This is a genomic window from Puerhibacterium puerhi (assembly GCF_009846865.1).
Taxonomy (GTDB): Bacteria; Actinomycetota; Actinomycetes; order Actinomycetales; family Cellulomonadaceae; genus Puerhibacterium; species Puerhibacterium puerhi.
The window spans coordinates 112,485-168,982 of the sequence record NZ_WUWN01000001.1 but is presented as its reverse complement, the minus strand read 5'-3'; the positions used below and the strand labels follow the sequence as shown (position 1 = coordinate 168,982).

General features: G+C 75.9%; 50 protein-coding genes (2 of these 50 cut by a window edge). 39 read left to right on the top strand and 11 right to left on the bottom strand.

Going from position 1 to position 56,498, the window contains the following annotated elements:
- Positions 1-166, top strand: the 3' portion of a protein-coding gene (locus tag GSF02_RS00825) for an ABC transporter ATP-binding protein (RefSeq protein WP_159791766.1). 605 nt of this gene lie to the left of the window's left edge; 166 of the gene's 771 nt are visible here — the last part of the coding sequence; the start codon falls outside the window, past its left edge; its stop codon occupies positions 164-166.
- Complete coding sequence (locus GSF02_RS00820) at positions 163-885, top strand: ABC transporter permease (protein ID WP_159791764.1); 723 nt, start codon at positions 163-165, stop codon at positions 883-885. Before GSF02_RS00825 ends, GSF02_RS00820 begins: the two co-directional genes overlap by 4 nt.
- 34 nt (positions 886-919) lie before the next feature.
- Here GSF02_RS00820 and GSF02_RS00815 read toward each other — a convergent pair whose 3' ends face one another.
- Together GSF02_RS00815 and GSF02_RS00810 are read right to left on the bottom strand one after the other, a co-directional pair.
- Positions 920-1,591 (bottom strand): potassium channel family protein, encoded by a 672-nt coding sequence (locus tag GSF02_RS00815; RefSeq protein ID WP_159791762.1) that lies wholly within the window; start codon positions 1,589-1,591, stop codon positions 920-922.
- A 53-nt stretch (positions 1,592-1,644) separates the two neighbouring features.
- Entirely contained in the window at positions 1,645-3,114 is a 1,470-nt protein-coding gene (locus GSF02_RS00810) for a TrkH family potassium uptake protein (RefSeq protein WP_159791760.1), read from the bottom strand.
- Between GSF02_RS00810 and GSF02_RS00805 the strand changes: the two genes are divergently transcribed.
- From GSF02_RS00805 to GSF02_RS00790, 4 genes are all read left to right on the top strand, one after another.
- Positions 3,113-4,288: an acetoin utilization protein AcuC gene (locus GSF02_RS00805; protein WP_159791759.1), complete on the top strand. Its 1,176-nt coding sequence runs from the start codon at positions 3,113-3,115 to the stop codon at positions 4,286-4,288. The genes GSF02_RS00810 and GSF02_RS00805 overlap by 2 nt on opposite strands.
- Before the next feature lie 264 nt (positions 4,289-4,552).
- A complete protein-coding gene (locus tag GSF02_RS00800) occupies positions 4,553-4,651 on the top strand; it encodes a 30S ribosomal protein bS22 (protein ID WP_003792170.1) in 99 nt (32 codons plus the stop codon).
- A 180-nt stretch (positions 4,652-4,831) separates the two neighbouring features.
- Positions 4,832-6,232: an ADP-ribosylglycohydrolase family protein gene (locus GSF02_RS00795; RefSeq protein ID WP_159791757.1), complete on the top strand. Its 1,401-nt coding sequence runs from the start codon at positions 4,832-4,834 to the stop codon at positions 6,230-6,232.
- On the top strand, positions 6,229-7,182 hold the full coding sequence (locus GSF02_RS00790; RefSeq protein WP_159791755.1) for a PfkB family carbohydrate kinase: 954 nt from the start codon (positions 6,229-6,231) through the stop codon (positions 7,180-7,182). The genes GSF02_RS00795 and GSF02_RS00790 overlap by 4 nt, the downstream gene beginning before the upstream one ends.
- 48 nt (positions 7,183-7,230) lie before the next feature.
- On the opposite strand, the gene GSF02_RS00785 is transcribed toward GSF02_RS00790, so the two are convergent.
- Positions 7,231-8,058, bottom strand: a complete 828-nt coding sequence (locus tag GSF02_RS00785) for an HAD family hydrolase (protein WP_159791753.1) — start codon at positions 8,056-8,058, stop codon at positions 7,231-7,233.
- Between the two features lie 79 nt (positions 8,059-8,137).
- On the opposite strand from GSF02_RS00785, the gene GSF02_RS00780 reads away from it, so the two are divergent.
- Positions 8,138-8,428 (top strand): glutaredoxin family protein, encoded by a 291-nt coding sequence (locus tag GSF02_RS00780; RefSeq protein WP_235915298.1) that lies wholly within the window; start codon positions 8,138-8,140, stop codon positions 8,426-8,428.
- Positions 8,429-8,437: 9 nt separating this feature from the next.
- Entirely contained in the window at positions 8,438-9,100 is a 663-nt protein-coding gene (locus GSF02_RS00775; protein WP_159791749.1) for a redox-sensing transcriptional repressor Rex, read from the top strand.
- A 128-nt stretch (positions 9,101-9,228) separates the two neighbouring features.
- On the opposite strand, the gene GSF02_RS00770 is transcribed toward GSF02_RS00775, so the two are convergent.
- The gene (locus tag GSF02_RS00770; RefSeq protein ID WP_159791747.1) at positions 9,229-9,777 is read right to left on the bottom strand and encodes a YceI family protein; all 549 of its coding nucleotides are present in this window, start codon (positions 9,775-9,777) and stop codon (positions 9,229-9,231) included.
- Positions 9,778-9,970: 193 nt separating this feature from the next.
- Here GSF02_RS00770 and GSF02_RS00765 point away from each other — a divergent pair, with 193 nt between their 5' ends.
- The gene (locus GSF02_RS00765; protein WP_159791745.1) at positions 9,971-10,501 is read left to right on the top strand and encodes a MarR family winged helix-turn-helix transcriptional regulator; all 531 of its coding nucleotides are present in this window, start codon (positions 9,971-9,973) and stop codon (positions 10,499-10,501) included.
- A 65-nt stretch (positions 10,502-10,566) separates the two neighbouring features.
- Here GSF02_RS00765 and GSF02_RS00760 read toward each other — a convergent pair whose 3' ends face one another.
- Positions 10,567-11,565 (bottom strand): ATP-grasp domain-containing protein, encoded by a 999-nt coding sequence (locus tag GSF02_RS00760; protein ID WP_159791743.1) that lies wholly within the window; start codon positions 11,563-11,565, stop codon positions 10,567-10,569.
- Positions 11,566-11,669: 104 nt separating this feature from the next.
- On the opposite strand from GSF02_RS00760, the gene GSF02_RS00755 reads away from it, so the two are divergent.
- The 5 genes from GSF02_RS00755 to ccsB all read left to right on the top strand — a co-directional run bounded on the left by GSF02_RS00755 (position 11,670) and on the right by ccsB (position 16,577).
- Positions 11,670-12,317 carry a histidine phosphatase family protein gene (locus tag GSF02_RS00755; RefSeq protein WP_159791741.1) on the top strand — a complete coding sequence of 216 codons (648 nt, stop codon included), beginning with the start codon at positions 11,670-11,672 and terminating at the stop codon, positions 12,315-12,317.
- On the top strand, positions 12,317-12,922 hold the full coding sequence (locus GSF02_RS00750; RefSeq protein ID WP_159792097.1) for a TlpA family protein disulfide reductase: 606 nt from the start codon (positions 12,317-12,319) through the stop codon (positions 12,920-12,922). Before GSF02_RS00755 ends, GSF02_RS00750 begins: the two co-directional genes overlap by 1 nt.
- Positions 12,922-13,698 (top strand): cytochrome c biogenesis CcdA family protein, encoded by a 777-nt coding sequence (locus GSF02_RS00745; RefSeq protein ID WP_159791739.1) that lies wholly within the window; start codon positions 12,922-12,924, stop codon positions 13,696-13,698. Before GSF02_RS00750 ends, GSF02_RS00745 begins: the two co-directional genes overlap by 1 nt.
- Before the next feature lie 219 nt (positions 13,699-13,917).
- Positions 13,918-15,585: a cytochrome c biogenesis protein ResB gene (gene resB, locus GSF02_RS00740; RefSeq protein WP_159792095.1), complete on the top strand. Its 1,668-nt coding sequence runs from the start codon at positions 13,918-13,920 to the stop codon at positions 15,583-15,585.
- Complete coding sequence (gene ccsB, locus GSF02_RS00735; RefSeq protein ID WP_159791737.1) at positions 15,582-16,577, top strand: c-type cytochrome biogenesis protein CcsB; 996 nt, start codon at positions 15,582-15,584, stop codon at positions 16,575-16,577. The genes resB and ccsB overlap by 4 nt, the downstream gene beginning before the upstream one ends.
- 81 nt (positions 16,578-16,658) lie before the next feature.
- On the opposite strand, the gene GSF02_RS00730 is transcribed toward ccsB, so the two are convergent.
- The gene (locus GSF02_RS00730; protein WP_159791735.1) at positions 16,659-17,060 is read right to left on the bottom strand and encodes a PLD nuclease N-terminal domain-containing protein; all 402 of its coding nucleotides are present in this window, start codon (positions 17,058-17,060) and stop codon (positions 16,659-16,661) included.
- A gap of 103 nt (positions 17,061-17,163) precedes the next feature.
- Between GSF02_RS00730 and GSF02_RS00725 the strand changes: the two genes are divergently transcribed.
- Entirely contained in the window at positions 17,164-17,526 is a 363-nt protein-coding gene (locus GSF02_RS00725; RefSeq protein ID WP_159791733.1) for a DUF4229 domain-containing protein, read from the top strand.
- A gap of 82 nt (positions 17,527-17,608) precedes the next feature.
- On the opposite strand, the gene GSF02_RS00720 is transcribed toward GSF02_RS00725, so the two are convergent.
- The 3 genes from GSF02_RS00720 to GSF02_RS00710 all read right to left on the bottom strand — a co-directional run bounded on the left by GSF02_RS00720 (position 17,609) and on the right by GSF02_RS00710 (position 20,833).
- Positions 17,609-18,478: a 1,4-dihydroxy-2-naphthoate polyprenyltransferase gene (locus tag GSF02_RS00720; RefSeq protein WP_159791731.1), complete on the bottom strand. Its 870-nt coding sequence runs from the start codon at positions 18,476-18,478 to the stop codon at positions 17,609-17,611.
- 73 nt (positions 18,479-18,551) lie between these two features.
- The gene (locus GSF02_RS00715) at positions 18,552-19,790 is read right to left on the bottom strand and encodes an AMP-binding protein (protein ID WP_235915273.1); all 1,239 of its coding nucleotides are present in this window, start codon (positions 19,788-19,790) and stop codon (positions 18,552-18,554) included.
- Positions 19,791-19,840: 50 nt separating this feature from the next.
- On the bottom strand, positions 19,841-20,833 hold the full coding sequence (locus tag GSF02_RS00710) for a 1,4-dihydroxy-2-naphthoyl-CoA synthase (protein ID WP_159791729.1): 993 nt from the start codon (positions 20,831-20,833) through the stop codon (positions 19,841-19,843).
- A gap of 159 nt (positions 20,834-20,992) precedes the next feature.
- On the opposite strand from GSF02_RS00710, the gene GSF02_RS00705 reads away from it, so the two are divergent.
- The 3 genes from GSF02_RS00705 to GSF02_RS00695 all read left to right on the top strand — a co-directional run bounded on the left by GSF02_RS00705 (position 20,993) and on the right by GSF02_RS00695 (position 25,994).
- Positions 20,993-22,111: an o-succinylbenzoate synthase gene (locus GSF02_RS00705; RefSeq protein WP_235915272.1), complete on the top strand. Its 1,119-nt coding sequence runs from the start codon at positions 20,993-20,995 to the stop codon at positions 22,109-22,111.
- Positions 22,108-23,997 (top strand): 2-succinyl-5-enolpyruvyl-6-hydroxy-3-cyclohexene-1-carboxylic-acid synthase, encoded by a 1,890-nt coding sequence (gene menD, locus GSF02_RS00700; protein WP_159791727.1) that lies wholly within the window; start codon positions 22,108-22,110, stop codon positions 23,995-23,997. The genes GSF02_RS00705 and menD overlap by 4 nt, the downstream gene beginning before the upstream one ends.
- 128 nt (positions 23,998-24,125) lie before the next feature.
- Complete coding sequence (locus GSF02_RS00695; RefSeq protein WP_235915271.1) at positions 24,126-25,994, top strand: trypsin-like peptidase domain-containing protein; 1,869 nt, start codon at positions 24,126-24,128, stop codon at positions 25,992-25,994.
- 300 nt (positions 25,995-26,294) lie between these two features.
- Here GSF02_RS00695 and GSF02_RS00690 read toward each other — a convergent pair whose 3' ends face one another.
- Positions 26,295-26,954, bottom strand: a complete 660-nt coding sequence (locus GSF02_RS00690) for a TetR/AcrR family transcriptional regulator (RefSeq protein ID WP_159791725.1) — start codon at positions 26,952-26,954, stop codon at positions 26,295-26,297.
- Between the two features lie 99 nt (positions 26,955-27,053).
- Here GSF02_RS00690 and GSF02_RS00685 point away from each other — a divergent pair, with 99 nt between their 5' ends.
- Positions 27,054-27,644 carry a DUF6230 family protein gene (locus GSF02_RS00685; protein WP_159791723.1) on the top strand — a complete coding sequence of 197 codons (591 nt, stop codon included), beginning with the start codon at positions 27,054-27,056 and terminating at the stop codon, positions 27,642-27,644.
- A complete protein-coding gene (locus tag GSF02_RS00680; protein WP_159791721.1) occupies positions 27,635-28,945 on the top strand; it encodes a DUF6114 domain-containing protein in 1,311 nt (436 codons plus the stop codon). Before GSF02_RS00685 ends, GSF02_RS00680 begins: the two co-directional genes overlap by 10 nt.
- 91 nt (positions 28,946-29,036) lie before the next feature.
- Here the strand turns inward: GSF02_RS00680 and GSF02_RS00675 are convergent, their stop codons facing one another.
- A complete protein-coding gene (locus tag GSF02_RS00675) occupies positions 29,037-30,428 on the bottom strand; it encodes an isochorismate synthase (RefSeq protein WP_159791719.1) in 1,392 nt (463 codons plus the stop codon).
- Positions 30,429-30,591: 163 nt separating this feature from the next.
- Between GSF02_RS00675 and GSF02_RS00670 the strand changes: the two genes are divergently transcribed.
- The 19 genes from GSF02_RS00670 to GSF02_RS00580 form a co-directional block, all read left to right on the top strand.
- On the top strand, positions 30,592-31,290 hold the full coding sequence (locus tag GSF02_RS00670; protein WP_159791717.1) for a demethylmenaquinone methyltransferase: 699 nt from the start codon (positions 30,592-30,594) through the stop codon (positions 31,288-31,290).
- A 281-nt stretch (positions 31,291-31,571) separates the two neighbouring features.
- Positions 31,572-32,138, top strand: a complete 567-nt coding sequence (locus GSF02_RS00665; protein WP_159791715.1) for a hypothetical protein — start codon at positions 31,572-31,574, stop codon at positions 32,136-32,138.
- Positions 32,139-32,406: 268 nt separating this feature from the next.
- Positions 32,407-33,714, top strand: a complete 1,308-nt coding sequence (locus GSF02_RS00660) for a geranylgeranyl reductase family protein (protein ID WP_159791713.1) — start codon at positions 32,407-32,409, stop codon at positions 33,712-33,714.
- A gap of 76 nt (positions 33,715-33,790) precedes the next feature.
- Positions 33,791-34,153 carry an NADH-quinone oxidoreductase subunit A gene (locus GSF02_RS00655; RefSeq protein ID WP_159791711.1) on the top strand — a complete coding sequence of 121 codons (363 nt, stop codon included), beginning with the start codon at positions 33,791-33,793 and terminating at the stop codon, positions 34,151-34,153.
- A gap of 94 nt (positions 34,154-34,247) precedes the next feature.
- Positions 34,248-34,802: a NuoB/complex I 20 kDa subunit family protein gene (locus GSF02_RS00650; protein WP_159791709.1), complete on the top strand. Its 555-nt coding sequence runs from the start codon at positions 34,248-34,250 to the stop codon at positions 34,800-34,802.
- Between the two features lie 56 nt (positions 34,803-34,858).
- A complete protein-coding gene (locus GSF02_RS00645) occupies positions 34,859-35,575 on the top strand; it encodes an NADH-quinone oxidoreductase subunit C (protein ID WP_235915297.1) in 717 nt (238 codons plus the stop codon).
- A complete protein-coding gene (locus tag GSF02_RS00640) occupies positions 35,572-36,915 on the top strand; it encodes an NADH-quinone oxidoreductase subunit D (RefSeq protein WP_159791705.1) in 1,344 nt (447 codons plus the stop codon). The genes GSF02_RS00645 and GSF02_RS00640 overlap by 4 nt, the downstream gene beginning before the upstream one ends.
- On the top strand, positions 36,912-37,799 hold the full coding sequence (gene nuoE / locus GSF02_RS00635; RefSeq protein ID WP_159791703.1) for an NADH-quinone oxidoreductase subunit NuoE: 888 nt from the start codon (positions 36,912-36,914) through the stop codon (positions 37,797-37,799). Before GSF02_RS00640 ends, nuoE begins: the two co-directional genes overlap by 4 nt.
- A complete protein-coding gene (gene nuoF / locus GSF02_RS00630; RefSeq protein WP_159791701.1) occupies positions 37,796-39,124 on the top strand; it encodes an NADH-quinone oxidoreductase subunit NuoF in 1,329 nt (442 codons plus the stop codon). Before nuoE ends, nuoF begins: the two co-directional genes overlap by 4 nt.
- Positions 39,121-41,727, top strand: coding sequence for an NADH-quinone oxidoreductase subunit G (locus GSF02_RS00625; RefSeq protein ID WP_159791699.1), 2,607 nt, complete (start codon positions 39,121-39,123; stop codon positions 41,725-41,727). The genes nuoF and GSF02_RS00625 overlap by 4 nt, the downstream gene beginning before the upstream one ends.
- On the top strand, positions 41,724-43,145 hold the full coding sequence (gene nuoH / locus GSF02_RS00620; protein WP_159791697.1) for an NADH-quinone oxidoreductase subunit NuoH: 1,422 nt from the start codon (positions 41,724-41,726) through the stop codon (positions 43,143-43,145). Before GSF02_RS00625 ends, nuoH begins: the two co-directional genes overlap by 4 nt.
- Entirely contained in the window at positions 43,142-43,960 is an 819-nt protein-coding gene (gene nuoI / locus GSF02_RS00615) for an NADH-quinone oxidoreductase subunit NuoI (protein WP_159791695.1), read from the top strand. The genes nuoH and nuoI overlap by 4 nt, the downstream gene beginning before the upstream one ends.
- On the top strand, positions 43,957-44,871 hold the full coding sequence (locus GSF02_RS00610) for an NADH-quinone oxidoreductase subunit J (RefSeq protein ID WP_159791693.1): 915 nt from the start codon (positions 43,957-43,959) through the stop codon (positions 44,869-44,871). Before nuoI ends, GSF02_RS00610 begins: the two co-directional genes overlap by 4 nt.
- On the top strand, positions 44,871-45,170 hold the full coding sequence (nuoK, locus tag GSF02_RS00605) for an NADH-quinone oxidoreductase subunit NuoK (RefSeq protein ID WP_159791691.1): 300 nt from the start codon (positions 44,871-44,873) through the stop codon (positions 45,168-45,170). Before GSF02_RS00610 ends, nuoK begins: the two co-directional genes overlap by 1 nt.
- A gap of 9 nt (positions 45,171-45,179) precedes the next feature.
- Complete coding sequence (gene nuoL / locus GSF02_RS00600; RefSeq protein ID WP_159791689.1) at positions 45,180-47,084, top strand: NADH-quinone oxidoreductase subunit L; 1,905 nt, start codon at positions 45,180-45,182, stop codon at positions 47,082-47,084.
- 46 nt (positions 47,085-47,130) lie between these two features.
- Positions 47,131-48,768, top strand: a complete 1,638-nt coding sequence (locus GSF02_RS00595) for an NADH-quinone oxidoreductase subunit M (RefSeq protein WP_159791687.1) — start codon at positions 47,131-47,133, stop codon at positions 48,766-48,768.
- Positions 48,765-50,519, top strand: a complete 1,755-nt coding sequence (gene nuoN, locus GSF02_RS00590; protein ID WP_159791685.1) for an NADH-quinone oxidoreductase subunit NuoN — start codon at positions 48,765-48,767, stop codon at positions 50,517-50,519. Before GSF02_RS00595 ends, nuoN begins: the two co-directional genes overlap by 4 nt.
- Entirely contained in the window at positions 50,516-51,562 is a 1,047-nt protein-coding gene (locus tag GSF02_RS00585) for a polyprenyl synthetase family protein (protein WP_408003847.1), read from the top strand. The genes nuoN and GSF02_RS00585 overlap by 4 nt, the downstream gene beginning before the upstream one ends.
- A gap of 172 nt (positions 51,563-51,734) precedes the next feature.
- On the top strand, positions 51,735-56,498 hold the 5' portion of the coding sequence (locus GSF02_RS00580; RefSeq protein ID WP_159791683.1) for an Ig-like domain-containing protein. 1,317 nt of this gene lie beyond the right edge of the window; only the first 4,764 of its 6,081 coding nucleotides appear in the window; it begins with the start codon at positions 51,735-51,737; the stop codon falls past the right edge of the window.

Sequence of the window (56,498 nt, the reverse complement as noted above, 5' to 3'; positions counted from 1 at the left end):
GGACGAGGCGACGCAGTGCGACCGGTTGCTGCTCCTGCGCGACGGCGCGCTGGTCGCCGACACCACGCCCGAGCGGCTGCTCGCCGAGACCGGGGCGCCGGACGCCGAGCGGGCGTTCCTCGCGCTGGTCGAGCGGGACGTGTCGACCCGGGGAGGGCGATCGTGACGCTCGCGGTCTTCACCGCCCGGCGCGTGCTCGGCCAGCTGCGGCATGACCACCGCACCGTCGCGCTCATCCTGGTGCTGCCGTGCCTCATCGTCGGGATCATCGCCTGGATGTTCGAGGGCACCACGGTGCTCGACCGGTTCGGCCCGGTGGCCGTGGGCTTCTTCCCGCTGTTCGTGATGTTCCTGGTCACGAGCGTGACCACGCAGCGCGAGCGCAGCTCCGGCACCCTCGAGCGGCTGATGACCACCCCGCTGCGCAAGGGCGACTTCGTGGCCGGCTACGCGCTCGCCTTCGGCGGGCTCGCCCTGCTGCAGGCGCTGGTCGTCGTGGGCTTCGCGGTGTGGGTCGGCATGGACGTGGCCGGGTCGCTGGAGCTCGTCGTGCTGGTGGCGCTGCTCGACGCCGTGCTCGGCAGCTGCCTGGGCCTGGCCGCGTCCGCCGTCGCCCGCACCGAGTTCCAGGCGGTGCAGATGATGCCCGCGGTGATCGTGCCGCAGCTGCTGACCTGCGGCCTGCTCATGCCGCGCGACCAGATGCCGGAGGTGCTCGAGTGGGTCTCGCGCGTGCTGCCGCTGACCTACGCCGTCGAGGCGCTGCAGCAGCTCGCCGCGGGCGAGGGGTGGGCGGACGTGCGCGGCGCCGTCGGCGTCGTCGTGCTGTGGATCGTCGGGTCCGTGGTGCTCGGCATGCTCACGCTGCGGCGGCGCACCGAGTGAGCCGGCGACGTCGCGGCGGGCGCCGACCGCGGGCTCACGGGCGCGAGGAGAACCGCTCCAGCAGGTCCGCGTGGCCCGAGCAGACGATGAGGTCGTTGGCGCTGACCCGGGTCTCGGGGGTGGCGTACTGGAACTCGATGCCGGGCGACTTCACGCCGATGACCGTCACGCCGTACCGCTGGCGGATGTTGGCCTGGGCGAGCGTGAAGCCCTGCATCTCCTTGGGCGGGCGCATCTTGACGATGGTGAACCCGTCCTCGACCTCGATGTAGTCGAGCATCCGGCCGCTGACCAGGTGCGCCACGCGCGAGCCGGCGTCGGACTCGGGGAACACCACGTGGTGGGCGCCGATGCGCTGCAGGATGCGGCCGTGCTCCGAGCTGACGGCCTTGGCCCAGATCTGCGGCGTGCCCAGGTCGACGAGGTTGGCGGTGACGAGCACGGAGGCCTCGAGGGACGAGCCGATGCCGACCACCGCCACGCCGAAGTCCTTGGCGCCGAGCTGCTCGAGCGCCTCGGGGTTCGTCGCGTCCGCCTCGACCAGCGGCAGGCGCCCCGACCACTGCGCCACCAGGGTGGCGTCCCTCTCGACCGCGAGCACGTCCTGGCCGAGCCGGTCCAGGGTCGCGGCGATGGCCGAGCCGAAGCGGCCGAGGCCGATGACGAGCACGCCGGCGTCGCGCTCGGGCGCCTTCTTGTCGGGCACGGGGTGTCCTTTCCGGGTCTGCGAGGGTCTGCGGCGGGGCGTCGGGTAGCGCCTCAGCCGATGATCGGCCGCTCCTCCGGGAAGCGTACGATGCGCCGCCGGTCGCGCAGGGCCAGGGCCGCGGCGAACGTCACGGTGCCCGTGCGGCCCACGAACATCAGCGCGCACAGCACGTACTTGCCGGCGTCGGGCAGGTCGGGCGTGAGGCCGGTGGACAGGCCCACGGTGGCGAACGCCGAGATGCACTCGAACAGCACGACGTCGAGCGTCGCGCCGGTGATCTGCAGCAGCGCGAGCGACGCGACGAGCACCGCCGTCGCACCCACGAACACCACGGCGATGGACAGGCGCAGCGTGTCGCGGGGGATGCGCCGGCCGTACGCCTCGATGTCCCGGTCGCCGCGCGCCTCGGCGAGGATCGCCAGCAGCATGACGGCCAGCGTGGTGACCTTGATGCCGCCGCCGGTGGACGCCGAGCCGCCGCCGACGAACATCAGCGCGTCGCTGATCAGCCAGGTGGACTCGTGCATGCCGGCGACGTCGACGGTCGAGAACCCGCCGGAGCGCGGCATGACGGCGGCGAACAGCGAGGCCAGCACCTTGTCGCCCAGGCTCAGCGGGCCGAACGTGCGCGGGTTGGCCCACTCCAGCGCGGCGACGAGCACCCAGCCCACCACGACCAGCGCGGCGCTCGTGGTGATCGTCAGCTTGGTGTGCAGCGACCAGAACCGCGGGTGCAGCCCACGGCGGCGCGTCACGGCCAGCACGTTGAGGATCACGGGGAAGCCCAGCGCGCCCACGAAGACGCCGAGGATGATCGGCAGGCACAGCAGCCAGTCGCCCGTGTACGGCATGAGGCCCTCGGGCGTCGGCACGAACCCGGCGTTGTTGAACGCCGAGATGCCGTAGAAGATCGAGTGCCAGGCGGCCTCGCCCAGCGTCTCGTTGAGCACCACGAACCGGGGCAGCAGCAGCAGCGCGATGAGCAGCTCGAGCGACGTCGAGGTCACGATGACGACGCGCACCAGCGAGCCCACCTCGCCGAGCTTCTCGGTCTTGGTCTCCGAGGCGGTCAGGATGCGCTGTGTCAGGCCGATGCGGCGGGAGACGGCCAGGCCGAGGATCGACGCGAGGGTCATGATGCCGAACCCGCCGACCTTGATGCCCACGAGGATGACGACCTGGCCCCAGGTGGACCAGTAGGTGGCGGTGTCGACGACGGTCAGGCCGGTGACGCACACCGCGGACACCGCGGTGAACAGCGCGTCGACGAACTTCGGGGGCTCACCCGAGGCCGTCGCCCAGGGGGCCATGAGCAGCGCGGTGAACAGCAGGCAGACGCCGAAGAACACCGTCACGGCGAGCCGGGCGGGCGACTGCCGGGCGAGGCGGTCCACCAGCTCCCGGCCGGCGAACAGACCGTCCCTGACCCGGGCCACGGCCACCTCCTCGAACCTCGACGCTGCACAGCCGATCCATGCTCCCACGTGCGCGGGTCCCCGGTGGGCTACGGTGACGGGCATGCCCGTCGCCCGGCTCGTGTGGAGCCCCGAGCTGTTGCAGTACGACTTCGGCCGCGGGCACCCCATGGCCCCCGCCCGGCTCGACCTGACCATGCGCCTGGCGGCCGAGCTCGGGCTGCTCGAGTCGCCCGACCTCGAGGTCGTCGCGGTGCGCCCCGCGCCGGACGCCGTCGTCGAGACCGTGCACGACCCCGGCTACGTGGCGGCGGTGCGGCGCGCCGACGCCGAGGGGGTGGCCGACCCGGCCCGCGGCCTCGGCACGGAGGACGACCCGGTGTTCCCAGGCATGCACGAGGCGGCGGCCCGCCTGGTGGCGGGCTCCGTGGACGTGGCGGAGGCCGTGTGGCGCGGCGCCGCGACCCACGGGCTGAACATCGCCGGCGGGATGCACCACGCACGGCGCGACGCGGCGTCGGGGTTCTGCATCTACAACGACGCCGCGGCGGCCGTGCAGCGCCTGCTCGACCTGGGCGCGCAGCGCGTCGCCTACGTCGACCTCGACGCGCACCACGGCGACGGCGTCGAGCAGATCTTCTGGGACGACCCGCGGGTGCTCACCCTCTCGGTGCACCAGGACGGCCACACGCTGTTCCCGGGCACGGGCGGCCCGGCCGACGTCGGCGGCGGGGGCGCGGAGGGCAGCGCGGTCAACGTGGCGCTCCCGCCGCGCACCGCCGGGCCGGCGTGGCTGCGCGCCGTGGACGCCGTGGTGCCGGCGGTGCTGCGCGAGTTCCGGCCCGACGCGATCGTCTCCCAGCACGGCGCCGACGCCCACGCCCGCGACCCGTTGTCCGACCTGCGGGTCTCCGTCGACGCCCAGCGCACGGCCGCGCAGTGGGTGCACGCCCTGGCGCACGAGCTGTGCGAGGGCCGGTGGGTGGCGCTCGGCGGCGGCGGGTACGCCGTCGTCGACGTGGTGCCGCTCGCGTGGTCCGCCCTGCTCGCCGAGGCGCTGCACACGCCGCTGCCGCGCGGCGCGGAGCTGCCGGAGCACTGGCGCGGCGTCGTCGAGGAGGTCTCCGGGCTCGAGGCGGCCGGGCACCTGGGCCGCGGCGAGGTCGAGTTCACGCCCTGGCGCGCGGGCTACGACCCCGCCGACGACGTCGACCGCGCGGTGCTGGCCACGCGGCGGCACGTGTTCCCGCTGTGGGGGCTGGACCCCTACCAGGACTGAGCGGAGCCGACCGGGGCCGACCAGGGCTGACCAGGCCTGACGTCCCCGGGGCGACGGCCCGCGACGGGCGGCCGCGCACGCCGCGGCACCCCGGCCGCGCTCCGGATTTCGGCGCGGTCGGGCGACCGGGTACCCTGGGGGGCGGACTTTTCTGTGTTGGTCGACCGCGTCGCTGCAGTTCCGCAGCGCCGGGTGGGGCCAACCGGTTCCATCCGCTGCCCGGCCTCGCGCCGGCCGTCGACCGATCAGATTTGTGAGGACCGCATGGGCTCCGTCATCAAGAAGCGCCGCAAGCGCATGGCGAAGAAGAAGCACCGCAAGCTGCTTCGCAAGACGCGTCACCAGCGCCGCAACAAGAAGTGACGTGACGCCCGCGACCGCGGGCGCAGCGCACCGAGCCCGGGCCCGGCTCCATTCGGAGCGGGTGCCGGGCTCGTCGCGTCCGGGGGCTGGCCGCGTCGCCGGCGGCGTGCCAGGGTGTCGGTCACGAGCGGGCGCGCCCGGGCTCGCCGGGCGCTCGCGGACGAGCGAGGGGAGCGGCCGGTGAGGCTGGCCTGGGCGGAGCCGGAGGACCTGCTGGCCCACGAGCTGGTGCAGGCCGCCGACGAGGGCCGGGACGTCGCCGCCGTGCGGGCCCGCTGGGTCGCCGCGGGCGGCGAGGCGGTCCCGGCCGCGAACGGCGCCGGCCCCGAGCCCGCGCCACCGGCCCTGCGCGCCCTGGCCCGCGCCCTGCTGGACGAGGTCGCCGCGCTGCCCGCCGCGCCGGCGCCCGCCGAGCCCGACGACTGGGCGGCCATCGAGGCGCTGCTGCCGCCGCCCCCCGACCTGCCCCGCCCCGACGAGCGTCACGCCGCCCGGGTGCTCGGCGCGTGGACCGGCAGGGCGGCCGGCTGCCTGCTCGGCAAGCCTGTCGAGGGCACACCGCGCGCGGGCATCGAGGAGATCGCGCGGGCCACCGGGCGCTGGCCCCTCGACCGGTGGTTCACCGCGGTGGGCCTGCCGCCCGCCGTCGCCGCGCGCTGGCCGTGGAACCGCTCGGCGTCCGTCGCGCTCGAGGAGACGATCGCCGGGACCCCCGAGGACGACGACCTCGACTTCCCGATGCTCGCCGTCGAGCTGCTCGAGCGGCACGGGCGCGGCTTCACCACCGACGACGTCGCCGCGCTGTGGCTCGAGGCGCTGCCCGCGGCGCGCGTGTTCACCGCCGAGCGGGTGGCCTACCGCAACCTGCTCGAGGCCCGCCCCGTCCCGGAGACGGCGACCTACCGCAACCCCTTCCGCGAGTGGATCGGCGCGCTGATCCGCGCCGACGTGCTGGGCTGGACCAACCCGGGCGACGTGCGCACCGCTGCCCGCCTGGCCTGGACCGACGCCCGGCTCAGCCACACCCGCAACGGGCTGTACGGGGCGCAGTGGGCGGCCGCCCTCGGGGCCGCGGCCACCGTGTGCGACACCGTCGGCCAGGTGCTCGACGCGGCGGCGGCCGCCGTGCCGCCCGGCAGCCGGTTGGCCGCCGCCGTCGCCCGGGGCCGCGCGCTGGGCGAGGCCTGCGACGGCTCCGAGGCCGCCGTGCGTGCCGGTCTGGACCGGCTCCACGCCGAGCTCGGGCACCTGCACTGGGTGCACGTGCTCCACAACGCCGCGGTCGTCGCCTTCGCCCTCGCGGCCGGGCGCGGGGAGTTCGGCGCCAGCGTGGGGATCGCCGTCACCGCCGGCTGGGACACCGACTCCGACGCCGCCACGGTGGGCGGCGTCGTCGGGGCGCTGCGCGGCGCGGGCGGCATCGGCGAGCGCTGGACCGGCCCGCTCGACGGGCGGATCGCGACCACGCTGCCCGGCGGGGAGCGGCGCATCGCCGACCTGGCCGCCCGCACGGTGGCGCTCGCCCGCGCCGACCGCCCCGCCGGCGGCGCACCGTCGCCGCGGGCCGGGGGTCCGCGGTGACGGCACCGGCGGACCGGACGGCGGGCCGGGTGGTCGTGGTCGGGTCGGCCAACGTCGACCTCGTCGTGCCCGTGCCACGGCACCCGGCCGGCGGCGAGACGGTCCTCGGCGGCGCGCTGCAGCGCAGCCCCGGGGGCAAGGGCGCCAACCAGGCGGTCGCCGCCGCCCGCGCCGGCGGCGCCGCGACCACCTTCGTCGGGGCGCTCGGCCGCGACGCCGCCGCCGACCTGCTGCTGGCCTCGCTCGAGGCCGCGGGCGTGCGCACCGACCTGGTGGCCCGCGCGGCGGGCGCCACCGGCACCGCGCTCGTCACGGTGACGCCCGACGGCGAGAACGCCATCGTCGTGGCGCCCGGCGCCAACGCCGAGGTGCGCGTGGGCGGCCCCGAGGCCGCCCGGATCGCGGCGGCGGACGTGGTGCTGGCCCAGCTTGAGGTGCCGCTCGACGCCGTCGCCGCCGCGGCGCGGGCCCGCCGCGCCGGCGCGCTGCTCGTGCTCAACGCCGCGCCGTCGGCGCCGCTGCCCGCCGACCTGCTCGCGGAGGTCGACGTGCTCGTCGTCAACGAGCACGAGGCCCGCGACCTCACCGGCCTGGGCGGCGGGGCGGCCTCGGACGGCGGGCCGGCGGCCGCCCCCGCGGAGCTGGCCGCCGCGCTGCTCGAGCGCGTGCCCGCCGTCGTCGTCACGCTCGGCGGGGCGGGCAGCCTCGTCGCCGAGCGGGGCGACCCGGCGCCGGCAGCCGTCCCGGCGTTCCCGGCCGCCGTGGTCGACACCACGGGCGCCGGCGACACCTACTGCGGCGTGCTGGCGGCCGCCCTGGCCCGCGGGGAGGGGCTCGTCGGCGCGGCCCGGCTCGCCGCGGCCGCCGCGGCGCTCGCCGTCGGGCGCCCGGGGGCCCAGGAGGCCGTGCCGGCGGCTGCCGAGGTGCTGGCGCTCGTGGCGCGGTCCTAGCGGCGCGCGCGGTGGCTCCGGCTCAGCGGCGCGCGCGGTGGCTCCGGCTCAGCGGCCCTCGATGCGGCGGCGCACCTGCCGGCGTACGGCGCGGGCCACCAGGCCCAGCACCCAGGCCGCGCCTGCCCACGACGCCGTCCGCACGCTGCGGCGCGCCACCCGCTGGCGCCGACCGCGGAACTCGCGGATCGGCCAGCCCACCTCGCGGGCGTGCCGGCGCAGCCGCACGTCGGGGTTGATGGGGCAGGGGTGGCCGACCGTGTGCATCATCGGCAGGTCGTTGAGGGAGTCGCCGTACGCGTAGGAGGCCTGCAGGTCGAGGCCCTCGCGCTCGGCGAGCTCGCGCACCGCCTGCGCCTTGACCTCGCCGTGCATGAGGTCGCCCAGCAGGCGCCCGGTGTAGTACCCCTCCTTGTGCTCCGCGACGGTGCCGAGGCAGCCCGTGGCCCCCAGGCGGCGCGCGATGAGCCGCCCGATCTCCACGGGCGTCGCGGTGACGAGCCACACCTGGTCGCCGGCCGCCAGGTGCTCGTCCAGCAGCCGCTTGGTGCCGGGGAAGATCCGCAGCTCCAGGACGGTGTCGTAGACCTCCTCGCCCACGGCGGTGACCTCGGCCACCGACCGGCCCGCGATCAGCGCGAGCGCCCGCTCGCGCACGGTGTCGATCTGGTCCTTCGACTCGCCGAACGCGACGTAGCGCGCCTGGATCCAGGCGAAGCGCAGCAGGTCGCTCGTGCCGAAGAACCTGCGCCGGTACAGCTCGCGCGCCAGGTGGTAGGCGCTCGCGCCGCGGATCACCGTGTTGTCGACGTCGAAGAACGCGGCGGCCGGGCGGGCAGCACCCTCGGGTGCGGGCGTGCTGGCGGCGTCCGACATGCCGCCCACTGTAACGGCGGCCACCTCGGCCGGTGCCGCGACCGGTGCCCCCACGCCGCGGCCGCGCGCGTACGCTGTGCTGGTGAACGAGCCGCAGACGCAACCAGGCGCGCGCGTCGTGCTCTTCACGCGGACCGGCTGCCACCTGTGCGACGCGGCACGGGAGGTCGTGGCCCGTGTGTGCGAGTCGGCCGGGCAGCAGTGGCGCGAGGTGGACATCGACGGGGATGCCGGCCTCGCGGACCGCTACGGCGAGTACGTGCCCGTCGTCGAGGTGGACGGCGTGCAGCAGGGCTTCTGGCACGTCGACGGCGACAGGCTGGCCCGCCGGCTCGCGGCCCCCGGTCCGGCGCAGGGCGCGCGCCCGTAGGGAGGGGACATGATCGAGATCGGAGAGGTGACGGTGCCCGCCGCCACCGTGGCACGGCTGCCCTACTACCTGCGCGCCCTGCGCGACCTCGCCGCCCGCGGGGTGCGCACGACGTCCTCCACCGAGCTCGCCGAGGCCTCGGGCGTGGGCCCGGCGCAGCTGCGCAAGGACCTGTCCTACCTCGGGTCGTTCGGCACCCGCGGGGTGGGCTACGACGTCGGGTCGCTCGACGCGGTGATCACCTCGGCCCTCGGCCTGACGTCCGAGCACCGGCTGGCCATCATCGGCGTCGGCAACCTCGGCCTGGCGCTGGCGAACTACTCCGGCTACGCCTCGCGCGGGTTCCAGGTGGCGGCCCTGCTCGACGCCGCCGACGAGGTCGTGGGCACCACGACCGGGGGGCTCACCGTGGAGCACGTCGACGACCTGGAGGCCGTGCTCGAGCGCGAGGGCGTGACCATGGTGGTGCTGGCGACGCCCGGGCCGGTGGCCCAGGGCATCGCCGACCGCGTGGTGGGCGCCGGCGTGCGCGAGATCCTGTCGTTCGCGCCGGTGGCGCTGCAGGTGCCCGACGACGTCGTCGTGCGCTCCGTGGACGTCGGCGGCGAGCTGCAGATCCTCGCCTTCCACGCCGCGGCCCGGGCCGCGACGGCGGCGCGCGCCGTCTCCTGACGCCGAGATAGAGAGCTCTCCCGCCGAAGTAGAGAGGCCCCGCCCGCCGCGGATGTCACGCGGCGGGCGGGGCCTCTCTACTTCGGCGCCGGGGGTCTCTATCTCGGCGCCGGGGGTCCCGGAGGGGCTCAGGCCTGCTTGATGGCCGAGATGTCGAGCGCGATCTTGACCTTGTCGCCGACCAGGAAGCCGCCGGTCTCCAGCGCGGCGTTCCAGGTCAGGCCGAAGTCGGCGCGCTTGATCTCGAGCTCGGACTCGAAGCCGGCGCGGTCGTTGCCGAACGGGTCCTTGGCGGTGCCGGCGAACTCGGTGGGCAGCTCGACCTGCTGGGTCACGCCGTTGATCGTGAGGTCACCGATGACGATGTGGTCGTCGTCGTCGACCTTGATCGCGGTCGAGGTGAAGGACCAGGTGGGGCGCTCCTCGGCGTGCCAGAAGTCGGCGCTCTTGAGGTGGGCGTCGCGGCCGGCGTCGCCCGTGTTCACCGACGCGGCGTCCAGCTCCGCCGTGACCGAGGAGGACTCGAGGTCGTCGCCCACCGTGATGGTGCCGGCGGTGATCGCGATCGAGCCGCGCACCTTGGCGATGCCGGCGTGACGGACCGTGAACGAGGCGGTCGAGTGGCTGGGGTCGATGGCGTAGGTACCGGTGGTGAGGCCAGCGGGCAGGGCGGTCATGGATGCTCCTCGTCGTGTCGGGGGCCGACGGGCGTCGGCGGCACTGCGGTCAGCATAGGGCGTTTAGTTGAAAAATCAACCATCACCCTGCGTACCAGCGTCAACGGGGTGTCTCTCTGGCGTATTCCCGCTGCAGACGTCACACTGGCGAACGTCCCGGGGGTGATCCCGGAGGTATCCGGAGGCAGAACCCATGGTCACGAAGTCCCCACGCCCGGCCGGGGCACCGGCCGGCGCCGCCCCCACCGCCGGTCAGGCGCTCGCCGTCGAGTGGCTGACCGAGGACCAGCAGCGCGCCTGGCGCGCCTACCTCGACGGCACGGCGCGGTTCGTCAGCGCCCTCGACCGGGCGCACGACGCCGGGATCCCCGTGACGCTGGGGGAGTACCACCTGCTCGTCCAGCTCTCGGAGCAGCCCGACCGCACGCTGCGCATGTCGGCCCTCGCCGACGGCCTGGCGCTGTCGCGCAGCCGGCTCACCCACACGGTCGACCGGATGGAGCGGCGCGGGCTCGTCGAGCGGCGACCCGTGCCCGGCGACCGCCGCGGCGTCAACTGCGTCATGACCGACGAGGGCTGGAAGCTGCTCCAGCAGGCGGCGCCGGCGCACGTCGCCGCCGTCCGCCGCCTGCTGGTCGACGTGCTCGACCCCGAGGAGTTCGCCGTGCTGGGCCGGGCGATGGCCAAGGTCGCGCGCGAGGCCAAGGCCGCGGTCGACGGCTGAGAGCGGCCGACGGCCGGGAGCCGTCGACCGCGGCCTCCGCGCGCGGGGTCTCTACGCCGGGGCCTCTACGCGGGGTACGTCTCGCGCAGCACGCGCGCCAGGTACCGCGCGATCTCGCGCGGGCCGCTGCGCGGCGCCGCCGCCTCGACGTCGGAGTTGTAGTTGGTGTTGGTGTTCACGTCGTAGGTGAGCGTGCGCCCGTCGGCCGTGCGGATGTTCTCGATGCCGGCCACCTCGATGCCGTGCCGCCGCGTGAAGTCGGCGTACCGCGCCACCACGGGGTCGTCGGCGTAGCCCTCGCGCAGCGAGAACAGCCCCACCGCCTCGTCGGGCGCCATCGAGATCGTGGCGCCGGGCGGCATGACCGGCCGGCCCGTCGCCGGGTCGATGGCGCACGCGTCGGCCGGGCAGAGCTGGAATCCGCCGCGCTCGGTGTCGCCCCGCACGGCGTAGACGAGCTCGTGCCCGACGATCTCCACCCGCGTGATCCCGCCGTCGGCCGCGACCACGTACTCCTGGATCAGGGTGACGCCGTCGACCGGCGGCTCGTAGTCCTCCGAGGCCAGGTGCTTCTCGAGGTCGTCGAGCGCGTCGAAGCGGCGCACGCCCAGCCCCTTGCCGCCCTGGTTGTGCTTGGTGACGAACGGGCCGGGGGCGTCGGCGCTGAACCGGCGCGCGGCCTCGAGCACGCGCTCGGGGCCGCCGACGGCCGCCACGGTCCGGGGCGTGTCGATCCCGGCGGCGCGCAGCGCCGTGAGCTGGTCGACCTTGCTGACCTCGAGCTCGAGGACCCGCCGGCCGTTCACCGTGCGGCGGCCGTGCGCCTCGAGCCACGCGAGCACGGCGCGGGCGTAGTCCTTGCTCAGCCCGTGCTCGCGGGTGTGGCTGGAGGCCGAGATGCGCGACCAGAAGACGCCCTCCGGCGGCGTCGCGTCGAGGTCGAGGGTGCCGTCGGTGAGCAGCCACTCCTCGTACTCCACCCCCTCGGCGGCGAAGGCCGCGGCGAACGGCGGGAACCACTCGGGGTTCTCGTGCAGGGCGTAGATCTTCGGCGCGGCGCTCACCCCGCCCACGCTAGCGGGCGGGGTGACGGACGCGGGGAGTGATAGTCGTCTCAACGGTCAGGGTCCTGGGAGAACGTCCAGGACCGCGTGGGAGACTGGCCGACATGGTCACCACCACGGTCCACCTGCTGCGCCATGGCGAGGTCCACAACCCCGACCGCGTGCTGTACGGGCGGCTGGCGGGATACCACCTGTCGGAGCGCGGGCACGCGATGGCCCGCACGGTCGCCGACCACCTCGCCGCGTCCGGCGGCGACGTCGTCGCCGTCGTGGCTTCCCCGCTGCAGCGTGCGCAGGAGACCGCCGCGCCCGTGGGCGCGGCGCTCGGCCTCGCCGTCGGCACCGACGAGCGCCTGATCGAGTCGGGCAACCGGTTCGAGGGCTCCACCGTCGGCTCGGACCCGGTCCAGCTGCTGCGCACCCCGCGGTACTGGAAGTACCTGTGGAACCCCCTGCGCCCGTCGTGGGGCGAGCCGTACACCGAGCAGGTCGCGCGGATGCGCGCCGCCGTCGACGACGCCCGCCGGGCGCACGAGGGCCACGAGGTCGTGCTGGTGAGCCACCAGCTGCCGGTGTGGGTCACCCGCCTGTCCTACGAGGGGCGGCCGCTGGCCCACCACCCGGGCCGGCGCCAGTGCGCGCTGGCCTCGCTGACGAGCCTGCGCTTCGAGGACGGCGCGTTCGCCGGCCTGCACTACTCCGAGCCCGCCGCCGCCCTGCTGCTCGGCGCCGACCCGGTCCCGGGGGCATGATGCGTCGCCGACCGCTCGCGGCCGCGGCCGCCGCCACCACCCTGCTCCTCGCCCTGAGCGCCTGCTCCCAGCCGTCCGGCGCCGGCGACGTCGTCGACCAGGGCTTCGTCTCCGGCGACGGCTCCGTGCAGCAGTGGGACCCGGGCGACCGCAAGGACCCGGTCACCGTCACTGGCACCGACTTCGAGGGCAAGACCGTCGACTCCTCGCAGTGGGACGGCGACGTCGTCGTCGTCAACACCTGGTACGCCTCGTGCGCGCCGTGCCGCGCCGAGGCGCCCGACCTCGTCGCGCTGGCGAACGACCGCGCGGACGACGGCGTGCAGGTGCTGGGCATCAACACCGAGGACGAGGCGGGCGCCGCGCAGGCGTTCGAGCGCACCTACGAGGTGCCCTACCCGTCGATCGCCGACCGCAGCGGCCAGGTGGTCGCCAGGCTGTCCGGCATCGTGCCGCTGCAGGCGGTGCCCACCACGGTGGTGCTCGACCGCGAGCACCGGCCCGCGGCGCGCATCATCGGCCAGGCGGACCCCTCGACGCTCGACGCGATCATCGACGAGGTGCTGGCGGAGGACGGCTCCGGCGGCGAGGGGGCCGGCGCCTGATGGGTGACGCCTTCGCCACCACCGCGTTCAGCGGCTCGATGCTGCTGGCGGTGCCCGTCGCGCTGCTGGCGGGCCTGGTCTCGTTCGCCTCGCCCTGCGTGCTCCCGCTCGTGCCCGGCTACGTCGGGTACGTCAGCGGCATGGCCGCGGCGAGCGCGGGCGGCGGGCGGGCGACGACGGCCGCGCGCACGCGGCCCGCCCGCGGCCGCGTGCTGGGCGGCGTCGCCCTGTTCGTGCTCGGCTTCACCGCGGTGTTCGTGGTGCTGATGGCCGCCGCCGGGGCGCTGGGCACGTACCTCGTGCGCTGGGAGGACGTGCTGCAGCGGGTGCTCGGGGTGGTGGTGGTCCTGCTGGGCCTGGCCTTCCTCGGCGCGATGCCGTTCCTGCAGCGCGAGCGGCGCCTGCACGTCAGCCCGCGCGCCGGCCTGTGGGGCGCCCCGCTGCTCGGGGTCGTGTTCGGCCTCGGCTGGACGCCGTGCATCGGCCCGACCCTGGCCGCGGTGCAGGCCCTGGCCCTCGACGAGGCGTCGGCGCTCCGGGGCGTGGTGCTCGGCGTCGCCTACTGCCTCGGCCTGGGCGTGCCGTTCCTGCTCGTGGCCCTCGGGCTGCAGTCCTCCCAGCGGATGCTGGGCTTCCTGCGCCGGCACCGGCTGGCGATCCTGCGGGTCGGTGGCGGCCTGCTGGTGCTGATCGGCCTCGCGCTCGTCACGGGCGTCTGGGGCGAGCTCACCCGCGAGCTCCAGGGCTGGGTCAGCGGATTTGCGACGGTGGTGTGAGTGAGCGAGACCCCCAGGACGCAGCGCGAGACCGAGGCGCGGCGCCCGTACCGGCCCGAGGGCATCGACGACGCGTTCGCGGCGCCGGAGCGACCCGCCCACGGCGACGAGACCCACGGCGACGAGACCCACGGCGACGCGACCCACGGCGCGGCGGGCGACGGCGCGCGGACCGGCGAGCAGCCGGGCCCGTCGCTGCCGACGCTCGGCTGGCGCGGGATGCTGCGCTGGACCTGGCGCCAGCTGACCTCGATGCGCGTGGCGCTGCTGCTGCTCATGCTGCTCGCCGTGGCCGCGGTGCCCGGGTCGATCCTCCCGCAGCGCAGCCAGGACGCCGGCAAGGTGATCGAGTACCTCGGCGACCACCCGACCACGGGGGAGTGGCTCGACCGCCTCGGCTTCTTCGACGTCTACACCTCGCCGTGGTTCAGCGCGATCTACCTGCTGCTGATGGTCTCGCTCGTGGGCTGCATCGTGCCGCGCACCGTCGCGCACGCCCGCAACCTGCGCGGGCGCCCGCCCCGCACCCCCGCCCGCTTCGGACGCTTCCCCGCCACGGCCGCCGGCACCACGACGGCGTCGCCCGACGACGTCGCCGCCGCCGTCGCCGCGCACCTGCGCCGGGGCCGCACGTTCCGCGTCGACGTCGGGGGCGAGGAGCCTCGCGCCGCGCGCGGCCGGGGCCCGCGCGCGGTGCCGGCCCGTCCCGCGACGCGCACGGTCGCGGCCGAGCGCGGCTACCTGCGCGAGACGGGCAACCTCGTGTTCCACCTGGCGCTGCTCGGCCTCATCGTGGTGGTCGCGCTGGGCCAGCTCTTCCACTACCGCGGGCAGGCGATCGTCACCGAGGGCCGCGGGTTCGCCAACGCCGTCGTCGACTACGACACGTTCGACAAGGGTGCCTGGTTCCGCCCCTCGGAGCTGTCGCCGTTCTCCCTGACGCTCGACGACTTCTCCTCGCAGTTCGCCTCCGACACCGTCGCGTTCGCCCAGGCGCGGGACTTCACCGCCCACGTCACGGTCACCGAGCCGGACGGCGCGGCGTCGAAGGAGACCATCAAGGTCAACCACCCCCTGACGATCGACGGCGCCAAGGTCTACCTGCAGGGCAACGGCTTCGCGCCGGAGATCACCGTGCACGACGCGCAGGGTCAGGTCGCCTTCGAGGGCCGCGTGCCGTTCCTGCCCGAGGACTCGATGTACACCTCGCGCGGCGTCGTGAAGGTGCCTGACGTCTCGTCCGGCCTCGAGCAGATCGGCCTGGTCGGCTACTTCCTGCCCACCGCCGTCGTCGACGACGACGGGAACGCGCGCTCGGTGTTCCCGCAGCCCACGGACCCGCTGCTGGTGCTCGAGGTGTACCGCGGCAACCTGGGGCTGGACGAGGGGGTGCCGCAGAACGTCTACCGCCTCGACACCGCGTCGCTGACGCCGTCGGTCGGCGACGACGGCGAGCGCGTCAAGGTCCTCGTGCGCCCCGGCGAGACCGTCGACCTGCCGGACGGGCTCGGCACGATCACCGTGGGGCAGGAGGTGCCGCGCTACGTGGCGCTCGACCTGCGCTACGACCCGTCGCTGGCGTGGGTGCTCACGTTCGCGCTCCTCGCCCTCGCCGGCCTGGCGGTGTCCCTGTTCACCCCCCGGCGCCGCGTGTGGCTGCGCGCGTGGGAGGATGAAGGCCGAACCGTCGTCGAGCTCGCGGGCCTCGCCCGGGGCGACGACGCCGGCCTGCAGGGCGAGGTCGACCGCGCGCTCGCCGCGGTCCCGGGCCTGAGCCCCGACACGATCCCCGATGCGACCCCCGACGCGACCGCCGAGGCGGTCCCCGACCCGGTGCCCGACGCCGGCACCGCCGACTCCACGAAGGGCCAGGAGGCTTCCCGATGACCAACGCCGCCGAGCTGAGCACGCTCCTCGTCTGGGCGTCGGCGACCGCGCTCGCCATCGCGCTCGTCGCGTTCGCGGTCGACCTCGCCCGCCGCACCGAGGTGCGCACCGATGCGCGGACGCGCGCCCGGGAGCTGGCCGCGGTGGGCGGGCCCGCGGGCCCGGACGCCGGCCGTGCCGCGCCGCCCGCGCCGACGTCGTCCGCTGCGCCCGCCGTCCCGGCGGGGCGCGGCAAGGCCGCCGGCATCGCCATGTCGACCACCTGGCTGGGCACCGCGATGCTCCTCGTGGCCATCGTGCTGCGCGGCGTCGCCGCGGGCCGCACCCCGTGGGCCAACATGTACGAGTTCACGATGGTGGGCTCGTTCGTCGCCCTCGTGGCGTTCCTCGCCGTGAACCTGCGCAAGGACCTGCGCTTCCTCGGCGCCTTCGTGACCGGCCTCGTGGTGCTGTTCCTGGTGCTCGGGCTCAACGTCTTCTACGTCGCCGCCACGGGCGTGCAGCCGGCGCTGCAGTCCTACTGGCTGGTGATCCACGTGGGCGTCGCGATCACCGCGACGGGGATCTTCACCGTGGCGTTCGTGGCCTCGGTGCTGCAGCTGCTGCGCGACCACCGCGACGCCGGCGCGCCGCTCCTGGCCGGCTGGCACTGGCTCGACCGGGTGCCGGGCGCGACGTCGCTCGAGGCGCTGAGCTTCCGGTTCAACGCCGTCGGGTTCGTGCTGTGGACGTTCACCATCATCGGCGGCGCGATCTGGGCGGAGCACGCCTGGGGCCGCTACTGGGGCTGGGACCCCAAGGAAGTCTGGTCGTTCGTCATCTGGGTCGTCTACGCGGCCTACCTGCACGCGCGCACCACGCGCGGCTGGTCCGGGCGCCGCGCCGCCTGGTTCGTCGTGGTCGGCTACGCCTGCGTGCTGTTCAACTTCACCGGCGTGAACCTGCTGTTCACCGGCAAGCACTCCTACTCGGGCCTCAACCCGGGCAACTGACCTCCCCGTCGTGGGTGCGGAACACGCCGTGGACCCGGCCGGGTCCACGGCGTGTTCCGTACCCGCAACGGGGTCGGGGGCTCAGGAGGTGGCGCTGTCGCCCGCGCCGTCCGACGAGCCGCCGTCCGACGAGCCGCCGCCGTCGGCGTCGCCGCCCGGGCGGCCGGTGCCCCCGCCGGCCTCGCGCTCGCGCCGGCGGCGCTCCTGCTCGAGCCGCCAGAGGAACTCCGGGTCGTCGTCGGGGGCCACCGGGCGGGGCCGCCGGCCCGGGCGCGGCGGCCGGCCCGGCGCCGGCTGGCTGGTGCGCTGCAGGCGGCGGAACAGCAGCCAGCCCGCCGCACCGGCGCCGGGCAGCAGCACGATCAGCACCGCCCAGCCCCACCTGGGCATGCCTCCCGTCTCGTCCTCGTCGGCGGAGAACAGGTCGGCCAGGGCGTACACGACGATCCCGAGGATGACGAGGAACAGCAGCAGGCGGAGCATGGCACCAGCCTAGGCGCGCAACGCGCGGCCGCGGGGCGCGCGTCACAGCCGGGCGGCGGCGGGACCGTGCCGTGCGCCCGGCCGGGCGGCCTAGGCTGGTCGGGTGCCTCTGCTCCTGTACACGCTCTACCGCGTGCTCGTGTTCGCCGCGGCCTTCGTGCTGCTGCTGTGGGCGGGCGCGAACCCGCTGCTGGCCGTGGTCCTCGCCGCCGTCATCGCGTTCGCCGTCTCGTACCTCTTCCTGCGCGGTCCGCGCGACGCCGCCGCGGCGTGGCTGGCGGGGCGCGCCGAGCGCCGCGGGCAGCGGGCGCAGCGCTTCTCGCGCGAGTCCGAGGCGGACGCCGCCTACGAGGACTCGGTGGTCGACGCCGACGGGGACGCAGGCGCCGCCACGGACGCTGCCCCGGACGCCGCTCCCGCGGCGAAGGAGCGACCCGCGGGCCGCGAGGGCGACGCGGGCCGCTGAGCCGGCCGCCCCGGCCGGCGCGTCCCGCGCCGGCCCGGGCTCACAGGCCGCGGATCACAGGGCCTGGCTCACAGGCCCGGGCTCACAGGGCCAGGCCGAGCCCCAGCAGGATCCCGTAGCCGAGCTCGAACAGCCCGGTGCCGCCGAGCACCGGCACGAGCAGCCGCCCGCGCGCCCCGGCGAGCACCGGCAGCGACAACCCGGCCGCCGGCCCGGCGAGCAGCATGACGATCAGCGCCCAGGGCGTCCACAGCGCGCAGAGCGCGCCGAGCAGCAGCGGCAGCCACAGCCACGCCACGTACGCGCGGCGCGCGCGGTAGTCGCCCAGGCGCACGGCGAGCGTCTTCTTGCCGCTCAGCGCGTCGGTGGGGATGTCGCGCAGGTTGTTGACCATCAGCAGCGCGCAGGCGATGAGCCCCACGCCGACGGCGCCGAGCACGGCCGGGCCGGTCACCCGGTCGGCCTGCGTGTACGTGGTGCCGAGCGTGGCGATGAGGCCGAAGCACAGGAACACGCCCACCTCGCCGAGCCCGGCGTAGCCGTAGGGCCGCCGCCCGCCGGTGTAGTACCAGGCCGCCACCACGCAGAACGCGCCCACGGCGAGCAGCCACCACTGCCCGGTGAGGGCCACGAGCACGAGGCCGAGCACCGCCGCGACGCCGAACGCGGAGAACGCCGCCGCCTTCACGTGCCCCGGGCGGGCCACGCCCGACGCCGTGAGGCGCAGCGGGCCGACACGGTCGACGTCGGTGCCGCGCACGCCGTCGGAGTAGTCGTTCGCGTAGTTGACGCCCACCTGCAGCGCGAGCGCGACGCCCAGGGCGAGCAGCGCCCGGCCGGCCGAGAAGGCGCCCACCTGCGCGGCGGCACCCGATCCGATGAGCACCGGCGCCGTCGCGGCGGGCAGGGTGCGGGGGCGTGCCCCGGCGATCCACTCGGTGGTCGTGGCCATGGTGCTCCTCGGTCGTGCGGGCGCGCCCGTTCCCGGGCGCGGGGGAGGTGGACGACGGCGGCGGGCGCCGCGGTCAGCGGGACTCGTGCTCGCGGACGGCGGCCGCGACCCCGCTGCGGTCGACCTTGCCGGGGCCGCGCAGCGGCAGGGCGTCGGTGAGGTAGACGCGCCGGGGCGCGGACGGTCCTCCCAGCCTATCCGCGACGGCGGCGCGCACCCGCGCCAGGGCGTCGGCGTCCACCGCCCGCAGCGGGCCCGCCGCGGGCGCACCGGCGGGCCCGACGGCGACCACGGCCACGACGGCGCTGCCCCACTCGGGGTCGGGCACCCCGACGACGCACGGCTCGGCCGCCGCGGCCCCCAGGGCGCCGGGCAGCACCTCGGCGAGCACGCCCTCCACGGCCGCCGGCGCCACGTTCACGCCGCCGGTGACGACGACGTCGTCGGCGCGGCCCAGCACGCTCAGCGTGCCGTCCGGGCCGAGGGCGCCCAGGTCGGAGGTGCGGAACCAGCGGGTGCCGGCGTCCGGCCCGGCGAGGTCGGGCCCGGCCGGGTCGGTGCGGAACGCCGCGGCGGTGGCCGCGGCGTCGCCCACGTAGCCCGCGGCGAGCGTGGGCCCCGCGAGCTCGACGACGTCGCCCGCGGCGAGCCGCACCTGCACGCCGCGCAGCGGCACGCCGTCGTACACGCAGCCGCCGGCGGTCTCGGACATGCCGTACGTGCGCACGACCCGGACGCCCGCGGCCCGCGCCCGGGCCAGCAGCGGCGCCGGCGTGGCCGCGCCGCCGAGCAGCACGTCGGCGCAGCGGGCCAGCGCCTCGAGGCCGCGGGCGGAGCCGGCGTCGGCGGCGGCCACGAGCCGGTGCAGCTGCGTGGGCACCAGGGAGGCGTGGACGGGCACCCCGTCGGCGAGGGCGGGCTCGAGCAGGTCCGCGAAGCCCTCCGGCGTGAAGTGCTGGCCGGGCTCGGCGGCGGTCAGGGCCGCCGGCACGCCGGCGTCGGCGGCCAGCACCGAGCGCACCACCACCTGCAGGCCGGCCACGTGCGTGGGCGGCAGCGTGAGCACCCACCGGCCGGGGCCGCCGAGGCGCTCGTGCGTGGCGGTGGCGGACGCGCGCAGCGCGGCGGCGGTCAGCGCCACCTCGCGCGGCGTGCCGGTCGAGCCCGACGTGCGCACCACGAGCGCCGTGCCGTCCGGCAGCGCGGCGTCGCTCAGGCGGGGCAGGCCGTGCACCGCCGGCCCGCCGTCGAGGGCCGCCCGGACGGCGGTGGTGAGCGAGGCGATCGGGGCGGGCAGGACGGCGGGACTCACCCCGTCAGGGTAGGCCGCGCGGTGCGGTGCCCGGACGCGGCGGGCGCGCCTCAGAAGTGGTACGGGAACCGCGACCAGTCGGGGTCGCGCTTCTCCAGGAACGCGTCGCGGCCCTCCACGGCCTCGTCGGTCATGTACGCCAGGCGGGTGGCCTCCCCGGCGAACACCTGCTGGCCCATGAGGCCGTCGTCGGCGAGGTTGAACGCGAACTTCAGCATGCGCACGGCCTGCGGCGACTTGGTCGCGATCGTGCGGGCGTACTCGAGGGCGAGGGCCTCGACGTCGGCGTGGTCGGCCACCTCGTTGACGGCGCCCCAGCGCTCGGCGTCCTCGGCGGAGTACTCCCGAGCCAGGAAGAAGATCTCCCGCGCCCGCTTCTGGCCGACCTGGCGAGCGAGGTAGGCCGAGCCGTAACCGCCGTCGAACGACCCGACGTTCGCGTCGGTCTGCTTGAACCGGCCGTGCTCGCGGCACGCGATCGACAGGTCCGCCACCACGTGCAGCGAGTGCCCGCCGCCGGCGGCCCAGCCGTCGACGACCGCGACCACGACCTTGGGCATGGTCCGGATCAGCCGCTGCACCTCGAGGATGTGCAGGCGCCCGGCGCGGGCCGGGTCGACGGCGTCGGCCGTCTCGACCTCCCCGCCGCCGTCGGCCGCCGTCGTGTACTGGTAGCCGGAGCGGCCGCGGATGCGCTGGTCGCCGCCGGAGCAGAACGCCCAGCCGCCGTCCTTGGGGCTGGGGCCGTTGCCGGTGAGCAGCACCGTGCCGACGTCGGACGTCATGCGGGCGTGGTCGAGCACCCGGTACAGCTCGTCGACGGTGTGCGGGCGGAACGCGTTGCGCACCTGCGGCCGGTCGAACGCCACGCGCACCACCGGCAGGTCCCGCACCACGGCGCCGACGGCGCCGCGCTCGACGCCCCGGTGGTAGGTGAGGTCGGTGAGGTCGCCGAACCCCGCGACCTCCCGCCAGCGCGTGGGGTCGAAGGTCTCGGAGACCTGGCGGGGCAGGGGCGCGTCGGGGGCGGGAGCGGTGGTCACGGCGGCCAGCCTACGGCGGCGCGGGAGGTCACTTGACGGCACCGGACGGCACCGGGACGACGGCGGGACGACGGCGGCGGGTGCCCCGGGGCGCCGCCGTCGCGCACGTCACCGCCGTCGCCGACCGGGGCGGCGCCGCCCCGCACTACCCTGGAGAGCGTGCCCGCCACCGCCACCCCCGCGTCGTCCCTGCCCAGCGGCCCGGTGGTGTGGTCCACCCCGCTGCGCACCCGCTTCCGGGGCCTGGACGTGCGCGACGGCCTGCTGCTGCGCGGCGACGCCGGGTGGGGCGAGCTGAGCCCGTTCTGGGACTACGACGACGCCGAGTCCGCCACCTGGCTGCGCGCGGCCCGCGAGGCCGCCGACCTCGGCTGGCCGGCGCCGGTGCGCGACAGCGTGCCCGTCAACGTCACCGTGCCCGCCGTGGACCCGGAGCGGGCGCGCGCGATCGTGCTGGCCTCCGCCGGGTGCCGCACCGCCAAGGTCAAGGTCGCCCAGCGCGACGCCGCCGGCGTGCTGGAGCCCCTCGAGGCCGAGGCCGAGCGCGTCGCCGCGGTGCGCGCGGCCTTCGACGAGCTGTACGGGCCGGGCGTCGGGCGCATCCGCGTGGACGCCAACGGCGGGTGGGACGTCGACGCCGCCGCGCGGCACCTGCGCCGCCTCGACGCCGCGGCCGGCGGCCTGGAGTACGCCGAGCAGCCGTGCGCCACCGTCGAGGAGCTCGCCGCGCTGCGCCGCCGCCTCGACGTGCCGGTCGCCGCCGACGAGTCGATCCGCCGCGCCGAGGACCCGCTGCGGGTGGTGCGGCAGGAGGCGGCCGACGTCGTGGTGCTCAAGGTGCAGCCGCTCGGCGGGGTGCGCGCCTGCCTCGAGCTGGCCGAGCAGGTCGGGCTGCCCGTCGTCGTGTCCTCGGCGCTCGAGTCGTCCGTCGGGCTCGCCGCCGGCGTCGCCCTGGCCGCCGCCCTGCCCGAGCTGCCCTACGCCTGCGGGCTGGCCACCTCTCAGCTGTTCGTGCGCGACGTCGTCGCCGAGCCGCTGCTGCCGGTCGACGGCGCGCTCCCGGTGCGCCGCCCGGAGCCGGACCCCGTGGCGCTCGCGGCCGCGGCGCCGTCGGACGCCGTGCGCGCCGCCTGGCTGGACCGCCACCGGCGGCTCGCGGCCGTGCTCGCGGAGACGCCGCCCGCCGAGCCGCCGCCCGCCGAGACCCGGATCCATGGGCACTCGGGCGGCGCCGACACCCCGGAAACCCGGGTCTCGGCGCAGGGGGAGGGGCGATGACCGCCGCCGTGCCGCCGTCCGTGGCCGCCGCGCGGGCGCTCGTGGCCGACCTGGTGCTGCAGGGCGTCCGCGACTTCGTGCTCGCGCCCGGCTCGCGCTCGGCGCCGCTGGCCTACGCCCTGGCCGAGGCCGCCACCGAGCGGCCGACCCTGCGGCTGCACGTGCGCGTCGACGAGCGGGCGGCCGGGTTCCTCGCCCTCGGGCTGTCGCGCGGCAGCGAGCCGCTGCACCGCGGCGCCGGGCGCCGTGCTGACGGCGTCGAGCACGTGAGCGTCGCCGTGCCGCAGCCGGTCGCCGTGGTCACGACGTCGGGCACCGCCGTCGCGAACCTGCACCCCGCCGTGCTCGAGGCGCACCACACCGGCGTGCCGCTGGTGCTGATCACCGCCGACCGCCCGCACGAGCTGCGCGGCACCGGCGCGTCCCAGACCACCGACCAGGTCGGCATCTTCGGCTCGGCCGTGCGGTACGCCGTCGACGTGCCCGCGCCCGACGACCGGCCCGGCGCGGTGCGCGACCTGCTGTCCACCGCGAACCGGGCCCTGGCCGCCGCGCTCGGGCTGCGCGACCGGAACCCCGGCCCCGTGCACCTCAACCTCGCCTTCCGCGAGCCGCTGCAGCCCGCCGAGCCGCTCGCGCCGCTGCCGGGCGAGGCGGTCTGGCCGGACGGCTTCCGCCGCGCCGCCGTGCTGCCGCCCGCGCCGGGCCCGGGCGCCGACCCGGCGATCCACGGCGACCCGAGTCGCACCCTCGTGCTCGCCGGCGACGGCGCCGGGCCCGACGCCCGCCGGCTCGCCGAGGCCCGCGGCTGGCCGCTGCTCGCCGAGCCGTCGTCCGGGGCGTGCGGCGGGCCCAACGCCGTCGCCGCCTACCGCGCGGTGCTCGGCGTCGAGGAGCTCGTCGCCGAGGTGGAGCACGTGGTCGTGCTCGGCCACCCGACCCTGTCGCGCCCGCAGCTGCGGCTGCTCGCCCGCCCCGAGGTCACCGTCACCGTGGTGGCCCCGGGCGGCGGGCCGTGGCCCGACCCCGCCCGCCACGCCGAGAAGGTCGTGCCCGCCCTGGCGGAGCGATGGTTCGCCCCCGCGCGGCCCGCGGACGGCGGCGCGTTCCTCGACCGCTGGCGGGCCGCCGGCCGGGCGGCGGCCGCGGCCGTTGCCGACCTGTCCGGCGCCGCGGGCCCGCTCGCCGCCGCGCCGCACGCGGGGCTGGCCGTGGCGCGCGCGGTCCTGGCCGCCACCGGCCCGCGCGACGCGCTCGTCGTCGGCTCGTCCAACCCGGTGCGCGACCTCGAGCTGGTGCTCGACCTCGAGGCTCCCGCGACGGACGGCGCCGCCGTCGCCGACGCGCCGCTCGTGCTGGCCAACCGCGGCCTGGCCGGCATCGACGGCACCGTCTCCACCGCCGCCGGCGTGGCCCTGGCGCGGGCGCGGCGGGGGGACGCCGGCCGGACGCGCGCGCTGCTGGGCGACCTCACGTTCCTGCACGACGTCGGCGGCCTGCTGGCCGGGCCGCTCGAGCCGGCGGCCCAGCTGCAGCTCGTCGTCGTCAACGACGACGGGGGATCCATCTTCGCCACGCTCGAGCACGGCGCCCTCGCCGCCGCCTCGCCGGCCGGCGCCGCGGTGTTCGAGCGGGTCTTCGGCACGCCGCACGGCGCGGACCTCGCGGCCCTGTGCGCCGGGTACGGCGTGCGGCACCGGGCCGTGGACGACGTCGCCGGCCTGCGCGCCGCGCTCGCCGCCCCCGGGCCCGGCGTCGAGGTGCTCGAGGTGCGCGTGCCGCGGGCCGACCGGCTCGCCGAATCGCGCGAGGTCACCGCGCGCGTGGCGGACGCCGTGCGTGCGGTGGTCGTGCGAGCGGGCGCCGGGGGCGGCAGCGTCGGATGACGCACCCGGGCACCCACGGCCGTCGAGCAGGCGCGCGGCCGGACGTGTGCAGAGAACTCTCAGGTTCGTTCAAGGGCCACACCAGTCTGATGGTGTTATCTCGTGGCCAGGAGAACGAGGAGGCCACCATGAGCACCGAGAACAACGATGCCCGGTACGGGCAGGGCGCGCCGCAGGAGCAGCGTCCCGCCGCGCCGGAGCCGCGCCCGCAGGGCGCGGGCGACCCGATGCGCCCGGAGCAGCCGGCGCCGTCCGGTGCCGCGCCGGCCTCCGGCGAGCGCCCGGTGGGCCAGCAGCCCTCCACCGAGCACCCGACCGAGCGGCTGGCCGTGCACGACACGACCCCGCTGCCGCGCCCCGTGCAGCAGGTGCCGGCGCCGCAGGCCGACACCGTGCAGCCCGGCGTGCAGCCCGGCGTGCAGCCCGGCGCGTCGCAGCCTCGTTACGGGCAGTACGCGCCGCCGTACGCGGCCGGCGCGCCGCAGGGTCCGCAGCCCGGCGCGCAGCAGCCGGGCGCGCAGGCGCCGCAGCCCTACGCGACCGCCCAGCACGGCTCGCAAGCGCCGAGCCAGCAGCAGGGCCACCAGCAGGGCCAGCCGCCCGTGGGCCAGCCGGGCTGGGGCTCGCAGCAGCAGCCCGCGCCGCACGACCCGTCGAACCCGTACCTGCACCCGGACGCCCGCCCCGGGGCCGGGCAGACCGCCACCCGCGAGCGCAGGCCGCGCGCGTGGGTGCCCGTGGCCAGCGCCGCGGTGATCGCGGCGCTGCTGGCCAGCGGTGGCACGGCGGCGCTGGTCACGGGGCTCGACGACGACGGCGCCTCGACGTCGATCGCCTCGATCGGCCAGTCGGACCGCGCCGACGCCGCCCCGGTCAAGGACTCGACCGCCGAGAACCCGGACTGGCAGGCGGTGACGGCGGCGGTCGCGCCGTCGGTCGTGGCGATCCAGGTCACCAGCCAGCAGGGCGGCTCCGAGGGCTCGGGCCTCATCCTCGACGACCAGGGGCACGTGCTGACCAACAACCACGTCGTCTCCGGCGCGTCGAACGGCGCCGTGCAGGTCACGCTCAGCGACGGCCGGCTCTTCGAGGCGACGGTCGTGGGCACCGACCCGAGCACCGACCTCGCGGTTGTGCAGATCAAGGACGCGCCCGACGACCTGCAGCCCGTCGCCCTCGGCAACTCCGACGACGTGCAGGTGGGCGACCCCGTGCTCGCCGTGGGCAACCCGCTCGGCCTGGCCAACACGGCCACGACGGGCATCGTGTCCGCGCTCGACCGCCCGGTCTCCGCGACCGGCGAGGACGGGTCCGACGCCGTGGTGACCAACGCGATCCAGGTGGACGCGGCGGTCAACCCCGGCAACTCCGGCGGCCCGCTGTTCAACGCCCAGGGTCAGGTCATCGGCATCACCTCGTCGATCGCGACGCTGTCGAGCGGCACCGGTGGGCAGTCCGGCTCGATCGGCCTGGGCTTCGCGATCCCGGTGAACCTCGCGAAGAACATCGGCGGCCAGCTCATCGACAACGGCTCGGCGCAGCACGCGTTCCTCGGCGTCACGATGACCGACGGCACCGCCACCGCCGACGGCGTCACGCGCCGCGGCGCGCAGGTCCAGGACGTCACCTCCGGCTCGCCCGCCGCGGCGGCGGGCGTGCGCTCCGGCGACGTGATCGTGGCGATCGACGACGAGCCCGTCAACGGCGCCGAGTCGCTCACGGCGTTCGTCCGAGAGCGCACCGCCGGCCAGGAGTCCACGCTGACCGTGGTCCGCGGGGGCGCGTCCGAGAAGATCAAGGTCACCTTCGCCGTGCGCGAGGAGTCCAGCAGCAGCTCGGACCAGGGCGGCGGCGGTCAGGGCGGCGACCAGGGCGGCCAGCAGCTGCCCGGGCAGCCGGGCTCGGGCGACGGCGGGTCGAGCGGCGGCTCCGGCTCGGACGGGTCGAGCGGCTCGGGCGACTCGCTGTGGGAGTGGCTCTTCGGCGGCAACAGCTGACCCCGGCCTGACGCACGGGTGCGGCGGCCGGCCCCCGCGGGGGCCGGCCGCCGCACCTGTCTGCGAGCGCACGGGCCACTCAGTGCGCCAGGGGGTCCAGCCGGGCGGGGATGAGACTGCGGACGGGCTGCTGTCGCTCGTCGACCGCGTTGACTGCCGCTTCCATCGGCCCTCCAGGTGCTCGACAGGTGGTGCGTCGAGACTGTCGGGGGACGGTCCCGGGAGGCGCTCCCCGGCAGCCTGAGCGAGACGGACGGTGAGCACGGCGCTCGCCACCGGCAACCGATGGGGGCGCGGCGCCTACCGGGCGGCGTCGATCGTGGCGGTCGCGCTGCGCTCGAGGAAGCGCACCAGCGCCGCGCCGTCGACCGCCGGGTCGGAGGCGGCGTCGACCAGCGCCTGCTCCGCGAGCGAGATCCACGCGCGCACGGCGACGTCGACCAGCGGGGTCACCTCGACGTCCAGCTCGCGCAGCATGTCGGCGACGTGCCCGGCGAGCACCTGGCGGGCGTGCTGCACCACGGCGCGCACCTGCGGGTCGCCCGACGCCGCGCCCCGCACCAGCGAGGAGAACGTGGCGTCGTGGTCGCGCACGAACTCCACGAACCGCTCGAGCGTGTCGTGCAGCCGCGCCAGCGGCGGCAGGGCGGGGTCCGGCTCGGTGGCGTGCAGCATCGCGTCCCGCGCGGTCCGCACGATCTCCTGGTGCAGCCCCTGCCGGGAGCCGAAGTAGTAGAACACCAGGCCGGGGGAGACCCCGGCGGCCGCGGCGAGGTCCTCCACGGAGATGGACTCGAGCGTCCGGTCCGCGAGCCACGCCACGCCGAGCGCCAGGAGCTGCTGGCGGCGCTCCTGCGGGCTCAGGCGGGTGCGCCGACGGCGGCCGTCGGGACCCGACGGCGAGCCCGGCGGCGCGGCCGACGGCCCGGCGGGCGGCGCGGGCGGCGGCGCGGGAGACATGGCCCGAGCATAGGCGCCCGCAATTGACGCTCCCTCAGTAGGTGCTACGGTCGATGCCCGAGGCGACATCGAGGTCGCCTCGGACCTTCCGGAGGGGAAATGAAGCTCAGCGCGCTCACCACGACGCGCCGCGGGCGCGTGGCCTTGGCCGCGGTCCCGACGCTGACCGCGGTCGGGGTCCTCACGGGCGGCGTCGCCCAGGGGGCCGTGCCCGTGTCGTTCGCCGTCGCAGGGCAGGAGTTCAAGATCGCCGCGACGTCCCTCGACGGCGAGGGGTTCTCCCAGTACGCGGGCGTCGCCAAGGACGCCGAGGGGGCGGAGCACCCGGTCGCGATCGCCAACATCAGCCAGGCGACGCTGCACGACCTGTGCCAGTCGGTGAAGGTGCCCGGCGCCGACCTGGGGCTGATGATCAGCGCCGGGACCGACCCCGAGCACCCGGTCACCGCCACCGACCTGCAGATCGGCATGAGCGACCTGCAGGGCACCGCCACGTTCGCCGACATCCGCATCGGCGTCGACGCCTCCACCGTCGGCACGCAGGCCAAGGGCACCGCCGGCGACTTCGCCATGGACTCCGACACGATCGCGATCCAGGACCTGAAGCAGGTGTCGCTCAGCACGTCCGCCGCAGTGTTCAACCTCAACGGCCTGCACCTGCGGCTCACGGACGGCGAGGAATGCTTCTGAGGCGCGCCGACCGCCGCGCGGCCCCCGGCGACGGCGCCGCGGCGGCGCTCGGCGCCACCCGCCGGGAGCGCTTCGCCGCCTGGCGCCGAGACCGGCCGTTCGTCGGAGCGGTGCTCACGGTCCTGGCCGGGGTCGAGCTGTTCTTCTCCGGCCGGCTGGACCTGGAGAACCTGCACGTCCAGCTCGGCATCGAGGGCATGCAGTCCACGCTCCTGCCCGTGGCGCTCGTGGTGCTCGGCGTGATGGCCGTGGCGGCGCCCGTGCACCACGTGCTCTACGGCGTCCTCACGCTCGTCGTGGCCGTCTACTCGCTGATGGGCGTGAACCTCGGCGGGTACGGGCTCGGCATGGTCCTCGGCGTGGTGGGCGGCATCGTCGTCGTGTCGTGGATGGCGCCGCGCACCACGGCGGACGACGACGGCGCGCCGGGCGTGGACGGGCCGGGCGTCGCGCGTCGCTCGGCCGCCGTGGTGGTCGCCGCCGCGCTCGCCGCGACGGGCGTCCCCGCGGCGCCGGCCGCGGTGCCGCAGGCCGGCCCCCTGTGCTGGCTCTTCGGGACCTGCGACGACGACGCCGCCGAGCCGGCACCCAGCCCGTCACCGTCGGCCGGGGCCACCCCGTCACCGTCGGCCGGGGCCACGCCGTCGCCCTCGCCCGCCGACCCGGGCGCCGTGGACGGCGGGCCCGGGCCGGACGCGGGCGCCGCACCGGACGCGGACGCCGCGCCGGATCCCGGGCCGGACGCCGGTGGCGGCGCCGACCGGGACCCGCACGGGATCACCGTCCCGGTGCCGGGCGGCCTCCCCGCCCCCGCGGAGACCCAGCCGCCGCCCGGCGAGCCCGGGCCGCCGGTGACCGACGGCGGCGCGGAGAGCACCACCGTCTACGCCGTGCCGGCCGACCTGCAGGCCGACGACCTGGCGATGGAGGGCCTGCGCTCGGTGTCGCTGGTGTCGGTGCCCGTCGGCGGCGGTTCGGGCGACCGGCGCACGGTGCTCAAGCTCGTGGCCGACCGGGTGGAGATCCGGGGGTTCTGGCTGAAGACCTACGCCGACGGCCACGACTCCGGCGGGACGGTGACCGAGGCGGACACCGTGGTCCTCGAGGGGGACGCCACGATCTACCTGTCCTCGATCACGGCGGGCCTGCCCGACGGGTCCGGGTTCCAGGCCGACCCCGAGCACCCGCCGACCGTCACGTCGGTGCTGCTGTCCATGGTCGACGTGACGATCGGGATGCTCGGCGCGACGTCGGAGCGGCAGACCTGGTCCGGCTTCCACGAGGCGGTCTGGAGCGAGTGACGTCCGGCACGCGCATCCCGTCGGGGTTCGTCGCGGTACCAGGAGCGTGACGCGACGAACCCCGACGGGATCCGGCGCGCCCGCGCGAGCCTCAGCCCTCGGCGTTCAGCGCGAACCGCATGGGCACGAGCTTGGCCTCGGACTCGGCGAGCTCGGCGGCCGGGTCGGAGGCGGCGACGATCCCGCACCCCGCGAACAGCCGCACCCGGCGCGGGTCGGCGGGGTCGAGCTCGGCGGACCGCAGGGCGATGCCCCACTCGCCGTCGCCGTCGGCGCCCGTCCAGCCGACGGGGCCGGCGTAGCGGTCCCGGTCCATGCCCTCGATCTCGCGGATCAGGTCGCGCGCGGCGACCGTGGGCGTGCCGCACACGGCGGCCGACGGGTGCAGCGCCGCGGCCAGCGCCAGCGAGGACGGGGCACGACCGTCGGTACGGTCGAGCACGCCGGTGACGTCGCTGGCCAGGTGCATCACGTTCGGCAGGTGCAGCACGAACGGCTGCTCCGGCACGTTCATCGACGTGCAGAAGGGCTCGAGCGCGCGGGCCACCGAGACGACGGCGTGCTCGTGCTCCTCGTGGTCCTTGGGGGAGCGGGCCAGCTGCGCGGCGTGCAGCAGCGCGTCGTCGTCGGACATCCCCGGCTCGCGCCGGATCGTGCCGGCCAGCACCCGCGAGGCCACCAGGCCCTTCTCGCTGCGCACCAGCAGCTCCGGGGTGGCGCCCACCATGCCGGCCACGGAGAACGTCCACGTCGACTCGTAGCCCGCCGCGAGGCGGCGCAGCAGCCACCGCGGGTCCACGGGGTGCTCGGTGGTGGCGACGACGTCGCGCGCGAGCACCACCTTCTCCAGGTCGCCGGCCTGGATGCGGCCCACTGCCGCGGCCACGACCTGCTTCCACTCGCCGCCGGGCACGGCGCCGTCGTCGACCGTCACGACGCCGGGCTCCGCCACGGGCGTGCGGGCGCCGTCGGCGAGCAGCGCGGCGGTCCCGGCGGCCGCGACGGAGATGTCCGGGGCGGCGGAGACCGTGGTCACCCAGCAGGTGCCGTTCCGCCGGCCGACCACCACGCGCGGCACGACGAGCACGCCACCGGAGGCGGACGCGTCGTCGAACGCGAAGGAGCCGAACGCCACGGGACCGGTGCCGGGCAGGCGCACCGCGTCGCGCACGACGGCGCGCTCGAGCACGCCCTGCCACGCCGCCTCGGCGTCGGCGAAGCGCGCGGCGCCGGCGGTCTCGATCCGCAGCGCCTCGCCCCAGCCGACGATCCCGTCGCCGCGGCGCACCCACGCCAGCGGCCGGTCGTCGGGCAGCAGGTCCACGAGCGCCGTGAGGTCGTCGGGCAGGGCGTCGATCGCGGTGGTCCGCACGACCAGCTGCGGCTCCGCGGCGCCGTCGGGGCGCCCGCCCGGGGCGGGGCGGCCGGTGAGCGGGGAGGCGTCGTGGCCGGTGGGACGCTCGGACGAGGGGGTGGCGGACATCGCCGACCAGCGTACGCCGGGCCGCGCGGCGGACCGCGGCCGATCGGGTGTCTCGTGCGTTACTCCCGGGTGCCCCTCCGAGCGTTCCTTCCTGAGCGCTCCCTCCCGGGTGCCTCCTGACGGCGTCGGTCCCGGCCGGCCCCGTCGTGGGACCATGAGCACCATGCCGCGCGCCAGCCTGGAGAAGAAGCCCGCCGAGGTCGCCTCGATGTTCGACGGGATCGCCCGCCGCTACGACCTGGTCAACGACCTGGTCTCGCTCGGCCAGGACCGCCGCTGGCGCCGCCTGGTGCGCGAGGCCGTCGGCGCGCGCCCCGGCGACAAGGTGCTCGACCTGGCCGCCGGCACCGGCACGTCGTCGGAGCCGTTCGCCGACGACGGCGCCCTCGTCGTGCCGTCGGACATCTCGCTCGGCATGCTCTCGGTGGGCAAGCAGCGCCGCCCCGACCTGCCGTTCGTGGCGGGCGACGCCACGGCGCTGCCCTTCGCCGACGGCGTCTTCGACGCGGTGACGATCAGCTTCGGCCTGCGCAACGTCGTCGACACCGACGCCGCCCTGCACGAGATGCTGCGCGTGGTGCGCCCCGGCGGGCGCCTGGTGGTCTGCGAGTTCTCCACGCCCACCTGGGCCCCGTTCCGCACGGTCTACATGGAGTACCTCATGCGGGCCCTGCCGGTGGTGGCGGGCGCCGTGACCCGCGACAAGGGCTCGTACGACTACCTCGCCGAGTCCATCCGCTCCTGGCCCGACCAGGAGGGGCTCGGCCGGCTGATGCTCGAGGCCGGCTGGGAGCGCGTGGCGTACCGAAACCTGTCCGGCGGCATCGTCGCCCTGCACCGGGCCCACCGTCCCGCGGCCTGACGGACCTCCGCCGTGTCAGTACGGCCGCATGCTCCGGCGTGCGCTCGTACTGACAGGCCCCGAGGGGCCGCGACGTGTCAGTACGAGCGCACGCCCGGGCCTGCGCTGGTACTGACAGGGGCTGATCTGCCGCGCCCGTCTCGCTGCGCCCGTTCCCCGGAGCGGCTGCCGTTCCACAGCGTCCTCACAGGTTCTCGCGAGCCTCGACCCAGCCCGCGTCCCTACCCTCCGGCCCGGCACCGCCGCCCGAGAGGGGTGGCCGCGAGAGCGAGGGAGGACGCATGGGGACGAGCGGCACGTCGGTACGGGACGAGGCCGGGCGCCGGCACGACCGGGACCTGCAGGTGGCCCGCCGGCGCGAGCACAAGGAGGCGGCGGTGCGCCTGGCTGCGCACCTGGAGGCCTACGGGGCGCGCACGCGGCTCGGGCGGTGCACGCCCAGCCGCGCCGTCGTCGTCGTGCGCCAGGAGCGGCGCACCAAGACGGCGGTGGCCGTGCGCGTGGCCGACGACGGCGAGCCGGTCTACCGGGTCGAGCGGGGTGCCGCGGCGCCTGCCGGGCCGGCGCGGGCCGGCGACGGCGAGCTGTACGACGTCGACGCCGTGCGCCGGGCGGTGCTCGCGCCCCCCAGCCGCTGGTGGCGGGTGGGCGCCGTGGCTCTGCACCTGGTGCTGTGGGCGCTCGTGGCGATCGGCGTCGGCGTGCTCACCGACCTGGGCGAGGCGTGGTGGGTGCTCGTCGCGCTCGGGGCGGTCGGCGCCGTCGCCTCCCTGCTGACGGCCCGGGCGGCGGGACAGGTGCGCCGCCGCCGGCGCGAGCTCGCCGCCCTGGCGCGGCTGCGGGCCTGAGGCGCGTCCCCGCCGGGCGCCCGGGTGTCGGCAACCGCACAGCGGCGACACGCCGCGGGAGGGCCCGGCGCCCCGCCGGGATCGGCGAGGATCGGTGCCCGGGCGCCCACCGTGGGCGCCGGTCCCGGCGAGGAAGGCACGCCTTGCTACACATCCGGGCGCCGTTGTGGCTAAGGTGACAGCGGTGTTGTGATCGGGTTCACAAGGACCACTCGATCCGGGTGTGGCGACGGTGCCGCGGCCGGGAGGGTGAGAGCGAGGTGAGCACGTGCGAGCAGACCGCCGCGACGACGCGGACGTGATCGTGGTGGGCGCCGGCCCGGCCGGCTCCTCCGCCGCGCACTGGTGCGCGTCCGCGGGCCTCGACGTGCTGCTGCTCGAGAAGGCCGCGTTCCCCCGCGACAAGGTGTGCGGCGACGGCCTGACGCCGCGCGCCGTGTCCGAGCTGGCCCGCATGGGCGTGCACACGGACCCCGAGGACGGCTGGATCCGCAACCGCGGGCTGCGGGTGGTGGCCGGCGGGCGCGCCTGGGAGCTGCCCTGGCCGGACGTCGCCGCCTACCCCGGCTACGGGCTGGCGCGCTCCCGCATGACGCTCGACCACCTCCTCGCCCAGCACGCGCAGGCCAGCGGCGCCAAGCTGCTCGAGCGCACGCGGGTGACCGGCCCGCTGCTCGACGAGCGGACCGGCCGCGTGGTGGGCGTGCGGGCGCAGGACGCCGACCGGCGCGAGGTCACCTACCGGGCGCCCGTCGTCGTCGCGGCCGACGGCGTCTCCTCGCGGTTCGCGACGGCCCTGGGCATCGCGCGGCGCGACGACCGCCCGATCGGCACGGCGGTGCGGACCTACTTCCGCACCGCGACGCCGTCGGGCACCACGGCGCGGCACGACGACGCGTGGATGGAGTCGCACCTCGAGCTGTGGGACGGCGAGCCGGGCCGGTCGAACCTCATGCCCGGCTACGGGTGGATCTTCGCGCTCGGCGACGGCACGGCCAACGTGGGCCTCGGCTCGGTGAGCTCGACCCCGGCGCGGCAGTCCGCCGCGGGGCACGACTACCGCTCGATGCTCGCCCGGTGGGTCGCCAGCGCCCCCGAGGAGTGGGGCTTCACGCCCGAGAACCAGCTCGGTCCCGTGCGGGGCGCCGCCCTGCCGATGGGCTTCAACCGCTCCCCGCTGTACCGCGACGGCGCGCTGCTCGTGGGGGACGCCGCCGGCATGGTCAGCCCGTTCAACGGGGAGGGCATCGCCTACGCGCTGCAGGCGGGGCGCGTCGCCGCCGAGGCGATCGCTCAGGCCCGCGCGCGCACCACCGACGCCGGCCGCGAGCGCACGCTCGGCACCTACGCCGAGCGCATGCGCGCGGAGCTGGGCGGGTACTACACGCTCGGCCGGGCGTTCGTCCGGATCATCGAGCACCCGGCGGTGATCCGGCTCGGGATCCGCTACGGGCTGCCGACGCCGGTGGTGATGCGGCTGGCCGTGAAGCTGCTGAGCGACAACTACGAGCCGCGCGGCGGGGACTGGTCCGACAGGGTGATCCAGGCACTGACCCGGGTGGTGCCGGCAGCGTAGCCGGCACGACCGAGCCAGGCCGCGGGGTTCGAGCACGAGGGAGTGATCGACAGATGAAGCGGTTGCGGGAGGGACGATGACCGACCCCTTCGTCCCGGTGCTGGTCCTCATGGCCGTGGCCGCCGTGCTCGCGCTCGGCGGCGTGGCCTCCTCCGCGGTGATCGGGCCGCGGCGGTACAACCGCGCCAAGCTCGAGGCGTACGAGTGCGGCATCCAGCCGACGCCGCACGCCGTGGGCGGCGGGCGGCTGCCCATCAAGTACTACCTCGTGGCGATGACGTTCATCGTCTTCGACATCGAGGTGGTGTTCCTCTACCCGTGGGCGATCAGCTTCGGCTGGCTCGCGGGGTTCGGCCTGGTGGCGATGCTCGTCTTCCTGGCCCTCATCACCGTGCCGTTCCTCTACGAGTGGCGGCGCGGCGGTTTCGACTGGGTGTAGCCCCGCGCGGGAGCACGGAGCGGTTCGGCAAGGGCGCCGGCACGGCCGGCGTCGAGGGTCCCCGGGCGCGGGGACGGTTCCCGAGGGAGGGGACATGGGGCTGGAAGAGGCGGCGCCGTCGGGCTTCCTGCTGACGACGGTCGAGGACGTCGCGGGCTACCTGCGCAAGGCGTCGCTGTGGCCGGTGACGTTCGGGCTGGCCTGCTGCGCGATCGAGATGATGGCCGCCGGGGCGTCGCGGTTCGACCTGTCGCGGTTCGGCATGGAGGTGTTCCGCGCCTCGCCGCGCCAGGCCGACCTGATGATCGTGGCCGGCCGCGTGAGCCAGAAGATGGCCCCGGTGGTGCGCCAGGTCTACGACCAGATGAGCGAGCCCAAGTGGGTGCTGTCGATGGGCGTGTGCGCCTCCAGCGGCGGCATGTTCAACAACTACGCGATCGTGCAGGGCGTCGACCACATCGTCCCGGTGGACATCTACCTGCCCGGCTGCCCGCCCCGGCCGGAGATGCTCATCAACGCGATCCTGGCGCTGCACCAGCAGATCCAGGACGCCCCGCTGGGCGTGAACCGGCGCGAGGCGGCGGCCGCGGCCGAGGCCGCCGCGCTCGAGGCGACGCCCACCGTCGAGATGAAGGGGCTGCTGCGGTGAGCGGCGAGAGGCCGGTGCCGCAGCCGGAGGAGGTCCAGGGGCCGCGCCAGGGCGAGCTGGTCACCGACAGCGGGTCCGCGGGCACCGGGTCGCTGCCGCAGCCCGAGGTCGTCGACGTGCGCCGGGGGCTGTTCGGCGCCCGCGGCAGCGGCGACACCTCCGGCTACGGCGGCCTGGTGCAGCCCGTCGCGATGCCGGGCGCCGCCGAGCGCCCGTACGGCGGGTGGTTCGACGAGGCGGTCGACGTGCTGGCCGAGGTGCTCGCGGCCCGGGGCGTGCCGTTCGACGAGGCCGTCGAGCGCGTGGTCGTCGACCCGCCGGGCGCCCGGGCCGAGCTGACCCTCTGGGTGGCCCGGGAGCGCCTGGTCACGGTGTGCCAGATCCTGCGGGACGACCCCGACCTGCGGTTCGAGCTGTCGCTCGGCGTCTCGGGCGTGCACTACCCGCACGACGTCGGGCGCGAGCTGCACGCCGTCTACCACCTCACCTCCGTGACCCACGGGCGGCGCCTGCGGCTCGAGGTGGCCTGCCCGGACGCCGACCCGCACGTGCCCTCCACCACGCCGGTGTACCCCGCCAACGACTGGCACGAGCGCGAGACGTTCGACTTCTTCGGGATCGTCTTCGACGGCCACCCGGGGCTGGCGCGCATCGAGATGCCCGACGACTGGCCCGGGCACCCGCAGCGCAAGGACTACCCGCTCGGTGGCATCCCCGTGGAGTACAAGGGCGCCACCGTGCCGCCGCCGGACACCAGGAGGCAGTACTCATGACCGCGCAGACCGGGTACCACGCCACGCCGGCCGTCGACGACCTCGCCGGCGGCACGCCGATGTTCGAGGCCTCGGGCGGCGACTGGGACGAGATCGCCCGCGAGGTGGTGGGCGAGGAGCGGATCGTCGTCAACATGGGCCCCCAGCACCCGTCCACCCACGGGGTGCTGCGGCTGATGCTCGAGATCGACGGGGAGACCGTCACGGAGGCCCGGTGCGGCGTCGGGTACCTGCACACCGGCATCGAGAAGAACATGGAGTTCCGCACCTGGACGCAGGGCACCACGTTCTGCACCCGGATGGACTACCTGGCCCCGTTCTTCCAGGAGACGGCGTTCTGCCTGGCGACGGAGAAGCTGCTCGGGATCACCGACGACGTGCCCGAGCGGGCCTCGGTGGTCCGGGTGCTGATGATGGAGCTCAACCGGGTGGCCTCCCACCTGGTGTGCCTCGGCACCGGCGGCAACGAGATGGGCGCCACCACGGTGATGACCGTGGCGTTCACCGCGCGCGAGGAGATCCTGCGGGTCTTCGAGGCGGTCACCGGGCTGCGCATGAACCACGCCTACGTGCGCCCCGGCGGCGTCGCCCAGGACGTTCCGGACGACCTGGGCGACCAGGTGCGCCACGCCCTGCGCGAGGTGCGCAAGTACCTCGGCCAGCTGGGCGACCTGCTGCTGGCCAACCCGATCTTCCGGGCCCGGCTGACCGACGTCGGCACGCTCGACCTGACCGGGTGCATGGCCCTGGGTATCACCGGGCCGGTGCTGCGCTCGGCCGGCCTGCCGTACGACGTGCGCAAGGCGTTCCCGTACTGCGGCTACGAGACCTACGACTTCGACGTGCCCACCTCGACGAACGCCGACAGCTACGACCGCGTGGTGCTGCGGGTGGAGGAGTGCTACCAGTCGCTGCGGATCGTCGAGCAGTGCCTGCAGCGGCTGGCGGCGACGGCCGAGCAGCCGGTGATGGTGGCCGACCGCAAGATCGCCTGGCCGGCGCAGCTGGCGGTCGGCGCGGACGGGCAGGGCAACTCCCTCGAGCACATCCGCACGATCATGGGCACCTCGATGGAGGCACTGATCCACCACTTCAAGCTGGTGACCGAGGGCTTCCGGGTCCCGGTGGGCCAGGCGTGGCAGACGGTCGAGCACCCGCGCGGCGAGCTGGGTGTGCACGTGGTGTCCGACGGCGGGACCCGGCCGTACCGCGCGCACTTCCGCGACCCGTCGTTCAACAACCTCCAGGCCGTGTCGGTGATGTGCGAGGGCGGCCAGGTGGCCGACGTCGTCGTCGCCGTCGCGTCCCTGGACCCGGTGCTGGGAGGGGTGGACCGATGAGCGAGGAGCCACGGGCGGGCGGTGGCCCGCAGACCACCGAGACGGTGAGCACCGCCCCGCCGCCCGGCTACGACGCCGAGACGCTGCGGGCCCTGGAGGCCGACGCCGCCGCGATCCTGGCCCGCTACCCCGAGCCGCGCTCGGGGCTGCTGCCGCTGCTGCACCTGGTGCAGTCGGTCGACGGGTACGTCAGCCGCGACGGGATCCTGTTCTGCGCGCGGCGGCTCGGGCTGACGGCGGCCGAGGTCTCCGCCGTCGCGACGTTCTACACGCAGTACAAGCGCCACCCCAACGGCACCTACACCGTGGGGGTGTGCACCAACACGCTGTGCGCGGTGATGGGCGGCGACGCGATCTTCGACGAGCTCAGCGCGCACCTGCGGGTGGGGCACGACGAGACCACGCCGGACGGCGCCATCACCCTCGAGCGGGTCGAGTGCAACGCCGCCTGCGACTACGCGCCCGTGGTGATGGTCAACTGGGAGTTCTTCGACAACCAGACGCCGGCCTCGGCGGTGGAGCTCGCGGACCGGCTGCGGGCCGGCGAGCCGGTGGCCCCCACCCGCGGCGCCGCGCGCGTGTGCACGTTCCGGGAGATGAGCCGGGTGCTGGCCGGGTTCCCCGACGGCCGCGCCGACGAGGGCGTCGGGGCGGGCGGCCCGTCGCTCGCCGGGCTGCGGCTGGCCCGGGAGCACGGCTGGACGGCGCCGGCGCCGGCGACCGAGCCGGAGGAGCCGCTGGCGCCCGAGGGCGCGCCGGCCGGTGCCACGGCGGAGGGCGAGCCGGGCGCCGGCGAGCCGGGCTCGAGCGCCGAGCGCGAGCCCACCGGGCCGCAGGACACGGCCCGCGAGAAGGCCGAGGACCGCGAGGGGGACGCCCGATGACGCTCACGCCCGTGCTCACCGACACCTGGGACGCCGAGCGGTCCTGGACGCTGGACGCCTACCGCGACCGCGGCGGGTACGCCGGCCTGCGGGCCGCGCTGGCGATGCCGCCCGGCGACGTCGTGCAGGCGGTCAAGGACTCCGGCCTGCGCGGTCGCGGCGGGGCCGGGTTCCCCACCGGCATGAAGTGGGGCTTCCTGCCGCCGGACGACGGCGGGCCGCGCTACCTCGTGGTCAACGCCGACGAGTCCGAGCCCGGCACCTGCAAGGACATCCCGCTGCTGCTGGCCAGCCCGCACCACCTGGTCGAGGGCATCGCCATCACCAGCTACGCCATCGGCTGCCGGCACGCGTTCGTCTACGTGCGCGGCGAGGTGCTGCACGTCTACCGCCGGGTGGTGAACGCGGTCCGCGAGGCGTACGACGCCGGCTACCTCGGCACCGACGTGCTGGGCACGGGGTTCGACCTGGACGTCACGGTGCACGCCGGCGCCGGGGCGTACATCTGCGGCGAGGAGACCGCGCTGCTCGACTCGCTGGAGGGGCTGCGCGGCCAGCCGCGCCTCAAGCCGCCGTTCCCCGCCGTCGCCGGCCTGTACGCCCGGCCCACGGTGGTCAACAACGTCGAGACGATCGCCTCGGTGCCGGGCGTCCTGAGCCGCGGCGTCGACTGGTTCCGCTCCATGGGCACCGAGCGCTCGCCCGGCCACGGGCTGTTCTCGCTGTCGGGGCACGTGACCCGGCCCGGGCAGTACGAGGCGCCGCTGGGCACCACGCTGCGCGAGCTGCTCAACCTGGCCGGCGGGGTGCGCGCCGGGCACGAGCTGAAGTTCTGGACGCCGGGCGGGTCCTCGACGCCCATGTTCACCGCCGAGCACCTCGACGTCCCGCTCGACTACGAGTCGGTGGGGGCCGCGAGGTCGATGCTCGGCACCCGGGCGCTGCAGGTCTTCGACGAGACGACCTGCGTGGTGCGCGCGGTGAGCCGGTGGACCGACTTCTACGCCCACGAGTCGTGCGGCAAGTGCACGCCGTGCCGGGAGGGGACCTACTGGATGAAGCAGGTGCTGCACCGCATCGAGGCGGGCGAGGGCGCCGACGGCGACGTCGACCTGCTGCTCGACCTGTGCGGCACCATCCTCGGGCGCGCGTTCTGCGCCCTCGGCGACGGCGCGACGTCGCCCGTCACCAGCTCGATCCAGCTGTTCCGCGACGAGTACGAGGCGCACATCACCGGCCACGGCTGCCCGTTCGACCCGGCCGCGGCGGCGCTGTTCCCGTACCCGTCGCGCCGGCAGCCGATCCTCGCGGGAGGTGCGCGATGACGACGACCGCCGACAAGGCAGCGCAGGGGGCGGCCCCGGCGCCCGTGGAGACCGTGACGTTCACGCTCGACGAGCTCGAGGTCACGGTGCCCAAGGGCACGCTGGTGATCCGCGCCGCCGAGCAGGTGGGCATCGCGATCCCGCGGTTCTGCGACCACCCGCTGCTGGCCCCGGCCGGCGCCTGCCGCCAGTGCCTCGTCGAGGTCGCCACGCCCGACCGTGAGGGCAACCTGCGCACGATGCCCAAGCCGCAGGCCTCGTGCACCCTCGAGGCCACGCCCGGCATGGTGGTGCACACCCAGCGCACCTCCGAGGTGGCCGCGACCGCCCAGCGGGGCGTCATGGAGCTGCTGCTCATGAACCACCCGCTCGACTGCCCGGTGTGCGACAAGGGCGGCGAGTGCCCGCTGCAGAACCAGGCCATGACCAGCGGGCGGGCCACGTCCCGGTTCCGCGACGTGAAGCGGACGTTCCCCAAGCCGATCGCCGTCTCGACGGAGATCCTGCTCGACCGGGAGCGGTGCGTGCTGTGCCAGCGGTGCACGCGGTTCAGCGAGGAGGTCGCCGGCGACGCGTTCATCGCGCTGCAGGAGCGCGGGGCCGACCAGCAGATCGGCCGGTTCGACGAGGCGGTGCTCGACTTCGACGTCCCCGCGGGCGCCGCGCGCCCCGACGCGACCGGCGCGCCGTTCTCCTCGTACTTCTCGGGCAACACGATCCAGATCTGCCCGGTGGGCGCGCTGACCGGGGCCGCCTACCGGTTCCGCGCCCGGCCGTTCGACCTGGTCTCCACGCCGGCGGTCGCCGAGCACGACTCCTGCGGGTCGGCCATCCGCGTCGACCACCGCCGGGGCGTGGTGCTGCGGCGCCTCGCCGGGGAGGACCCCGCCGTCAACGAGGAGTGGATCACCGACAAGGACCGGTTCGCCTTCACCTGGCAGGCGGGGCCCGACCGGATCACCACGCCGCTGGTGCGCGAGGACGGCGTGCTGCGGCCCGCCTCCTGGGTCGAGGCGCTGGAGCTCGCCGCCGAGGGGCTGGCACGGGCGCAGGCGGCCGGCGGCGTCGGCGTGCTGCCCGGCGGCCGGCTGACCGTCGAGGACGCGTTCGCCTGGTCGCGGTTCGCCCGGGCGGTGCTGGGCACCGACGACGTCGACCAGCGGGCGCGCGTCCACGGCCCGGAGGAGGCGGCGTTCCTCGCGCACGCGGTCGCCGGCACGGGCGTCGGCGTGACCTTCGCCGACCTCGAGCGGGCGCCGGCGGTGCTGCTGGCGGGGCTCGAGGCCGAGGAGGAGGCCGGCGTCACGTTCCTGCGCCTGCGCAACGGGGTGCGCAGGAACGGGACCCGGGTGTTCGGCCTGGCGCCGTTCGCCTCCCGGGGCCTGCGGCGCCTCGACGGCACCCTGCTGCCGGCCGCGCCCGGCACCGAGGGGGAGTGGCTGCGCGCGATCGCGCGGCAGACGACCGGCGAGCTGCTGCCCGCCCGCGTCGACGCGGAGCCCGTCGCCGCGGTCGCCGAGGCGCTCGCCCGGCCGGGCGCGGTCGTGCTCGTCGGCGAGCGCCTCGCCGGGGTGCGCGGCGCCTACAGCGCGGCGCTGCGCGTCGCCGCCGCCACCGGGGCGCGCCTGGCGTGGGTGCCGCGCCGGGCGGGGGAGCGCGGCGGCGTCGAGGCGGGGCTGCTGCCCGGGCTGCTGCCCGGCGGTCGCCCGCTGACGGACCCGGCCGCGCGGGCCGAGGTGGCCGCCGCGTGGGGCGTCGCACCCGAGGCCCTGCCGGACGCGCCCGGCCGGGACCTCGCCGGCATCCTCGACGGCCTGTCGGTCGGCCAGCTCGGCGGCGCGCTCGTGGGGGGCCTGCAGCTCGCCGACCTGCCCGACCCCCAGCACGCCCGCACGGCGCTCGCGGCCGCCGGCTTCGTCGTCTCCCTCGAGGTCCGCGCCTCGGAGGTCACGGCGCTCGCCGACGTCGTGCTGCCGGTGGCGCCGCCGGCGGAGCGCGCCGGGTCGTACTGGAACTGGGAGGGGCGGGTGCGCCCGTTCGGCCAGGCGCTCGAGTCGGCGGCGCTGCCCGACCACCGCGTGCTGCACGCCCTGGCCGAGCAGCTCGGGGCGGACCTCGGCGCCGCCACGGCGCTCGAGGCCCACCGGGCGGCCGGCGCGCTGCCTGCCTGGACGGGCCGGCGGACGCCCGCGCCGACCGCCGTCCCGCCGGTCCCGGCACCGGTCGAGCCCGGCACCGCCGTGCTGGCGTCGTGGCACCTGCTGCTCGACGACGGCGCGCTGCAGACCGGCGAGCAGTTCCTCGCCGGCACCGCCAAGAGGGCCGTGGCGCGGATGAGCGCCACGACGGCCGCCGCCGTCGACGTCTTCGACGGCGACCTCGTCACCGTCTCCACCGACCGGGGCGGGATCACGCTGCCGGTGCAGGTGACGCCGATGGTCGACCACGTCGTCTGGCTGCCGCTGGCCTCCGCCGGCTGCCGGGTGCACGACGCGCTCGGCGCCGCGCCCGGCGACGTCGTGCGGATCGCGCCGGCCGCGGAGACCCCGGCGCCCTCCGAGCCGCCCGGCGGCGCCGGCACGGGGCGGGGAGGTGCGCGATGATCCCCGGCGTCGCGGCGGACTTCAGCCAGGACACGATCTGGACGTCGGTCGTCAAGGCCGTGCTGATCGTCGTGTTCCTGCTGCTGTCGGTGCTCGTCGCGATCTGGTTCGAGCGCAAGGTCGTGGCGCGCATGCAGGTGCGGCCGGGCCCCAACGTGCACGGCCCGTTCGGCCTGCTGCAGTCGCTCGCGGACGCGATGAAGCTGCTGCTCAAGGAGGACGTCAACGTCACCGCGGCCGACCGGGTCGTCTACCTGCTGGCGCCGATGATCTCGGTGTTCTGCGCCCTGCTGGTGTTCGCGGTGATCCCGTTCGGGCCCGAGGTGACGATCCCGTTCACCGACTACTCCACGCCGGCGCAGCTCACCGACTTCCCGGTGGCCGTGCTGTACGTGCTCGCCTGCGCCTCGGTGGGCGTCTACGGCATCGTGCTCGGCGGCTGGTCGTCCGGCTCGACCTACCCGCTGCTGGGCGCCGTGCGGTCCACCGCCCAGGTGATCAGCTACGAGCTGGCGATGGGCCTGTCGCTGGTCAGCGTGTTCGTGATGGCCGGGTCGATGTCGACCTCCAGCATCGTCGAGTCCCAGGCGCGGCTGTGGTGGTTCCTGCCGCTGCTGCCGGCGTTCGCCGTCTACCTGATCTCGATGATCGGCGAGACCAACCGCCTGCCGTTCGACCTGCCGGAGGCCGAGGGCGAGCTCGTCTCGGGCTACATGACCGAGTACTCGTCGATGAAGTTCGCGTGGTTCTTCCTCGCCGAGTACATCAACATGCTCAACGTCTCGGCGATCTGCACCACGCTCTTCCTCGGCGGCTGGCGGGCCCCGTGGCCGCTGAGCGCGGTGGGCGACGGCGTGCTCAACACCGGCTGGTGGCCCGTGCTGTGGTTCCTCGCCAAGCTCTGGGCGCTGATGTTCGTGTTCGTGTGGGTCCGCGGCACGCTGCTGCGCCTGCGCTACGACCAGTTCATGGTGTTCGGCTGGAAGGTGCTGATCCCGGTCGCCCTCGCCTGGGTCGTGGTGCTGTCGGTGGTGCAGTGGCTGCGCCAGGGCGACCTCGTCGGCGCCGGGGCGGGCGGCGGCGAGCTGCTGCTCACCGCCGTGGCCGTGGTGTTCCTGGCGCTCGTGGTCGCCGTGCTGCGGCCCGGGCGCGCCCGACGGCGGGCCGACGCCGCCGCGGGGGTCGGCGGCGTCGCGCGCGCCGCCGCGCCCGACCCGTTCGTCGCCCGCTCCCGCATGTTCGACCCGTTCGCCGGCGGGTACCCCGTCCCGCCCCTGCCGGGCCAGCACCTGCCGCCGTCCCCGCGCGCGGCCCGCCACGCCGTCGAACCGGACCTCGTCGACCCCGAGGCCGGCCCGGACCGTGACCCGGACCGTGACCCGGACCGTGACCAGCCCGTCCAGGAGGAGTCCCGATGAGCGACTACCAGCCCCTGCGGCCCCGCAAGGGCCCGATCGGGCGGGCGCTGGCCCCGGTGGCCGGGTTCGGCGTCACGCTCGGGTCGATGTTCCGGCCGACCGTCACGGAGCAGTACCCGTTCGAGAAGGTGCCGCCGAAGCCGCGCTACCACGGCCGCCACCAGCTCAACCGGTACGCGGACGGCCTGGAGAAGTGCATCGGCTGCGAGCTGTGCGCCTGGGCGTGCCCGGCGGACGCCATCTACGTCGAGGGCGCCGACAACGCCGACCTCGCCGCCACCGACGGCGCCGGCGCGCACCGCAGCCCCGGCGAGCGGTACGGCCGCGTCTACCAGATCAACTACCTGCGCTGCATCTTCTGCGGTCTGTGCATCGAGGCCTGCCCCACCCGGGCGCTGACCATGACCAACGACTACGAGCTGGCGGGGCCGACCCGCGCCGGGATGATCTACGAGAAGCAGGACCTCCTCGCGCCGCTCGCCGAGGGCATGCTCGCCGCGCCGCACCCCATGGTCGAGGGCACCACGGACACCGAGTACTACCGCGGCGAGGTCACGGGCCCCACCGCCGAGCAGGTGGCGTGGGTGCGCGAGCACCGGCCCGACGACCCGACCGTCGAGGCCGCGGCGCGCGTCGTCGAGGGCGAGGCGCCGCCCCCGCGGCCCACCCGGCACCGCCTGCGCGGGTCGGCGACCAAGTCGGCCGCGGCGCGCGCGGCGGGGACGGCGGCCGCGGGCGCCCAGCGGGAGCCCGAGCCGGGCACTGACGCGCCGACGGCGGAGGACGCCGTCCGGCCCAAGGGGGTGCACGCATGACCACCTCGGGCGGCGAGGCAGCCCTCTTCGGCGTCCTCGCCCCGCTCATGGTCCTGGCGAGCCTGGGGCTGCTCGTGGTGCGCCGCGCCGTGCACGCGGCGATCTGCGTGGTGTTCGTGATGATCGCGCTCGCCGTGCTCTACGTGGCCAGCCAGGCCCCCTTCCTCGGCGTCGTGCAGGTGGTCGTCTACACCGGCGCGGTGATGATGCTGTTCCTCTTCGTGCTCATGCTCGTGGGCGTCGACGCCGCCGACTCCCTCACCGAGACGATCCGCGGCCAGCGCTGGATCGGCGTGCTGCTCGGGCTGGGCCTGCTCGTGGTGCTCGGCGGCGTGGTGGGGCGGGTGGTGCTCCCGCCGGGCCCGGCGGCGGCCCCCGGGGCCGGCGCCGCGGCGACCAACCCCGAAGGCCTGGCCCGCGTGCTGTTCGGCGACTACGTGCTGGCCATGGAGGTCGTGGGCGTGCTGCTGGTCACCGCCGCGCTCGCCGGCCTCGTGCTGACCCACCGGCGCCGGCTCGGCCCGCGCCGCACCCAGCGGTTCGTCGCCGAGCAGCGCGTGGCGCAGCTTGCCGAGGGCCGCCCCCTCACCCCGCTGCCCGCGCCCGGCGTCTACGCCCAGAACACCGCGATGGACACCCCGGCGCTCGGCCCCGACGGCCGGCCGCTGGAGCACTCGGTGCCGCGCGTGCTGCGCATCCGCGGCCAGCAGCGCTCGGTGACGGCGGTGCTCGCGGCCGAGGAGACGCTCGTCGAGCGCGGCGCCCCCGGGGCGCTGGAGCCGGCCGACGCCGACGGTGCGCCGGCCGACGGTGCGCCGCCCGACGGTGGACCGGCCGCGAAGACCGACGGCGCGCCCGACACCGGCGACGGGGGCCGGCGAGCGCGCGACGACCGGGAGGTGCGGGGCTGATGGCCGTGACCAACTACCTGTGGCTGGCCGCGATCCTGTTCGCCGTCGGCGCCGCCACGGTGCTGCTGCGCCGCAACGCGATCGTCGTGTTCATGGGCGTCGAGCTCATGCTCAACGCGACCAACCTGGCCTTCGTCACGTTCGCCCGCCTGCACGGCGACCTCACCGGCCAGGTGCTGGCGTTCTTCGTCATGGTCGTCGCGGCCGCGGAGGTCGTGGTGGGCCTCGCGATCATCGTGACGATCTTCCGCACCCGCCGGTCGGCCTCGGTCGACGACGTCAACCTGCTCAACGGCTGAGGGGGTCCGATGCAGACGCTGGGTCTGATGCCCTGGCTCGTGGGGCTGCCGGCGCTCGGCGCGCTCGTGCTGGTCGCCGGCGGGCGCCGCCTGGACCGGTGGGGGCACTGGCTGGGCGTGGCCGCGAGCGCCGGCGCGTTCGTCGTCGGCCTGGTCGTGCTCGTGGACATGCTCGCCCGGCCCGCCGCCGACCGGGTGGGCACCGCCTCGCTCGGCACGTGGCTCGACGTGGGCACGCTGCAGGTGGACGCCGGGCTGCGTGCCGACCCGCTGTCGATGACGTTCGTGGTGCTGGTGACGTTCGTCGGCTCGCTCATCCACGTGTACTCCGTGGCCTACATGGCGCACGACGCCGACCGGCGCCGGTTCTTCGGCTACCTCAACCTCTTCGTCGCCGCGATGCTGCTGCTGGTGCTCGCCGACGGCTACCTGCTGCTGTTCGTCGGCTGGGAGGGCGTGGGCCTGGCGTCGTTCCTGCTCATCGGGTTCTGGGACCGGCGGCGGGGCAACGCGGTGGCGGGCAAGAAGGCGTTCGTGATGAACCGGGTCGGCGACATGGGCCTGGTGGTGGCGATGATGCTGCTGCTGGCCCAGCTCGGCTCGCTGTCCTACGCCGACGTGCTCCCGCGGGCCGGCGAGCTCGGCACCGGCGTGGCCACCGCCGTCGGCCTCATGCTGCTGCTGGCGGCGTGCGGCAAGTCCGCGCAGGTGCCGCTGCAGGCCTGGCTCGGCGACGCGATGGCCGGCCCGACGCCGGTGTCCGCCCTGATCCACGCGGCCACGATGGTCACCGCCGGGGTGTACCTGCTGGTGCGCAGCGCGCCGATCCTCGAGGCGGCCCCCGCGGCGCAGCTGGTCGTGGCGGTCGTCGGCGTGGTGACCCTGCTGTTCGGGGCGGTCGTCGGCTGCGCCAAGGACGACATCAAGAAGGCGCTCGCGGCCTCGACGATGTCCCAGATCGGCTACATGATGCTCGCCGCCGGGCTGGGCCCGGCCGGCTACGCGTTCGCGATCTTCCACCTGGTGACGCACGGGTTCTTCAAGGCGGGGCTGTTCCTCGGCGCCGGGTCGGTGATGCACGCGATGGGCGACGAGGTGGACATGCGCCGCTTCGGCGGGCTGGCCCGTCTGCTGCCGGTGACCGCGGGGACGATGGCGCTCGGCTGGCTGGCGATCATCGGCGTGCCGCCGTTCTCCGGGTTCTGGTCGAAGGACCTCATCGTCGAGGCCGCCTTCACCGGCGAGGGCTGGCGGCCCTGGGTGTTCGGCGGGGCGGCGCTGCTGGGCGCCGGCATCACCGCGTTCTACATGTCCCGGCTGATGTTCATGACGTTCGGCGGGCGGCGGCGGTGGGCCGAGACCGGCCCCGAGGCGCAGCACCCGCACGAGGCGCCGGCGCTGATGCGCTGGCCCATGGTCGTGCTCGCCGTGGGGTCCGTGGCGCTCGGCGGCCTGCTGGCGGTGGGCGGGGCGTTCACCGCGTGGCTCGAGCCGGTCGTCGGTCCCGCCGACCACCACGAGCCCGTGCTGCCGGTGCCGCTGCTCATCGCGCTGACGCTGGTCCTCGTGGTCGTCGGCGTGGTGCTCGCGTTCCGCACCTACGCGGCCGCGCCGGTGCCGGTGGTGGCGCCGGCGTCGACCGCGCTGGTGCGCGCCGCCCGCCGGGACCTCTACCAGGACGCGGTCAACGAGACCGCCGTCATGGTGCCGGGGCAGGTGCTGACCCGCACCCTCGTGTACGCCGACCGTGCCGGCGTCGACAGCGGCTTCCTGGCGATCGCGTCGGCGGTGCGGCGCTCCGGCGACGCGCTGCGGCGGCTGCAGAACGGGTACGTCCGGTCGTACGCGGCGACGACGCTCGGCGGCCTGCTCGGGCTCGCCGTCGTCGTGTGGGCGCTGGCGGGCTGGGCATGAGGCGGCCGTGCGTGGGGGCCGGCACGAGGACTGAGGGGGAGGGACGATGACGACCTTTCCGTGGTTGACGGCGCTGATCGTCTGGCCGCTGGTCGCGGCGGCCGCGACGGCGGTGACCGGGCGCGGCCGCGGCCGGCCCGCCGGCTCGGCGCCGGGCAGCGCCGGGACGCTCGGCACGGGGGCGTTCGGCGCCCGCGCGGCCCGCGTCGTGGCGCTCGGCGGCTCCCTGGTCGAGGTGGCCCTCGGCGTCGGCGCGATCGCCGCGTTCGACACCGCGCGCGCGGCCGAGCACCAGCTCGCCGAGACCCGGCCGTGGATCCCGGCGGTCGGCGCCAGCTACGCCGTCGGCGTGGACGGCGTGGGGCTGCTGCTCGTGGCGCTGTCGGTGGGGCTGGTGCCGCTGGTGATCCTCGCGGCGTGGCGCGAGCAGGGCGGCGACCCGGTGCGCCTGCGGCGGTACCTCGCCACGGTGCTCGTGCTCGAGTCGTTCATGGTGGCGGTGTTCGCCGCGCGCGACGTGCTGCTGTTCTACGTGCTGTTCGAGGCCATGCTCGTGCCGGCGTTCTTCCTGGTCGGGGGGTTCGGGCAGGGCGCGCAGCGCCGCTACGCGGCCACGAAGTTCCTGCTCTACTCCCTGGCCGGCGGGCTGATCATGCTGGTCGCGGTGATCGCGCTGTACCTGCAGGTGCCCGTCGACCCGGCCACCGGCGCGCGGCCCGCCGACGCGTTCCTCACCGCGAACCTCACCGGCCTGTCGATGGGCACCACCGCCGAGCGGCTGATGTTCTGCGCGTTCTTCCTCGCGTTCGCCGTCAAGGCGCCGCTGGTGCCGGTGCACTCGTGGCTGCCCGACGTGGCGCAGAACGCCACGCCCGGCACGTCCACGCTGCTGATCTGCGTGCTGGACAAGGTCGGCACGTTCGGCATGCTCACGCTCTGCCTGCCGCTGTTCCCCGAGGCGTCCCGCTGGGCGGCGCCGGCGATCGTGGTGCTGGCGGTGGTGTCGATCCTCTACGGGGCTGTCCTGGCGATCGGGCAGAGCGACCTGCTGCGCCTGGTCGGGTACACGTCGGTGAGCCACTTCGGGTTCATCGTGCTGGGAATCTTCACGTTCACCTCCCTGGGGATGGCCGGCTCGAGCCTCATGATGCTCAACCACGGCATCTCCACCGGGGCGCTGTTCCTCGTCGCCGGCTTCGCGATCGCCCGGCACCCGGCCGCCAGCCAGCGCATCGCCGACTACGGGGGGCTGCGCCGGGTCGCCCCGGTGCTCGGGGGCACCTTCCTGGTCGCGGGCCTGTCCGCCGCGGCGCTGCCCGGCCTGGCCACGTTCGTCTCCGAGATCATGGTGTTCCTCGGCGCGTTCGCCCGCGCCCACGCCGCCGCGCTCGTCGCCGTGCCCGCCGTCGTGCTGGCCGCCGTCTACGTGCTGCTGACCTACCAGCGGATGTTCACCGGCGACGTCGCGCCCGACGTCGCCGCCGCGCGCGACCTCGGCGGCCGCGAGCGCACCGTGGCCGGCGTGCTGGTGGCCGCCCTGCTCGTGCTGGGCGTGGCGCCCGGCCTCGTCACCGGGTACGTCGCCGCGCCCGGAGTGCGCTCCGTCGAGCTCGTCGGCGCCACCGACGTCGGGCCGGTCCATCCGCCCGCCGACGCCGCGCCCACCGAGGGGAGCCTGCAGTGACCGACTTCGTCCCCACCACCATCGACTGGGGTGCCGTCTCGCCGGTGCTCGTGGTGCTCGCCGCGGGCGTGCTCGGCGTGCTCGTCGAGGCCTTCGTGCCGGCCCGCGGGCGCCGCGGCGTCCAGGTGGTGCTCACGATCGCCGCGCTGGCCGGGGCGCTGGTGGCCGTCGCGCTGCTGTGGGGCCGGGTGCAGGCGGAGGGCGGGGTCGCCGTGGCCGGCGGCACCTACCAGCTGACGCCGTTCGGCCTGGGCGTGCAGGCGGTGGTCGCGCTGTGCGCGCTGCTCGGCGTGCTCGTCGTGGCCGACCGCAGCGCGGGGCAGGACGCCTTCGCGCCCACCGCCGCGTCCGTGCCGGGCAGCACCTACGAGGAGCAGGCCCGCCGCGCCGGCCTCGAGCAGACGGAGGTCTACCCCCTGCTGCTGTTCGCCACCGGCGGCATGCTGCTGTTCCCCGCCACCGACGACCTCGTCGTGCTGTTCATCGCGCTCGAGGTGCTCAGCCTGCCGCTGTACGTGCTGTGCGCCACCGCCCGGCGCCGCCGGCTGCTGAGCCAGGAGGCGGCGTTCAAGTACTTCGTGCTGGGGTCGTTCGCCTCCGCCCTGCTGATCTTCGGCGTCGCGCTGCTGTACGGCTTCGCCGGGTCGGTGCGCCTGCCCGCGATCGCCGCCGCGCTGGCGGGGGAGGGGGACTCGCCGCTGGCCGGCACGCCCCTGCTCGCCGTCGCCGGCCTCGTGCTCGTCGCGGCGGGCCTGCTGTTCAAGGTGGGCGCCGCGCCGTTCCACACCTGGACGCCCGACGTGTACACCGGCGCGCCCACGCCGATCACCGGGTTCATGGCCGCCTGCACCAAGGCCGCCGCCGTCGGGGCGCTGGTGCGCGTGCTGCTCGGGCTCGCCGCCGCCATGGACCCGGGCATGCGGCACGACGTCGAGGTGCTGCTGTGGGCGGTGGCCGTGGTCACGATGGCGGTCGGCACCGTCGTCGGCGCCGTGCAGACCGACGTCAAGCGCCTGCTCGCGTACTCCTCGATCGCCCACGCCGGCTTCATCCTCGTGGGGCTCGTCGGGCTCGACGAGCGGGGCAGCGCCGCCGTGCTGTTCTACCTGCTCGCCTACGGCGTGGCCACGGTCGGCGCGTTCGCGGTGGTCACGCTGGTGCGCGAGCGGCTGCAGACGCCCGGGCGGGCGGCGCGGGGCGCCGCCGGGGAGGACGGCGGGGACGGGGACGACGGCGGCGACGGCGTCGTGCTCGGCGAGGCGACGCACCTGGCGCAGTGGGCCGGCCTCGGCCGCACGGCCCCCTGGCTGACGGCGGCGTTCGCGCTGTTCCTGCTGTCGATGGCCGGCATCCCGCTCACCGCCGGGTTCGTCGCCAAGCTCGGGGCGTTCGCGGCGGCCGTCGACGCCGGCGCCTGGCCGCTCGCGCTGCTCGGCGTGATCGCCTCGGCGGTGGCGGTGTTCTTCTACCTGCGCGTCATCGTGCTCATGGTGCTCACCCCGCCCGCGGACGCCTCGGCGGGAGCGCCGGCCGCCCCGTCCCCGAGCCCCGCGCCGGCCGGCGCCGACACGCCCGGCAGCGGTGTGGCGACCGCCACGCGACCGGCCGCGCGGGCCGTCGTGACGGTGGCCGCGGGCCCCGGGACGGCGACGTTCGTCGTCGCCGTGTGCGCCGCGGCCGTGCTGCTGCTGGGCGTGCTGCCCTCCTCGGTTCTCGATCTGGCCTCCGAGGCGGCTAAGTTCGTGCCGTGAGCCTGCCCGACCAGCCCCCCGCCGTGCCGACCGTCGCGACCGCGGCGACGGCCATCCCGCTGTCCGACCCCGCCCTCGCGGAGCGGCTCGTGGAGCGGATGCGGACCGTCGAGGAGGCGCTCGCCGAGGCCGTCGAGAACGCCGACCGGCTGGCCGACGACGCCTCGCGCCACCTCGTCGCCGCCGGCGGCAAGCGGCTGCGCCCGTTCCTCACCCTGCTCACCGGCGAGCTCGGCGACGGCACGCGGCCGGAGCTGGTCGACGCCGCCGTCGTCGTCGAGCTGACGCACCTCGCCTCGCTGTACCACGACGACGTCATGGACTCCGCGCCCCTGCGCCGGGGTGCCCCGAGCGTGCACTCGCTGTGGGGCAACACCGTCGCGATCCTCGTGGGCGACCTGCTCTTCGCGCGCGCGTCCACGCGCGTGGCCGCGCTGGGGCCCGACGCCGTGGTGCGCCAGGCGACGACGTTCGAGCGGCTGTGCCTGGGCCAGCTGCACGAGACCACGGGCCCGGCCGCGGGCGAGGACCCGGTCGAGCACTACCTGCAGGTGCTCGCCGACAAGACCGCCTCGCTGCTGGCCACCGCCGCGCGGTTCGGGGCGGTCTACGGCGGCTGCGACGACGAGGTCGTCGAGGTGGTCGGTGCCTACGGCGAGAAGCTCGGCGTCGCCTTCCAGCTCGCCGACGACGTCCTCGACCTGGCCTCCTCGGGCGCGGAGTCGGGCAAGACGCCCGGCACCGACCTGCGCGAGAAGGTCCCCACGATGCCCGTGCTGCTCCTGCGCCAGCGCGTGGCCCGCGGCACGACCCAGCCGGGGGACGAGGACCTGCTCGCGCTGCTCGACGGCGACCTGTCCTCCGACGCGGTGCTCGCCGACGCCGTCGAGCGGCTGCGGGCGCACGACGTGCTGGCCGAGACGCGCGGCCTCGCCGTCCGGTGGGCGCGCGAGGCCGCCGCGGAGCTCGACCCGCTGCCGGAGGGGCCCGTCAAGGAGGCGCTGGTCCGCTTCGCCACGGCCCTGGCGGACCGCGCCGCCTGATCCCGCGCCGCCTGATCCGGCGGGCCCGAGCCTGCGCGCCCGACGGGCGCCTCCGCCTGCGCGCCGTGCGCGGCGGCGTCGGTATGCTGCGGGCGCGAGCCGGAGCCGGGGCAGCACGCCCGGCCGGGGGGATGGCCGGCGTCGCGACCAGGAGCCAGGGGGCAGCGTGAGGATGACGCGCGGACGGCGGACGACCGCCTCGGCCGCCGTCGTCAGCGTGCTGGCGGCGACGGTGGTGACGCTCGCCGTCGTCTCCGAGGGGGAGGCCACCGCCGACGTCGACCTCAACGACTCGGGCGTGTGGGTGACGAAGACGTCCGCCGGCCTGCTCGGCCGGTTCAACACCGAGTCGCAGGCCCTCGACGGCACGATCCTCGCCGGCAGCTCCACGTTCGACGTCCAGCAGGACGCCCAGCGGGTCCTGCAGACCGACGGCGCCAACGCCGCCCCCGTGGACCCCGCGCACCTGGAGCTGGGCGGCACCCTGCGCGCGCCGGCCGGGTCGGTGGTCGCCTCCGCGGCGGCCACCGCCGCCGTGCTCGACACCGAGGACGGGCGGCTGTGGGTCCTGCCGTTCGACGGCGTCGCCGCCTTCGACCCCGACGAGGTGGACCCCGTCGCCGAGCTCGAGCAGGCCGCTGCCGTCACGGTCGCGCGCGACGGCACCGTGCTGGCCGTCGACACCGCCGCCGGGCGCCTGGTCACCGTGCCCACCACTGTCAACGGCACGCCCCGGGACCCCGCGACGTCGGCCCTGGACGTCGCGCCCGGTGCCGAGGTCGAGGTGACCGCCGTGGGCGACGACCCGGTCGTGCTCGACCGGTCCGCCGGCCGGCTGCTGCTGCCCGGCGGCGACGCCGTCGAGGTGCAGGACCCGGGCGAGGCCCGGCTCCAGCAGCCCTCGGCGGCGGCGGACCAGGTCCTCGTGGCCACGACCTCCGGCCTGGTCAGCCAACCGCTGGGCGGCGGCGACGCGCTCGTGCGGCACGCCTCCGGCCTGCCGGCGGCGCCGGTCCAGCTCGGCGGCTGCTCCTACGGTGCGTGGTCGCAGACCGGCCAGGTGGTCCGGGACTGCGCGGGCGCCGACCACGACGTGGACCGCGCGCTCGAGGGCCTCGGGCCGCAGTCGCGGCTGGAGTACCGCGTCAACCGCGACGCCATCGTGCTCAACGACCTGGCGGCCGGCACGGTGTGGATGGCCGCCGACTCCTTCCAGAAGGTCGACGACTGGGACCTCGTGATGCCCGAGGACGCCGAGGGCGAGGAGACGGAGTCCGAGGAGACGACGCCGGAGCAGGTCGACCAGTTCGTCGCCGACCGCAGCCGGCCCAACCGCCCGCCCCAGCCGAAGGACGACGAGATCGGCGTGCGCGCCGGGCGCACCACCGTGCTGGACGTGCTCGCCAACGACGTCGACCCGGACGGCGACGTGCTCACGGCGTCGGTGGCACGGCCGGCCCGCGGCCTCGGGGTGAGCCCGGTCCTCGGCGGCGCCGCGCTGCAGGCCGACGTGCCGCGGGGGACCGAGGGCACGTTCACCCTCACCTACACGGTGTCCGACGGGCGCGGCGGGACGGCCGACGCGAGGGCGACGGTCCGGGTGGTCCCCGACGAGGAGGGCTCCCCGCCGGAGCAGACCGGCGAGCCGGTGCTCAAGGTCGCCAAGGGCGGCACTGCCGAGATCGACGTGCTGCCGTACTTCCGGGACCCCGACGGCGACGACCTCGTGCTCGCCAGCGCGGCCGCGACGGTGGCGCGCGACGAGGTCCGGTCGCGACCCGACGGCACCGTCGAGCTGCGCGACGCCGGCAGGTCGGCCGGGCGCAAGACCGTGGCGCTCACCGTGGCCGACGAGCGGGGCATGGTGGTCGAGGGCACGCTGCTCGTCGACGTCGTCGCCGCCGCGGAGCCGCCGGTCCCCGTCAACGACCACGTCACCGTCGTCGCGGGGCAGGCCGTCACCGTGGAGCCGCTGGAGAACGACTCCGACCCGAACGGCGACCTGCTGCGCCTCGTGAACGTCGCCGAGCAGGCACCGGCGGAGGTCGCCCCCAACTACACGGCGGGCACGTTCCGGTTCACCAGCGCCGAGCCCGGCAGCTACGACCTGACCTACCAGGTGAGCGACGGCCCGAGCGCCTCGACCGGCCTGGTGCGCGTCGACGTGGTGGCGCCGCCGGAGCAGGCCAGCCCCCCGGTGGCGGTCGCCGACCAGGTGCTGCTGCCCGCCGGCGGCTCCGCGCTCGTGGACGTGCTGGCCAACGACACCGACCCCACCGGCGGGGTGCTCGTGGTGCAGTCCGTCGAGGTGCCCCAGGACGCCGGCGTGACCGTCGCGGTCCTCGCCCACCAGGTGCTGCGGGTGACGGAGACCCGCCGCCTCGCGTCGCCGGTCACCGTGACCTACACGGTCTCCAACGGGGCCGCGACGAGCACGGGCCAGCTGCAGGTGGTGCCCATCCCGGCGCCCGAGCGGCTGCGCCCGCCGGACGCCGCGCCGGACGAGATCACCGTGCACACGGGCGACGTGGTCACCGTGCCGGTGCTGGCGAACGACTCCCACCCCGACGGCCTCGAGCTGAGCGTGGTGCCCGAGCTCGTCGAGGAGCCGGACCCGGGCCTGGGCGAGGCGTTCGTCGCCGAGGACACGGTGCGCTTCAAGGCGGGCGGCGAGGCCGGCGTCGCCTACGCGGTCTACGAGGTCACGGACGCCCGCGGGCAGCGCGACTCGGCGCAGGTGACGATCCGGGTCGTCGACACGCCGGAGAACGCCGCGCCGCAGCTGCCCGACGTCGAGGCGCGCGTGCTGTCCGGCGGCACGGTCCAGGTCGTCCCGCCGCTCGAGGGCACCGACCCCGACGGCGACCTCGTGACGCTCGACGCGGTGGCGACCGCCCCCACCAAGGGCACCGTCGAGATCGTCGACGGCGCGCTGCAGTACACGGCGGCCGCCGACGCCGTCGGCGTCGACACGTTCGGCTACCGCGTCACGGACACCCGCGGTGCGTCCGCCGTCGGGACCGTGCGCGTGGGCATCGCGCCGACGGCGACCACCAACCAGCCGCCGGTGGCGGTCGACGACGGCACGCACGTGCGCCCGGGCCGCGCCGTCGCGGTCGACGCCGCAGCCAACGACTCCGACCCGGACGGCGACCCGATCGGCCTGGTGCCCGGCTCCCTCGAGGGTGGCGAGCCGCTCGAGGCGGAGGTCGTGGACGGCGTCGTGCGGATGACGACGCCGGGCGAGGCGGGCGTCCACACCTTCTACTACGGCGTCGAGGACACCTACGCGGCCCGCGCCACGGGGGCGGTCACGGTGGAGGTCGACCCCGACGCGCCGCTGCTGCGCCCGGTCGCGCGCGACGACGTGGTGCCGCAGGGCTCGGTGGACGGCGACACCGTCACGGTCGACGTGCTGCGCAACGACTCCGACCCGGACGGCGTGGCGTCCCAGCTCGAGGTGAGCGTCGACGCGGCCGCCGAGGAGGCGGGCGTCACGGTGGCCGACGACGGCGCCGTGACGGTGCCGCTCACCGGCAGCCCGCAGGTGCTCACCTACACGGTCACGGACGTGGACGGCCAGACCGCCCGCGCCTTCCTGCGGGTGCCGCGCGACGGGCAGGGGCCGCGGCTGCGCTCCCCGCTGCCGCCGCTCGAGGTGGTCAGCGGCGAGCCGCTCACGCTCGACCTGACCGAGCTCGTCGTCGTCGCCGAGGGCCGTCGGCCGCGGCTCACGGCCGAGGACCGGGTCACCGCGGTCTCGGGGCAGCGAGAGGTCCAGGACGCCACGACGGTGGTGTTCACGTCGGCCGACGACTTCGTGGGGGCCGCCTCCGTGAGCTTCGAGGTGAGCGACGCGACGGGCCAGGACGATCCCGACGCGCGCGTCGCGACGCTCTCGGTGCCGATCACCGTGGTGGCCGCCGAGAACCTGCCGCCTGAGCTCACGGGCACGCCGGCGGTCGAGGTGGCCGCGGGCGAGGAGGCCGGGGTCGACGTGGCCCGCTTCGTCGACGACCCCGACGGCGACCCGGTCACGGTGCGCGTCGCCGGGAGCGTCGACGGGCTGTCGACGAGCGTCCAGGGCACGCGGGTCACCGTGCGGGCGGACGCGTCGCTGCCGCGGGGCAGCGAGATCTCCGTGCCCGTCAGCGTCGCCGACGCGGACCACCCGCCCGTTGAGGGCCGGGTCGCCGTCACCGTGGTGGGGTCCACCCGCCCGCTCGTGCGCGCCACCGACGACGTCGTCGAGGACGCCCACCAGGGCGAGCCGGTGAGCGTGCCCGTGCTGCGCAACGACTCGAACCCCTTCCCCGACGAGGACCTCGTCCTGGTCGGCGCCGCGTGCGAGACCGGCGCCGGCACGGTCGCCGTCGACGGGGACGAGCTCGTGGTCACCCCGGCCGACGACTTCGTCGGCGTGCTCGTGGCGCGCTACCGGGTCCAGGACGCGACCGGCGACCCGGAGCGCGAGGTCGAGGGCCGCGTCCAGGTGACCGTGCTCGGCCGGCCGGAGACGCCGCGCGCCCCGCAGGTCCAGGAGGTCCGCTCGCAGACGGTCGTGCTCACCTGGGACCCGCCGGCGGACAACGGCGCGCCGATCACCGGCTACACGGTCCGCGCGAACGACGGCCGCACCCAGGACTGCGCGAGCACCACGTGCACCGTCACCGGGCTGACGAACGACGTGACCTACACGTTCACCGTGACGGCGACGAACGACGTCGGGGACTCCGACGCCTCGCCGGCGTCGCCGGAGGCCCGCCCGGACCAGCGCCCTGACCAGCCCGACGCGCCGACCCTCGAGTTCGGCGACGGGTCGCTCGCCGTGTCGTGGACGAACCGTACGTACTCCGACCGGTCGCCGATCGAGTGCGTGAACCTCGAGATCTCCCCGGCGCCCCCGTCGGGGGCGATCCAGAAGCCGTGCGTCACC

Bases quoted from the DNA above. Each gene is read 5' to 3' on its own strand.
- GSF02_RS00805 (WP_159791759.1), top strand. From the start codon at position 3,113: ATGCCCGTCGCCCGGCTCGTGTGGAGCCCCGAGCTGTTGCAGTACGAC.
- GSF02_RS00810 (WP_159791760.1), bottom strand. From the start codon at position 3,114: ATGCCCGTCACCGTAGCCCACCGGGGACCCGCGCACGTGGGAGCATGG.
- GSF02_RS00800 (WP_003792170.1), top strand. From the start codon at position 4,553: ATGGGCTCCGTCATCAAGAAGCGCCGCAAGCGCATGGCGAAGAAGAAG.
- GSF02_RS00785 (WP_159791753.1), bottom strand. From the start codon at position 8,058: ATGTCGGACGCCGCCAGCACGCCCGCACCCGAGGGTGCTGCCCGCCCG.
- GSF02_RS00775 (WP_159791749.1), top strand. From the start codon at position 8,438: ATGATCGAGATCGGAGAGGTGACGGTGCCCGCCGCCACCGTGGCACGG.
- GSF02_RS00770 (WP_159791747.1), bottom strand. From the start codon at position 9,777: ATGACCGCCCTGCCCGCTGGCCTCACCACCGGTACCTACGCCATCGAC.
- GSF02_RS00765 (WP_159791745.1), top strand. From the start codon at position 9,971: ATGGTCACGAAGTCCCCACGCCCGGCCGGGGCACCGGCCGGCGCCGCC.
- GSF02_RS00755 (WP_159791741.1), top strand. From the start codon at position 11,670: ATGGTCACCACCACGGTCCACCTGCTGCGCCATGGCGAGGTCCACAAC.
- GSF02_RS00750 (WP_159792097.1), top strand. From the start codon at position 12,317: ATGCGTCGCCGACCGCTCGCGGCCGCGGCCGCCGCCACCACCCTGCTC.
- GSF02_RS00745 (WP_159791739.1), top strand. From the start codon at position 12,922: ATGGGTGACGCCTTCGCCACCACCGCGTTCAGCGGCTCGATGCTGCTG.
- resB (WP_159792095.1), top strand. From the start codon at position 13,918: ATGCTGCGCTGGACCTGGCGCCAGCTGACCTCGATGCGCGTGGCGCTG.
- ccsB (WP_159791737.1), top strand. From the start codon at position 15,582: ATGACCAACGCCGCCGAGCTGAGCACGCTCCTCGTCTGGGCGTCGGCG.
- GSF02_RS00730 (WP_159791735.1), bottom strand. From the start codon at position 17,060: ATGCTCCGCCTGCTGCTGTTCCTCGTCATCCTCGGGATCGTCGTGTAC.
- GSF02_RS00720 (WP_159791731.1), bottom strand. From the start codon at position 18,478: ATGGCCACGACCACCGAGTGGATCGCCGGGGCACGCCCCCGCACCCTG.
- menD (WP_159791727.1), top strand. From the start codon at position 22,108: ATGACCGCCGCCGTGCCGCCGTCCGTGGCCGCCGCGCGGGCGCTCGTG.
- GSF02_RS00695 (WP_235915271.1), top strand. From the start codon at position 24,126: ATGAGCACCGAGAACAACGATGCCCGGTACGGGCAGGGCGCGCCGCAG.
- GSF02_RS00690 (WP_159791725.1), bottom strand. From the start codon at position 26,954: ATGTCTCCCGCGCCGCCGCCCGCGCCGCCCGCCGGGCCGTCGGCCGCG.
- GSF02_RS00685 (WP_159791723.1), top strand. From the start codon at position 27,054: ATGAAGCTCAGCGCGCTCACCACGACGCGCCGCGGGCGCGTGGCCTTG.
- GSF02_RS00680 (WP_159791721.1), top strand. From the start codon at position 27,635: ATGCTTCTGAGGCGCGCCGACCGCCGCGCGGCCCCCGGCGACGGCGCC.
- GSF02_RS00675 (WP_159791719.1), bottom strand. From the start codon at position 30,428: ATGTCCGCCACCCCCTCGTCCGAGCGTCCCACCGGCCACGACGCCTCC.
- GSF02_RS00670 (WP_159791717.1), top strand. From the start codon at position 30,592: ATGCCGCGCGCCAGCCTGGAGAAGAAGCCCGCCGAGGTCGCCTCGATG.
- GSF02_RS00665 (WP_159791715.1), top strand. From the start codon at position 31,572: ATGGGGACGAGCGGCACGTCGGTACGGGACGAGGCCGGGCGCCGGCAC.
- GSF02_RS00655 (WP_159791711.1), top strand. From the start codon at position 33,791: ATGACCGACCCCTTCGTCCCGGTGCTGGTCCTCATGGCCGTGGCCGCC.
- GSF02_RS00650 (WP_159791709.1), top strand. From the start codon at position 34,248: ATGGGGCTGGAAGAGGCGGCGCCGTCGGGCTTCCTGCTGACGACGGTC.
- GSF02_RS00640 (WP_159791705.1), top strand. From the start codon at position 35,572: ATGACCGCGCAGACCGGGTACCACGCCACGCCGGCCGTCGACGACCTC.
- nuoE (WP_159791703.1), top strand. From the start codon at position 36,912: ATGAGCGAGGAGCCACGGGCGGGCGGTGGCCCGCAGACCACCGAGACG.
- nuoF (WP_159791701.1), top strand. From the start codon at position 37,796: ATGACGCTCACGCCCGTGCTCACCGACACCTGGGACGCCGAGCGGTCC.
- GSF02_RS00625 (WP_159791699.1), top strand. From the start codon at position 39,121: ATGACGACGACCGCCGACAAGGCAGCGCAGGGGGCGGCCCCGGCGCCC.
- nuoH (WP_159791697.1), top strand. From the start codon at position 41,724: ATGATCCCCGGCGTCGCGGCGGACTTCAGCCAGGACACGATCTGGACG.
- nuoI (WP_159791695.1), top strand. From the start codon at position 43,142: ATGAGCGACTACCAGCCCCTGCGGCCCCGCAAGGGCCCGATCGGGCGG.
- GSF02_RS00610 (WP_159791693.1), top strand. From the start codon at position 43,957: ATGACCACCTCGGGCGGCGAGGCAGCCCTCTTCGGCGTCCTCGCCCCG.
- nuoK (WP_159791691.1), top strand. From the start codon at position 44,871: ATGGCCGTGACCAACTACCTGTGGCTGGCCGCGATCCTGTTCGCCGTC.
- nuoL (WP_159791689.1), top strand. From the start codon at position 45,180: ATGCAGACGCTGGGTCTGATGCCCTGGCTCGTGGGGCTGCCGGCGCTC.
- GSF02_RS00595 (WP_159791687.1), top strand. From the start codon at position 47,131: ATGACGACCTTTCCGTGGTTGACGGCGCTGATCGTCTGGCCGCTGGTC.